At 72.9% G+C, this 56,621-nt stretch carries 52 protein-coding genes and 1 riboswitch (2 of these 53 cut by a window edge); of the genes, 25 read left to right on the top strand and 27 right to left on the bottom strand.

Going from position 1 to position 56,621, the window contains the following annotated elements:
• Both ACFPFQ_RS13275 and ACFPFQ_RS13270 read left to right on the top strand, forming a co-directional pair.
• Positions 1-645 carry the 3' portion of a type 1 glutamine amidotransferase gene (locus ACFPFQ_RS13275; RefSeq protein WP_379618375.1) on the top strand. The gene continues 87 nt to the left of window position 1, outside the view, so only the last 645 of its 732 coding nucleotides appear in the window; its start codon lies off the left edge, out of view; it ends in the stop codon at positions 643-645.
• A gap of 7 nt (positions 646-652) precedes the next feature.
• Positions 653-1,981: an alpha-amylase family protein gene (locus tag ACFPFQ_RS13270; RefSeq protein ID WP_379618373.1), complete on the top strand. Its 1,329-nt coding sequence runs from the start codon at positions 653-655 to the stop codon at positions 1,979-1,981.
• Between the two features lie 76 nt (positions 1,982-2,057).
• On the opposite strand, the gene ACFPFQ_RS13265 is transcribed toward ACFPFQ_RS13270, so the two are convergent.
• Positions 2,058-2,468 carry an FAD-dependent monooxygenase gene (locus tag ACFPFQ_RS13265; protein ID WP_379618425.1) on the bottom strand — a complete coding sequence of 137 codons (411 nt, stop codon included), beginning with the start codon at positions 2,466-2,468 and terminating at the stop codon, positions 2,058-2,060.
• 19 nt (positions 2,469-2,487) lie between these two features.
• Positions 2,488-3,147, bottom strand: a complete 660-nt coding sequence (locus tag ACFPFQ_RS13260) for a heme oxygenase (biliverdin-producing) (RefSeq protein WP_379618371.1) — start codon at positions 3,145-3,147, stop codon at positions 2,488-2,490.
• 154 nt (positions 3,148-3,301) lie between these two features.
• On the opposite strand from ACFPFQ_RS13260, the gene ACFPFQ_RS13255 reads away from it, so the two are divergent.
• From ACFPFQ_RS13255 to ACFPFQ_RS13230, 6 genes are all read left to right on the top strand, one after another.
• Positions 3,302-4,798: an APC family permease gene (locus ACFPFQ_RS13255; RefSeq protein ID WP_379618369.1), complete on the top strand. Its 1,497-nt coding sequence runs from the start codon at positions 3,302-3,304 to the stop codon at positions 4,796-4,798.
• Positions 4,798-6,276: a xylulokinase gene (locus tag ACFPFQ_RS13250; RefSeq protein WP_379618367.1), complete on the top strand. Its 1,479-nt coding sequence runs from the start codon at positions 4,798-4,800 to the stop codon at positions 6,274-6,276. Before ACFPFQ_RS13255 ends, ACFPFQ_RS13250 begins: the two co-directional genes overlap by 1 nt.
• Entirely contained in the window at positions 6,273-7,694 is a 1,422-nt protein-coding gene (locus ACFPFQ_RS13245; RefSeq protein WP_379618365.1) for an iron-containing alcohol dehydrogenase, read from the top strand. The genes ACFPFQ_RS13250 and ACFPFQ_RS13245 overlap by 4 nt, the downstream gene beginning before the upstream one ends.
• Positions 7,691-8,515 (top strand): HAD-IIA family hydrolase, encoded by an 825-nt coding sequence (locus tag ACFPFQ_RS13240; protein WP_379618363.1) that lies wholly within the window; start codon positions 7,691-7,693, stop codon positions 8,513-8,515. Before ACFPFQ_RS13245 ends, ACFPFQ_RS13240 begins: the two co-directional genes overlap by 4 nt.
• Entirely contained in the window at positions 8,512-9,186 is a 675-nt protein-coding gene (locus ACFPFQ_RS13235) for a hypothetical protein (RefSeq protein ID WP_379618361.1), read from the top strand. Before ACFPFQ_RS13240 ends, ACFPFQ_RS13235 begins: the two co-directional genes overlap by 4 nt.
• A 72-nt stretch (positions 9,187-9,258) precedes the next feature.
• Entirely contained in the window at positions 9,259-9,972 is a 714-nt protein-coding gene (locus tag ACFPFQ_RS13230) for a GntR family transcriptional regulator (protein ID WP_379618359.1), read from the top strand.
• Between the two features lie 104 nt (positions 9,973-10,076).
• Here the strand turns inward: ACFPFQ_RS13230 and ACFPFQ_RS13225 are convergent, their stop codons facing one another.
• Positions 10,077-10,868 (bottom strand): mechanosensitive ion channel family protein, encoded by a 792-nt coding sequence (locus ACFPFQ_RS13225; RefSeq protein ID WP_379618357.1) that lies wholly within the window; start codon positions 10,866-10,868, stop codon positions 10,077-10,079.
• A gap of 283 nt (positions 10,869-11,151) precedes the next feature.
• Between ACFPFQ_RS13225 and ACFPFQ_RS13220 the strand changes: the two genes are divergently transcribed.
• From ACFPFQ_RS13220 to ACFPFQ_RS13200, 5 genes are all read left to right on the top strand, one after another.
• Positions 11,152-12,174 carry a hypothetical protein gene (locus ACFPFQ_RS13220; protein ID WP_379618355.1) on the top strand — a complete coding sequence of 341 codons (1,023 nt, stop codon included), beginning with the start codon at positions 11,152-11,154 and terminating at the stop codon, positions 12,172-12,174.
• A complete protein-coding gene (locus tag ACFPFQ_RS13215; RefSeq protein WP_379618353.1) occupies positions 12,171-13,115 on the top strand; it encodes an ATP-grasp domain-containing protein in 945 nt (314 codons plus the stop codon). The genes ACFPFQ_RS13220 and ACFPFQ_RS13215 overlap by 4 nt, the downstream gene beginning before the upstream one ends.
• Positions 13,108-13,887, top strand: coding sequence for a hypothetical protein (locus tag ACFPFQ_RS13210; protein ID WP_379618351.1), 780 nt, complete (start codon positions 13,108-13,110; stop codon positions 13,885-13,887). The genes ACFPFQ_RS13215 and ACFPFQ_RS13210 overlap by 8 nt, the downstream gene beginning before the upstream one ends.
• Positions 13,888-14,014: 127 nt before the next feature.
• Positions 14,015-14,188, top strand: a complete 174-nt coding sequence (locus ACFPFQ_RS13205; RefSeq protein WP_379618349.1) for a hypothetical protein — start codon at positions 14,015-14,017, stop codon at positions 14,186-14,188.
• Positions 14,185-14,730: a TetR/AcrR family transcriptional regulator gene (locus ACFPFQ_RS13200; protein WP_379618347.1), complete on the top strand. Its 546-nt coding sequence runs from the start codon at positions 14,185-14,187 to the stop codon at positions 14,728-14,730. The genes ACFPFQ_RS13205 and ACFPFQ_RS13200 overlap by 4 nt, the downstream gene beginning before the upstream one ends.
• Positions 14,731-14,734: 4 nt before the next feature.
• Here the strand turns inward: ACFPFQ_RS13200 and ACFPFQ_RS13195 are convergent, their stop codons facing one another.
• Genes ACFPFQ_RS13195 through ACFPFQ_RS13185 form a run of 3 tightly spaced genes read right to left on the bottom strand, consistent with a single transcriptional unit; the run spans position 14,735 to position 17,422 of the window.
• On the bottom strand, positions 14,735-15,565 hold the full coding sequence (locus ACFPFQ_RS13195) for an arylamine N-acetyltransferase family protein (RefSeq protein ID WP_379618345.1): 831 nt from the start codon (positions 15,563-15,565) through the stop codon (positions 14,735-14,737).
• 19 nt (positions 15,566-15,584) lie between these two features.
• Complete coding sequence (locus ACFPFQ_RS13190) at positions 15,585-16,262, bottom strand: response regulator transcription factor (protein WP_379618343.1); 678 nt, start codon at positions 16,260-16,262, stop codon at positions 15,585-15,587.
• Positions 16,259-17,422 (bottom strand): histidine kinase, encoded by a 1,164-nt coding sequence (locus tag ACFPFQ_RS13185; protein ID WP_379618341.1) that lies wholly within the window; start codon positions 17,420-17,422, stop codon positions 16,259-16,261. Before ACFPFQ_RS13185 ends, ACFPFQ_RS13190 begins: the two co-directional genes overlap by 4 nt.
• 195 nt (positions 17,423-17,617) lie before the next feature.
• On the opposite strand from ACFPFQ_RS13185, the gene ACFPFQ_RS13180 reads away from it, so the two are divergent.
• Positions 17,618-18,058 (top strand): DUF1707 SHOCT-like domain-containing protein, encoded by a 441-nt coding sequence (locus tag ACFPFQ_RS13180; RefSeq protein ID WP_379618339.1) that lies wholly within the window; start codon positions 17,618-17,620, stop codon positions 18,056-18,058.
• A 16-nt stretch (positions 18,059-18,074) separates the two neighbouring features.
• On the opposite strand, the gene ACFPFQ_RS13175 is transcribed toward ACFPFQ_RS13180, so the two are convergent.
• The 3 genes from ACFPFQ_RS13175 to ACFPFQ_RS13165 form a co-directional block, all read right to left on the bottom strand.
• Positions 18,075-18,275 (bottom strand): hypothetical protein, encoded by a 201-nt coding sequence (locus tag ACFPFQ_RS13175; protein WP_379618337.1) that lies wholly within the window; start codon positions 18,273-18,275, stop codon positions 18,075-18,077.
• Positions 18,276-18,392: 117 nt separating this feature from the next.
• Positions 18,393-19,202, bottom strand: coding sequence for an esterase/lipase family protein (locus ACFPFQ_RS13170; RefSeq protein WP_379618335.1), 810 nt, complete (start codon positions 19,200-19,202; stop codon positions 18,393-18,395).
• Positions 19,203-19,288: 86 nt separating this feature from the next.
• Positions 19,289-20,170 (bottom strand): ABC transporter substrate-binding protein, encoded by an 882-nt coding sequence (locus ACFPFQ_RS13165; RefSeq protein WP_379618333.1) that lies wholly within the window; start codon positions 20,168-20,170, stop codon positions 19,289-19,291.
• A 46-nt stretch (positions 20,171-20,216) separates the two neighbouring features.
• On the opposite strand from ACFPFQ_RS13165, the gene ACFPFQ_RS13160 reads away from it, so the two are divergent.
• Entirely contained in the window at positions 20,217-20,792 is a 576-nt protein-coding gene (locus tag ACFPFQ_RS13160) for a TetR family transcriptional regulator (protein ID WP_379618331.1), read from the top strand.
• A 123-nt stretch (positions 20,793-20,915) separates the two neighbouring features.
• Here ACFPFQ_RS13160 and ACFPFQ_RS13155 read toward each other — a convergent pair whose 3' ends face one another.
• Positions 20,916-22,397: a phytoene desaturase family protein gene (locus ACFPFQ_RS13155; RefSeq protein ID WP_379618329.1), complete on the bottom strand. Its 1,482-nt coding sequence runs from the start codon at positions 22,395-22,397 to the stop codon at positions 20,916-20,918.
• A 44-nt stretch (positions 22,398-22,441) separates the two neighbouring features.
• Here ACFPFQ_RS13155 and ACFPFQ_RS13150 point away from each other — a divergent pair, with 44 nt between their 5' ends.
• Genes ACFPFQ_RS13150 through ACFPFQ_RS13140 form a run of 3 tightly spaced genes read left to right on the top strand, consistent with a single transcriptional unit; the run spans position 22,442 to position 25,136 of the window.
• A complete protein-coding gene (locus ACFPFQ_RS13150) occupies positions 22,442-23,209 on the top strand; it encodes an enoyl-CoA hydratase/isomerase family protein (protein WP_379618327.1) in 768 nt (255 codons plus the stop codon).
• Complete coding sequence (locus ACFPFQ_RS13145; RefSeq protein WP_379618325.1) at positions 23,206-24,687, top strand: AMP-binding protein; 1,482 nt, start codon at positions 23,206-23,208, stop codon at positions 24,685-24,687. Before ACFPFQ_RS13150 ends, ACFPFQ_RS13145 begins: the two co-directional genes overlap by 4 nt.
• Positions 24,687-25,136 carry a GNAT family N-acetyltransferase gene (locus ACFPFQ_RS13140; RefSeq protein ID WP_379618323.1) on the top strand — a complete coding sequence of 150 codons (450 nt, stop codon included), beginning with the start codon at positions 24,687-24,689 and terminating at the stop codon, positions 25,134-25,136. Before ACFPFQ_RS13145 ends, ACFPFQ_RS13140 begins: the two co-directional genes overlap by 1 nt.
• 51 nt (positions 25,137-25,187) lie before the next feature.
• Here the strand turns inward: ACFPFQ_RS13140 and ACFPFQ_RS13135 are convergent, their stop codons facing one another.
• Genes ACFPFQ_RS13135 through ACFPFQ_RS13125 form a run of 3 tightly spaced genes read right to left on the bottom strand, consistent with a single transcriptional unit; the run spans position 25,188 to position 28,665 of the window.
• Entirely contained in the window at positions 25,188-26,327 is a 1,140-nt protein-coding gene (locus tag ACFPFQ_RS13135; protein WP_379618321.1) for an ABC transporter ATP-binding protein, read from the bottom strand.
• A gap of 42 nt (positions 26,328-26,369) precedes the next feature.
• On the bottom strand, positions 26,370-27,488 hold the full coding sequence (locus tag ACFPFQ_RS13130) for an acyl-CoA dehydrogenase family protein (RefSeq protein WP_379618319.1): 1,119 nt from the start codon (positions 27,486-27,488) through the stop codon (positions 26,370-26,372).
• Positions 27,481-28,665, bottom strand: a complete 1,185-nt coding sequence (locus ACFPFQ_RS13125; protein ID WP_379618317.1) for an acyl-CoA dehydrogenase family protein — start codon at positions 28,663-28,665, stop codon at positions 27,481-27,483. The genes ACFPFQ_RS13130 and ACFPFQ_RS13125 overlap by 8 nt, the downstream gene beginning before the upstream one ends.
• Positions 28,666-28,782: 117 nt before the next feature.
• Between ACFPFQ_RS13125 and ACFPFQ_RS13120 the strand changes: the two genes are divergently transcribed.
• Positions 28,783-30,468 carry a CocE/NonD family hydrolase gene (locus tag ACFPFQ_RS13120; protein WP_379618315.1) on the top strand — a complete coding sequence of 562 codons (1,686 nt, stop codon included), beginning with the start codon at positions 28,783-28,785 and terminating at the stop codon, positions 30,466-30,468.
• A 78-nt stretch (positions 30,469-30,546) separates the two neighbouring features.
• Here the strand turns inward: ACFPFQ_RS13120 and ACFPFQ_RS13115 are convergent, their stop codons facing one another.
• From ACFPFQ_RS13115 to ACFPFQ_RS13100, 4 genes are all read right to left on the bottom strand, one after another.
• Positions 30,547-31,977, bottom strand: coding sequence for a rhamnulokinase (locus ACFPFQ_RS13115; protein ID WP_379618313.1), 1,431 nt, complete (start codon positions 31,975-31,977; stop codon positions 30,547-30,549).
• Positions 31,974-34,004: a bifunctional aldolase/short-chain dehydrogenase gene (locus ACFPFQ_RS13110; RefSeq protein ID WP_379618311.1), complete on the bottom strand. Its 2,031-nt coding sequence runs from the start codon at positions 34,002-34,004 to the stop codon at positions 31,974-31,976. Before ACFPFQ_RS13110 ends, ACFPFQ_RS13115 begins: the two co-directional genes overlap by 4 nt.
• 88 nt (positions 34,005-34,092) lie before the next feature.
• On the bottom strand, positions 34,093-35,250 hold the full coding sequence (gene rhaI / locus ACFPFQ_RS13105) for an L-rhamnose isomerase (RefSeq protein WP_379618309.1): 1,158 nt from the start codon (positions 35,248-35,250) through the stop codon (positions 34,093-34,095).
• On the bottom strand, positions 35,247-38,012 hold the full coding sequence (locus ACFPFQ_RS13100; RefSeq protein ID WP_379618307.1) for a family 78 glycoside hydrolase catalytic domain: 2,766 nt from the start codon (positions 38,010-38,012) through the stop codon (positions 35,247-35,249). Before ACFPFQ_RS13100 ends, rhaI begins: the two co-directional genes overlap by 4 nt.
• A gap of 317 nt (positions 38,013-38,329) precedes the next feature.
• Here ACFPFQ_RS13100 and ACFPFQ_RS13095 point away from each other — a divergent pair, with 317 nt between their 5' ends.
• From ACFPFQ_RS13095 to ACFPFQ_RS13075, 5 genes are all read left to right on the top strand, one after another.
• A complete protein-coding gene (locus ACFPFQ_RS13095; RefSeq protein ID WP_379618305.1) occupies positions 38,330-39,640 on the top strand; it encodes an MFS transporter in 1,311 nt (436 codons plus the stop codon).
• Between the two features lie 59 nt (positions 39,641-39,699).
• Positions 39,700-40,698, top strand: a complete 999-nt coding sequence (locus tag ACFPFQ_RS13090; protein WP_379618423.1) for a LacI family DNA-binding transcriptional regulator — start codon at positions 39,700-39,702, stop codon at positions 40,696-40,698.
• Between the two features lie 88 nt (positions 40,699-40,786).
• Positions 40,787-42,451 carry a beta-N-acetylhexosaminidase gene (locus tag ACFPFQ_RS13085; RefSeq protein ID WP_379618303.1) on the top strand — a complete coding sequence of 555 codons (1,665 nt, stop codon included), beginning with the start codon at positions 40,787-40,789 and terminating at the stop codon, positions 42,449-42,451.
• Positions 42,448-43,383, top strand: a complete 936-nt coding sequence (locus tag ACFPFQ_RS13080; RefSeq protein WP_379618301.1) for an IclR family transcriptional regulator — start codon at positions 42,448-42,450, stop codon at positions 43,381-43,383. Before ACFPFQ_RS13085 ends, ACFPFQ_RS13080 begins: the two co-directional genes overlap by 4 nt.
• 226 nt (positions 43,384-43,609) lie before the next feature.
• Positions 43,610-44,377 carry a tetratricopeptide repeat protein gene (locus ACFPFQ_RS13075; RefSeq protein ID WP_379618299.1) on the top strand — a complete coding sequence of 256 codons (768 nt, stop codon included), beginning with the start codon at positions 43,610-43,612 and terminating at the stop codon, positions 44,375-44,377.
• Between the two features lie 46 nt (positions 44,378-44,423).
• Here ACFPFQ_RS13075 and ACFPFQ_RS13070 read toward each other — a convergent pair whose 3' ends face one another.
• The 8 genes from ACFPFQ_RS13070 to ACFPFQ_RS13035 form a co-directional block, all read right to left on the bottom strand.
• Positions 44,424-45,194: an ABC transporter ATP-binding protein gene (locus tag ACFPFQ_RS13070; protein ID WP_379618297.1), complete on the bottom strand. Its 771-nt coding sequence runs from the start codon at positions 45,192-45,194 to the stop codon at positions 44,424-44,426.
• On the bottom strand, positions 45,187-45,942 hold the full coding sequence (locus ACFPFQ_RS13065) for an ABC transporter permease (protein WP_379618295.1): 756 nt from the start codon (positions 45,940-45,942) through the stop codon (positions 45,187-45,189). Before ACFPFQ_RS13065 ends, ACFPFQ_RS13070 begins: the two co-directional genes overlap by 8 nt.
• Positions 45,939-46,970 (bottom strand): ABC transporter substrate-binding protein, encoded by a 1,032-nt coding sequence (locus ACFPFQ_RS13060; RefSeq protein WP_379618293.1) that lies wholly within the window; start codon positions 46,968-46,970, stop codon positions 45,939-45,941. Before ACFPFQ_RS13060 ends, ACFPFQ_RS13065 begins: the two co-directional genes overlap by 4 nt.
• A riboswitch (TPP riboswitch) is annotated at positions 46,962-47,075 on the bottom strand. Its footprint overlaps the gene before it by 9 nt.
• A gap of 38 nt (positions 47,076-47,113) precedes the next feature.
• A complete protein-coding gene (locus ACFPFQ_RS13055; protein WP_379618291.1) occupies positions 47,114-47,851 on the bottom strand; it encodes an SDR family oxidoreductase in 738 nt (245 codons plus the stop codon).
• Between the two features lie 140 nt (positions 47,852-47,991).
• Positions 47,992-49,194, bottom strand: coding sequence for an ROK family protein (locus ACFPFQ_RS13050; RefSeq protein ID WP_379618289.1), 1,203 nt, complete (start codon positions 49,192-49,194; stop codon positions 47,992-47,994).
• Between the two features lie 73 nt (positions 49,195-49,267).
• Positions 49,268-50,746 (bottom strand): sugar ABC transporter permease, encoded by a 1,479-nt coding sequence (locus ACFPFQ_RS13045; RefSeq protein WP_379618287.1) that lies wholly within the window; start codon positions 50,744-50,746, stop codon positions 49,268-49,270.
• Entirely contained in the window at positions 50,746-51,519 is a 774-nt protein-coding gene (locus ACFPFQ_RS13040) for an ATP-binding cassette domain-containing protein (protein ID WP_379618285.1), read from the bottom strand. Before ACFPFQ_RS13040 ends, ACFPFQ_RS13045 begins: the two co-directional genes overlap by 1 nt.
• A 152-nt stretch (positions 51,520-51,671) precedes the next feature.
• Entirely contained in the window at positions 51,672-52,796 is a 1,125-nt protein-coding gene (locus tag ACFPFQ_RS13035; RefSeq protein ID WP_379618283.1) for a sugar ABC transporter substrate-binding protein, read from the bottom strand.
• 279 nt (positions 52,797-53,075) lie between these two features.
• Here ACFPFQ_RS13035 and ppk2 point away from each other — a divergent pair, with 279 nt between their 5' ends.
• The gene (gene ppk2, locus ACFPFQ_RS13030) at positions 53,076-54,107 is read left to right on the top strand and encodes a polyphosphate kinase 2 (RefSeq protein WP_379618281.1); all 1,032 of its coding nucleotides are present in this window, start codon (positions 53,076-53,078) and stop codon (positions 54,105-54,107) included.
• 124 nt (positions 54,108-54,231) lie between these two features.
• On the opposite strand, the gene ACFPFQ_RS13025 is transcribed toward ppk2, so the two are convergent.
• Both ACFPFQ_RS13025 and ACFPFQ_RS13020 read right to left on the bottom strand, forming a co-directional pair.
• On the bottom strand, positions 54,232-55,035 hold the full coding sequence (locus tag ACFPFQ_RS13025; RefSeq protein WP_379618421.1) for an EamA family transporter: 804 nt from the start codon (positions 55,033-55,035) through the stop codon (positions 54,232-54,234).
• A 614-nt stretch (positions 55,036-55,649) separates the two neighbouring features.
• Positions 55,650-56,621 carry the 3' portion of a DEAD/DEAH box helicase gene (locus ACFPFQ_RS13020; protein ID WP_379618279.1) on the bottom strand. Its footprint extends 756 nt past the window's final position, so only the last 972 of its 1,728 coding nucleotides appear in the window; its start codon lies off the right edge, out of view; the stop codon is at positions 55,650-55,652.

Below are 56,621 nucleotides of genomic sequence, written 5' to 3'. Positions count from 1 at the left end.
GCCACGATCCTGGCCCAGCGGGCCCGCTGGCGCGGCATCCCCGCGGAGATCATCTCCGTCACCGCGGCCGTCGCACCGCCCACCACGTGCGACATCTACCTGCTCGGCGGCGGCGAGGACACCGCGCAGATCTTCGCCACCGAGTGGCTCGGCCGCCATCCCGGCCTGCTCACGGCGGTGCAGACCAGCTCGATGCTGCTGGCCGTGTGCGCCGGGCTGCAGATACTCGGCGAGGCGATGTCCGACCGCAGCGGGCGCGTCAGCGCGGGGCTCGGGCTGCTCGACCTCACCACCACACCGGGCACCCGCCGCAGCGTCGGTGAGGTCGTCACCACCTCCACGCTGCCCGGCATCGGCACGCTCACCGGCTTCGAGAACCACATGGGACTCACCACGCTCGGCACCGGCACCGTGCCGCTGGGGTACGTCACGTCCGGCGTCGGCAACGGCTCGGCCGACCGCTCCGGTCGGGCCGGCGACGGCGCCCTCACCGACCGGATCATCGGCACGTACATGCACGGGCCGGTGCTGGCCCGCAACCCCGCGCTGGCCGATCACCTCCTGGAGCGCGCGACGGGCGGTCACCTGGAGCCGCTGGAGCTGCCCGACCAGGCCGCGCTGCGCCGCCAGTACATCGACGCCTGACCCGCCGATGAGCTGGGTCGAGCACGTCGTCTGGTGGCACCTCTACCCGCTCGGGTTCGTGGGCGCACCGGCCGAAGCCCCGGCGGGGGGCGAGGTCACCCACCGGCTGCCCCGCATCGTCGACTGGCTCGACTACGCCGTGGAGCTGGGCGCCTCGGGCATCGCGCTGGGGCCGGTGTTCGCCTCCGGCACGCATGGCTACGACACCGTCGACCACTACCGGATCGATCCGCGCCTCGGCGACGAGCAGGACTTCGCCGCGCTGCTCGACGCGGCGCACGAGCGGGGCCTGCGGGTACTGCTCGACGGCGTGTTCAACCACGTGGGGCGCGGTTTCGGGGCGTTCCAGCGGGTGCTCGCGGGCGGGCCGGGCACGCCGGAGGCGGCCTGGTTCCGGCTGGACTGGCCCGCGGACGCGGCGCCGGGCACCGAACCCGGGTACGCCACCTTCGAGGGCCACGACGCGCTGGTCGCGCTGAACCACGACGAGCCCGCCGTCGCCGACCACGTCACCGACGTCCTGTGCCACTGGCTGGCCGCCGGCGCCGACGGCTGGCGCCTCGACGCCGCCTACGCCGTGCCCACCCGGTTCTGGGCCGACGTGCTGGGCCGGGTCCGCATCGCGCATCCCGACGCCTACCTGGTCGGCGAGGTGATCCACGGCGACTACGCCGGGTTCGTCCGCGAGTCGGGCGTGCACGCCGTCACGCAGTACGAGCTGTGGAAGGCCATCTGGAGCGCGATCAACGACGGCAACCTCTTCGAGCTCGCCTGGGCGTTGAAGCGCCACAGCGAGCTGCTCGACACGTTCGTGCCGCTCACGTTCGTCGGCAACCACGACGTCACCCGCATCGCGAGCATGCTCACCGACGAGCGGCACCTCCCGCACGCGCTGGCCGTGCTGTGCACCGTGGCCGGCACGCCGTCGATCTACGCGGGCGACGAGCAGGCCTTCCGCGGTGTCAAGGAGGAACGCGTCGGGGGCGACGACGCCGTGCGCCCCGAGTTCCCCGCGGGCGGCCCCACCGAGCTCGCGCCCTACGGATGGCCCACCTACCGGCTGCACCAGCAGCTCATCGGCGTGCGGCGGCGCCATCCCTGGCTGCACCGGGCCCGCACCTCGGTGCTGCACCTGACCAACGGCTTCGCCCTGCTGGAGCAGACCGCCGGAGACCACCGGCTGCTCACCGCGCTGAACCTCGACGACCACCCCGTCGAGCACGAGGTGCCCGGATACGCCGAGGTCGTGGCCGGGGACGCCACCCTGCACGCATCCGGCGGACCGGATGCGCGCATCACCGTCGGGCCGCACGGGTGGGCCGTGCTCGGCACCTGACCGGGATCGATGCCGGCGCCGCTGGCGGCAGCGGGCTACCCCGCGGCGCCGAGCACCCCGTCCAGGTAGCGCTCGATCACCTCGAATGACTCCGACACCGCGCCGATGTAGCCGTCGGGTGCCCGGTCACCGGCCTGCACCGCGCCCGGGGCAGGTCGTGCATCCGCAGGTCGGTGCGACCGGTGCGGTCCAGCATGAGCCCGCGCAGCCCGTCGAGCGTCAGCTCCGGCACGTCCTCGGTCGGCATGGTGGCCACGAACTGGTAGTACGGCGTGCGCGGCAGGTTCCAGAAGGAGAACCGGTTCCCGAGGTCGCCGTCGCGGGTGAGCATGTGGCAGAACACGCCGTCGAGGCCGTCCACCTGCACGTCGCCGATCAGGGTGCGCTCGCGCTCGAACGTCTCGCCCTCGAAGCCGACCCCGAGGTGCTTGCGCACCGTGCTGCGGCCGCCGTCGGTGCCGACGAGGTACGCGGCCCGGAGCCGTATCGTTCACATAGGAGGAGGGTCAAGCCGGCACGCGCTCCGGGCCCGCGTCCAGCTCGTCGGCCAGCTGCGCCAGCACCGCGATGTTGAGCTCGAAGGCCCGCACCGCTTCGGCGGCGACCCGGTCGCGCTCGCCGAGCGGGACACCGTCGAGAGCCTCCCGGTAGCGCCTGCGGAACGCCGCCGGGTTGCCGACCGTGCCGAAGTCGTAGAAGTGGGCGCCGTCCTCGACGATGCCGTAGCTGCGCTGCAGGACCCGGCGCACGATCTGCCCGCCCGCCAGGTCGCCGAGGTAGCGGGTGTAGTGGTGGGCGATGTAGCCGCCCGGCCAGCTCGTCGCGATCTCGTGCAGGCGATCGGCGTACTCGACGGTGGCCGGCAGCGGCGCCACCTCCGACTCCCAGCCGGGGCCGAGCAGGAAATCCAGGTCCCGACGCAGGCCCGGCAGGCGGCGCAGCTCGTCGATCACGAAGGGCTCGGCCACCGGGTCGCCGGCGAGCACATCGGAGGCCCGCTCGAGCGCGTCGTAGACGAACCAGAGCTGCGTGGCGAGCAGCGCGTACTCGTCGCGGCTGAGCCTTCCCCCGAGCAGGGCGTTCATGTACACCGAGTGATGGGCCAGCTCGTGCATCTCGGCGGTGGACGACTTCAGGACCTGCGAGAACGGCGTCGGGTCCGGCACGAGCGACCTCCAGTGCTTTCCGATGTCGCTTCCAGCTTAGGTGCACCTAAGTGATTTGCTCCATAGTCGGCACCAGCTCATCCTTGCCGCGAAGTCATCAGACGTCTAATGTCCTGCGGCAACGCCTTCGGAGTCGAACGGGGTCGGGAGTCCGATGACCACCAGCAAAGAACTGCCGACGCCCACCACCCCCACCCTGCGCGCCAACGCGCTGGGGCTCGGCGGCGCCGTCGTCATGTCGGCCGCGATCATGGGTCCGGCGGTGTCGACGTTCTTCAACCCCCAGTTCTCCACGCCGTTCTCCGGCGCCGCCACCCCGTTCGTCTACTTCATCTGCCTGGTCGCGATGCTGATCACCGCGAGCGGCGTGATGGCGATGGCCGCCAGGCTGCCGAGCGCGGGCGCGTTCTACACCTACGTCACCCGGGGACTCGGTCCGCGCTCCGGCTTCGTGACGGGTGGGCTGATGTTCGTGGCCTACGCGCTGCTGCCGCCCGCCGAGATCGGCCTGATCGGCAGCTACCTGCAGCAGACGCTCAACGACGAGCTCGGCATCCACGTGCCGTGGTGGCTGGTCGGCCTGGTGCCTGCCGTCCTGATGATCCTGCTGGCTTACCACGGCATCAGCTCCAGCATCAAGGTCGCGATGATCCTCTTCGTCGCCGAGGTGGTGGTCGTGATGACGATCTCGATCATCGTGGTGGCCAGCGGCGGCGCCGACGGACTGACGCTCGCGCCGCTCACCCCCGCGGCCTCCCCCAACGGCTGGAGCGGCATCACCACGGGGTTCGTGTTCGCGGCGCTGAGCTTCGTCGGCTTCGAGGGTGCCGCGACGCTGAGCGAGGAGGTCCGGACGCCGCGGCGCACCGTCCCCCGCGCGGTCCTGCTCTCGGTGATCATCGTCGGCCTGATCTACGTGTTCTGCATCTGGGCCGAGGTCAACGGGCTGGGGATCACGGCCACCAACCAGCTCACGGGCGCCACCACCCCGTGGAACGACCTCGCCGCCCGCTACGCGCCCTGGCTGAAGCTGTTCATCATCCTGGCGTCGGTGTCGAGCATGTTCGCGGTGATGGTCAACAGCAACAACGGGATCATCCGGATCTTCTTCGCGATGGGCCGCGAGAACATGCTCCCGACCTGGTTCTCCCACATCAACCCCAAGCGCCGCACGCCGACCAACGCCGTGTTCACCCAGGGTGCCTTCTCGGTCGCGGCGGCCCTGCTCGTCGGTGCGCTGGCCGGTGGACTCGACGACCCCGTCGGCGGCAGCAACGTCTACGGCTACCTCGGGTTCCTGCTGACGCTGGGCATCCTGCCGGTGTACGTGCTGACCAACCTCGCGGCCATCCGGTTCCTGCGCAAGCGGCCCGGCTTCCGACCGCTGCCGCACCTGGTGCTGCCGGCGCTGGCCATCGTGCTCATGACGGCACTGCTCGTGGGCCAGATCCTGCTCAACGGCACCCAGCCGTACGAGTCGTTCCTGTACGCGATCATCGCGTGGGTCGTCGTGGTCACCGCCGTCGCGTTCTGGCTCGGCAGGCGCCGCCCCGCGGTGCTGGCCATCGCGGGATCGGTGCTGGCCACCGGCGAAGCAGAGGCCGACAGCACCGTCGGCACCGGCAGCACCATCGGCAACGGCGGCACCTGATGCCGCACGTCATCGGCGTCGACGTCGGGTCGCAGAGCGTCAAGGGCGTGCTGCTCGACCCCGCAGGCAAGACATGCGCGTCGGCGACGGCCGAGCTGCGGATCACCCACCCCCGCGCCGGGGAGGCCGAGCAGGACCCCGCGCACTGGACGGCGGCCGTGGCGTCGGTGGTGCGGTGCCTCGTGGCCGGGTCCGGGGTCGCCGCGAGCGAGGTCACCGCGCTGAGCCTGGCGTGCCAGGTCGACGGCGTCGTCGCGATCGACGCCGCGGGCACCCCGCAGGCCCCGGCGATCATCTGGCTCGACCGCCGCGCCGAGGCCGAGACCGCGCGGCTGCGCGACGCGGTCGGCCCGGCCCGGCTGTTCGCCATCACGGGGCTGGTGCCCGACCCGTCGCACACGGCGCCGAAGATCCTCTGGTTGCGCGCCAACAACTCCGCGGTCGCGCGGCACGCGGTCGCGTTCCCACCGGTGGCCGGCTACCTGCTGCACCACCTCACCGGCGTGCTGGCACTGGACCACGCCAACGCCTCGTCGAGCCTGCTCTACGATGTCACCACGCGGTCGTGGTCGGGCGAGCTGCTCGCGGCCGCCGGGCTGAGCGCCGCGATGCTCGGCGCCATCCACGAGGCCACCGACGTGGTGGGCACGCTGACCCCGCGCGCCGCGGCCGAGCTCGGCCTGACCACCCGCTGCCGCGTGCTCGTCGGCACCGGTGACGACCACGCCGGCGCGATCGGCGCCGGGGTCGTCGCACCGGGCCCGATCGCCGACGTCACCGGCACCGCAGAGCCCGTCGCGGTGTGCGCCGAGGCCCCCGTCCTCGACGACGGCGGCCTGGTCGAGTGCCACGCCCACGCCGTACCCGGCCGCTACCTCGCCGAGAACCCGGGTTTCGTGTCCGGCGGCAGCACGCTGTGGTTGGCGCGCAACGTGTTCGGGGTGAGCCAGGGTGACGTGCTGGACCTCGCCGGGAAGGCGCCTGCCGGCAGCGACGGCCTGCTGTTCGTGCCCGCACTGTCGGGTTCGATGGCGCCGCGCTGGAACGGTCGCATGCGGGGCGTCTTCGCCGGACTGTCGATGGCGCACGGCCGGGAGGAGATGGCCCGCGCCGTCGTCGAGGGCTGCTGCTTCGCGCTGCGCGACATCACCGACCGGTTCACCGCGCTCGGACTGGGCAGCGGCGAGATCCGGGTCGTCGGCGGCGGCCGGCGCAGCAGCACCTGGATGCAGGCGAAGGCCGACATCACGGGCCGGCCGGTGCGCGGCGTGGACGTCCCCGAGGCCACCGTGCTCGGCGCCGCGCTGCTCGCCGCCGTCGCCATCGGCACGTTCGGCGATCTCGACGAGGCCGTCGCCCACTGCGTGCCGCTCGACGGCACCACCCACCACCCCGATCCGGGCACCCGGGCGCTCTACGACGACGCCCACCACCGTTACCGGGCGTTGTTCGACGGCGTCGAAGGAGCACTCGCGTGACCACCAGCAGCCAGCTGACCATCGACACCCTGGAACGCATCCGCTCGATCGCCCGCACCGCACCGGAGCCGCTGCAGCCCATCCTGCTGCGGGAGGTGGTCACCGGCCCGGCGGCCGTCCGTGCGGTGGCCGACGCGCTGTGGCGGCTCGGCGTGCCCGACGGCAGTGCCGTCGCGGTGCTGACCGACCCGACCCCGAAGAGCTACGAGGGCGGAGCCGACGTCCTCGACGTCGTCGTCGCGGCCCTCGACGCGCGCTTCCGACCCGGCCTCGTCGTGCTGGCTCCGCACACCGGCGCCGTGCACGCCGACGCCGAGACCGTCCGGTACGCCGTCAGCCGCGTGGCGGCGCTCGACGCCCCCTGCCTCGTCACCGTCGGCTCCGGCACGCTGACCGACATCGGGAAGGTCGCGGCGCACCGCCTCGGGCTCAAGCACGTCGTCGTGCAGACCGCGGCGAGCGTCAACGGCTTCGCCGACGACCAGTCGGTGCTGCTGCTCAACGGCGCGAAGCGGACCACCCCCAGCCGCTGGCCGGACTCGGTGGTGATCGACCCCGGCGTCCTCGCCGCGGCTCCGCCGTCGATGACCGCGGCCGGGCTCGGCGACCAGCTGTCGATGTTCACCGCGGGCGCCGACTGGTACCTCGCCACCGCCACCGGGTTCGACACGTCCTACTCCCCCACGGTCGTCGAGATCCTGCGCAAGGGCTCCGCCGAGGTCATGGCCGCGGCCGGGGACCTCGCACTCGGCTCCCCCGCCGCCGTGCTCGCGCTCGCCGCGGCACTGACCCGCGGCGGGCTGGCCATGGGCCTGGCCGGGCGCACCGCACCGTCGTCGGGCACCGAGCACACGATCAGCCACCTGCTGGAGATGCACGCCGGGGCGCACGGCGTCGCGGCCGCGTCCCACGGGTCGCAGGTCGGCGCCGCGAGCGTCGTCGCTGCCGCGGTCTGGGAGCGGGTCCGCGCCCGGCTCGCGCTGGGCAGCGTCACGGTGCTGCCGCTGGACGAGCAGCAACTGCAGGACCGCGTGTACGGCGCGTTCGGCGGCCTGGACGCCCACGGCGACACCGCGGCGGAGTGCTGGGCCGCCTACCGGCGCAAGCTCCTGTGGATCAACGACAACCGCGAGCGGCTGCAACAGCTGTGCGACACCTGGGCGCAGCGCGACCGCGCGGTCGGTGCCCTGCTCGCGACGCCCGAGACGATCGCCACCACGCTGCGCTGCGCGGGCGGGGCCAGCCGGTTCGCCGAGCTCGATCCCGCACCCGACGCCGCCACGGCCACCTGGGCCCTCACACACTGCCACCTGCTGCGCGACCGGTTCACCGTGGTGGACCTCGCCGAGGTCATCGGGCTGTGGAACCCGGTCGTCATCGCCGAGATCGTCGCCGCGACCCAGGGCCCACCAGGATGACCGGGCCGGCGGTGCTGCATCGCCCGGACCGGATCTACGACGGCTACGGGCTCGACCTCGACGGCACCGTCTACCTCGACGACGCGCTCCTGCCCGGGGCCGCCGAGACGATCCGGGCACTGCGCGGACACGGCGCGCGGATCGTCTTCGCCACCAACAAGCCGCTCGCGACGGCGGCCACCTACGCGGCGAAGCTGACCGCGTTGGGCGTCGAGGCCCGCGTCGAGGACGTGGTGACGGCGCTGGACTCGCTGGTGCGCTACCTGACGCGCACGCATCCGGGCGCGCGGCTGCTCATGGTGGCCGAGCCGCTGGTGGGCGAGGTGTGCCGGCGGGCGGGGTTCGCCGTGGTGACCGAGCCCGACGCGGCCACCGTCGTCGTCGTGTCGTTCGACCGGACCTTCGACTACGCCAAGCTCCTCGCGGCCTACCGCGCGGTGCGCCGGGGTGCGGTGATCGTGGCGACCAACCCCGACCCGTACTGCCCCACCGCCGACGGCGGGCTGCCCGACTGCGCCGCGATGCTCGCCGCGGTGGAGGCCTGCACCGGACGGGCCGCGGAGGCCGTGGTCGGCAAGCCCAGCACGCACATGGGCGCGGCGATCCTGGAGCGGCTCGGCGTCGCGCCCGAGCACGCCGCGATGGTGGGCGACCGCCTCGCCACCGACGTCGCGATGGGCCAGTGCCTCGGCATGGCCGGGGTACTGGTGCTGTCGGGCGCCACCCGCATCGAGGACGTCGCCGGCGCCCCCGCCCCACCCGACTTCGTCGTCCCGACGCTGGCCGAGGTCATTCCCCACACAGGAAGTCACGCACGTTGATCAACTTCATCCTCATGCTGACCCACGGCGATGCGACGGTGCCCGACGCCGTCGAGCACGTCGAGCGGCTCACCGGCACGGGCCTGCGCTACCTCGGGTTCAAGGACGTCGGGGCGACGCCGCAGCGGCAGAAGGAGATCAACGCCGCCGCGCACGCCGCCGGGTTCGAAACCATGCTCGAGGTGGTGTCGGTCAGCCGCGAGGCCGAGATCGCATCGGTGACGGCCGCGGTCGCGGCGGGCGTCGACTGGGTGCTCGGCGGCACCCACCCGGACGCGGCGCTGCCGCTGCTGCGAGGCACCGGCATCCGGTACTGCCCGTTCCCCGGCCGGGTCGTCGGGCACCCGAGCGTGCTGGAGGGCTCGGTCGCGGAGATCGCCGCGAGCGCCGCGCAGCTGACCGCGCTCGACGGCGTCGGCGGCGTCGACCTGCTCGCCTACCGCCACGCCGACGCCGACATCGCGGCGCTCACCGCCGCGGTCGTCGCCGCGTCCGCGGGCCCGGTCATCGCGGCGGGATCGGTGGTGGCGGAGTCCCAGATCCGCACGCTGGCCGCGGCGGGCGCCTGGGGGTTCACGATCGGCAGCGCGATCTTCGACGGGGCGTTCCCCGGCGCGCCCGACGTCGCGGCGCAGGTGGCCGCGGTGCTGGCGGTGGCCGACGCGGTGTGACCGGGCCGGTACCGTCACAGTCTCGATCAAAGTGCCAGGTGTGTCCACATCCGACGAAGGGTCACCAGCTCGATGTCCGCGGGGAACAGCCGCTTGGAGCACGTGCGGGACGGTCTGCTGAACGACCTGCTCGCCGGCACCGCCCCGATCGGCAGCAAGCTGCCCAACGAGCAGTTGCTCGCCGAGCGCTTCCAGGTCAGCCGGGCCACCGTCCGAGAGGCCGTGGGTGCGCTCGTCGAGGGCGGTTACCTGCTGCGCCGCCATGGCAGCGGCACGTACGTCACGTCGATGCCGACGCGGCGCCACGCGCTCAACGCCACCATGAGCTACCTGGAGATGATCCGCCAGGCCGGGATGGAACCCGGGCTGCGGCTGCTGTCCACGCGGTCGCGCCCGGCCACCACCGAGGAGTCCGACGACCTCGAGCTGGCGCCGGGCGCCGCGGTGCGGGAGATCGAGCGGCTCCGCACGGCCGACGAGCGACCGGTGGTGTACTCGCTCGACCGCGTCGCCGAGACGGTGCTCGCCGACGTCCCGGAGCGGTTGCTGTCGTCGTCGCTCTACGCGCTGCTCGCATCGGTGGGCTCGCCCGTGCGCACGGCGTCGGCGGTGCTGACGCCGGTGGTCGCCGACGACCGGCTCGCCGAGCTGCTGGCCGTGCCGGCCGGTGCCCCGTTGCAGCGGATCGAGCAGATCGACTTCTCCGGCGTCGGGGTGCCGGTCATGCGGTCGTCGGAGTGGCACGTGCCCGGGGTCTTCGAGCTGCGGGTGAACCGGCGCTCCTGAGGCGCCCGCGCCCTTTCCCGAATGGCAGGAAAGCCACTTTCCCGCAATGTCGTTGCGGGAAAGTGGCTTTCCTGCAACGCGAGCGCCGCAGGGCCAGGCCCGGGTCAGGCCCGGTTCGTCCCTCCCGGCGCGTAGGCGCCGTGGCCGTTGCCCGCGGGCGCCATCGGCTCCGTGACCATCCCATTCGAGCCCGCCGTGCCGTTCGCAGCCGCCGTGTTCGCCGCGGCCCGCGCCGCAGGCGCCTCCTGCTCGGCCTTCGTCAGCACCTTCTCCCAGCGCTGGCGCATCGGCCCGATGAGCCCACCACCGACGCCGACGACGAGGATCCCGCCGACCGTCGCGAGCACGGTGATCAGCACCGGCAGGGTCACCTCGATGGCGATCCCGACCTGGCTCAGCGCCGCGATGACACCGAGTCCGATGATGAAGATCGAGGCGATGTTCGCGACGACCCGCCCGTAGGACAGCCCGCCCATGGCCCCGGTCACGAAGTCGCGCACCGCGTTGGCGATGGCCGCGGCGATCACCACGATGACGATCGCGACGATGATCCGCGGCAGGTAGGCGACGATGCCGGCGAGCAGGTCACTGACCGGGTTGCTGCCGAACGCCCCGAAGGCGATCTGCAGCGTGATCAGCAGGATCGCGTAGTAGACGAGCGCCGCGATCAGGCCACCGGCGTCATAGGACGAGCGGGCCAGCGCCTGCCCGATGCCACCGCGCTCGACGAGCCGGTCGAACCCGACCTTCGTGAGCACCACCGAGACGACCTTGCGCAGCGCCTTCGCGATCAGCCATCCCACCAGCATGATCACCACGAACAGCAACAGCTTCGGCACGAATGTCGCCACGACGGCCACGCCGTCCGCCAGCGCCCTCTGGATGTTCTCCCACACGGTGTCCTGCCTCCCTGAACAGTTGCCCCGAGGTGGTCTCACCACGGTTGACCAGTGGCTATCCCGTGATCGTCGCGGTCACACCAAGATCACCTGTGCGGGTGACGCCCACACTGACGTTTTGGTAAGGACTTGCTGTCCGTTCCGTCGACGAACCTGGCCCGCGGTCCAGTGGCAGGCGGCCGGAGTTCCGCGATGCTGATCCGCAGGCAGAACCCGGACATCCGGGTCCAACAGAACGAGATCGCCGACTCGGTGATCCGCGGATGTGAGGGAGAAGTCGATGAGGGGCTCAGCGGACGAGGTGACCACGAACGCGTTCGGCGAGGAGGGGGACGACCCGCGTGCGTCGCACCAGCCCGTCGTCATCCCGATCGTCGATCCGGGACCCGGCAACGGCCCCATCGACGGCGGTGGCGCCACCACCCTGCTGCTCGGAGAGGAGGGTGACGACCCGTGGGGACACGAGTCCCCGCCGATCATCGACCCGGCGCGCGTCCCGCACGACCCCATCCCCAACGACCCCGGCCCCGCCAACGACCCCGGCCCGCACGACCCCACCACCTTCGCCTTCGGCGAGGAGGGCGACGACCCGCACCAGCCGATCCCCCACGACCCCACCACGCTGCTGCTGGGTGAGGAGGGCGACGACCCGGGACGGATCCCGAACGACCCCGGCCCCGGTGACGAGCACAGCCCGCACGACCCCACCACCTTCGCGTTCGGTGAGGAGGGCGACGACCCGTGGCACCACGACCCCGGGCCCGTCGTCACCACGAACGCGCTCGGCGAGGAGGGCGACGACCAGCACATCCCCGGACCCGTCATCACCTCGCACTTCGTCGGCGAGGAAGGCGACGAGACCCCCCACCACCCCGCAGGCGATGTCACCACCAACGCACTCGGCGAAGAGGGCGACGACCCCCACGCACCGATCGTCGTGCACAAGGAACCGCAGACCGTCCAGGACGCGGGGCACGGCACCATCGACAACGGGCCGCACAACACCGGTGCGCCCAAGGACTCCGAGGACTTCGGCCACGGGCACACCCCCGCCGCGCCGGTGGCGCACTACGTCGACCCCGCTCCGCTGGGCACCTACTACGGCCCCGACGAGCCCACGCTCGACAGCATCGACCTCTCGCAGCTGCACCAGCACCACGTGGAGCCGGCGCCCGAGGAGCCGCACCAGCAGGAGCAGTCCCACCACGACGACCACCACGACGGCTCGCACTATGCTGCCGCGGATGCCGGGCACGGCCACGAGGCGCCCACCGGTGGCGATTGGGGTGACGCGGCACTGTGACGGCTTCAGCGAGCACGGCGGCGGTCGGGGTCATCGGTCGCGCCACTGATCCGCACGCCGCCGCGGTCGCCCGCCACGCGGCCGACCGCGGCGCGACGGTGCGGCTGATCGACACGATGCTCCCGGAGTTCGGTCGCTGGCGCTGGCAGGACGGTCGGCTCCTCGACCACGACGGCGCGGAGGTGCGGCTCGCGGCGGCCTACGTCCGTGCGGTCGCGGTGCCGGTCCCCGTCCATCGCGAGAGCGTCGTCGACCACCGGGAGCTCGCCGGCTGGCTCGCCACCACGGAGCGGGGCCGCCGGTCGCACCTGCACGCCCGCTCCGTGCACGCCGGGCTCGAGTCGAGCGGCACGCTCATGGTCAACTCGGTGGACGCCACCTGGTTCCACCGCAGCAAACCCGCTGCCGACCTGCGGTTGCGCGCCGCGGGCATCCGCACCCCGCGGTGCCTGGTCACCGACCGGCCCGAGGCCGTTCGGGAGTTCGTCGACACGGTCGGGGAGACGGTGACCAAGCCGATCGCGGGCGGCGGCGAGTGCGTGGCCGTCGACCCGGCGCGGCTCACCGACACCGACCTGGCGGGCCTGCGCACCGCACCGGCACTGTTCCAGGAACGGGTCCGCGGCGACGACCTGCGCATCTACGTGGTCGACGGCGAGGTCGTCGCCGCCACCCACATCAAGACCGAGGCACTGGACTACCGCGGCAAGGAGGACGACGTGATCGCCATCGCCGCCGACGACGAGCTGGCCGCGCTCAGCCGCGCCGTTGCCGTCGCGCTGGGCCTCGTCTTCACCGGCATCGACATCAAGCGCGGCGTCGACGGCCTGCTCACGGTCCTCGACGCCAACCCGTCACCGATGTTCCTCGGCATCGAGAACCGGACCGGCCTGCCCATCACCGCCCGGCTCGCCGATCGGCTGGTGGCCGCCGGTGCCTGAGGTGCTGTTCGTCCTCGAGGGCGACGACCCCGGCGCGGCACTGCTCGCCGCCGCCTTCCGCCGCCACGGCTGGCGCGCCCGCCTGCTCGACGTGCGGTTCACCCGGCCGACGCTCGACGCGTGCGCCGAGCCGGCAGGCGCCGTCCGCATCGACGGGAACGGGGACGCGCCCGACATCGTGATCAACCGGACGGCCACGAGTGGCCTCGGCCTGCCCGGTCCCGCTGCGCTGGAGCGCCAGCTCCCGCTCACCTGGTCGGGCCGCCACCTCGCCGCCCGCGAGGAGCAGGGGCTGCTGCTCGCGGTGTTCGACTGCTGGGATCGCGACAGCAGGCTCTACAACCCGGTGCGGGCACAGGATCGGCGGCTGGTCGCCGCGCTCCCGACCCGTGTAGACCTCCCACCGGACGGACGCCGGGGCGCCTGCTGGATCGTCGACGACACCATCGTCGCGGCCTGCGCCGAGCAGGACGGCGGTGGCTGGCGCCAGGTGGCCGTGTCGGCGGCCACCGCGGAGCTCGCCCGCGGCGTCGCCGCAACATCCGACCTGCGCCTGGGCCAGGTCGACTGCTGGCAGCAGCGGGGTGGCTCGACCATCGTCACCGACTGGTCCCCGATCCCGCCGTTCCACACGCTGCGCGCTCGAACCGGTATCGACGTGGCCGCACTGGCCGTGGCCGCGCTCGTCGGGGAGCCGGTGGCGGCCGCACCGCCGTTCCTGGCCGCCGACCTGGAGTCGAACCTGCTCGCCCCGCCCTCCGCGCGACCCTGACGCGGACGCGGCCCCGACCCCGACGGCGCCAACGGTTTGGCCACGGCGCCGACGTCACGACATTGGCGCGGTGGCTACGGGGTTGGCGCGGTGAGCGGCCGGCCCGACGGCGCTGGTCGGGCTGCTCGTGGACCCGCCGGCCGTCACGGTGCTCGACGAGCCCACCAACAACCTCGACCTCGCCGGGATCGAGCAGCTCGTGGACGCGCTGGCCGGGTACCGCGGCGCGCTGATCGTGGCCGGCCACGACGAGCGGCTGCTCACCGACATCGGCGTCACGCAGCGCTGGGCAGCTGCGTGAGCGCCCGGCCCGGCGGCCGCTCGGCCCGGGTGCGGGCCGAGGTGCTCGAGGCCGTGCTCGGCGAGCTGGTCGAGCACGGTGTCGACGGGCTGACGGTCGACGGGGTGGCCGCGCGGGCGGGTGTGCACCGCAGCACGCTCTACCGGCGCTGGACCGACGTGGGCGGGCTGCTCGTGGACGCACTCGCCGACGCCGCGGACGACGACTGGGCACCGCCCGACACCGGCTCGCTCGCCGGTGACCTGGCGGCTCTCAACCGGGAGGTGCTCGACACGGCACCGTTGACGGGAGCCGTGCTGGCCGCGTCCTTCCGGTCCCCGCCGCCCGCCGCGGCGCTGCGCGCGTTCTGGGCCGATCGCTACGCGCGCTGCGCGGTGGTGGTGCAGCGGGCCGTCGCCAGGGGTGAGGTGCCGGCCGGTACCGACCCGACGGCGGTGCTGGTGGCGGCGACGGCACCGATCTTCCACCACCTGTTCCTGCTGGGTGACGGGGTCACCCACGCCCAGTCGGACGCCTACGCCGCCGCGGCCGCCCGCTCCTGACGGCTCAGGTCAGCCTGCGCACGAGCTCGTTGACGCGGTCGGTGGCGAGGTGCACGCCCAGCTCGGCCAGCACCGCGCCCAGCTCGTCGGGGGTGACCGGCCGCTCGTCGCGGGAGCCGTCGGGGTGCTCGACGGTGTGCGTCCAGCCCACCAACCGGCGGCGCACACCCGGCGCCAGCCGCATCACCACGAGCTGCCCGGTGAACGGCGACTTCGGGTACGTCGCGACGTAGTGGTGGGCCATCTCGTAGTCGACCTGGTGCTGCGGGAGCGGGCTCAGTGAGTGCAGCGCGGTCCAACCCCGGGTGGTCTGCACCGACAGCGTCCACAGCAGGCCGTCGCGGGTGATGCGGTGCCGCCAGCCGGCCTGGTCGGCCTCGGCGCCGTCGCGCAAGGGCATCGGGCGCAGCAGCCCGGACCCGAACCCGACGTCGACGAGGTGCTCCTGCCCGTCGACGGGCACCACGAGCGCCATGTGCGTGGCCGGGCCGGGCCGCCACGGCTGCACCCGCGACATCCGTCGCGAGACCGTGAAACCCAGGCGTTCCAGCACGGCCGCGAACAGCAGCGCGTTCTCGAAGCAGTAGCCACCCCGGCGCTGGTCGACGAGCTTCGCGACGATCGAGTCGAGCGCGACGCCGGGGTGCTGGCCGAGCACGACGTCGACGTTCTCGAACGGGACGGTGAGCACGTGCGCCTCGTGCAGCGAGGTGAGCGACTCCAGCGAGGGGGGCACGTTCCGCGGGTGGCCGATCAGATCCAGGTAGGCGTCGACGTCGACGGCATCGACCTGCCACTCGTCTTGCCGCTCGTCAGGCGCGGTTTCCTGCGTCATGCCCCCATCCTGCGCCCCCTCAGCCCGCCCAGCCCGGGCGGACCATGCCGCTCTCGTAGGCCATCACCACCAGCTGGGCGCGGTCCCGGGCACCCAGCTTGATCATCGCGCGGCTCACGTGCGTCTTCGCCGTGGCCGGGCTGACGTAGAGCTCCTGCGCGATCTCGTCGTTCGTGCGGCCCGCGGCGACGTGGGTGACGACCTCGCGCTCCCGCTCGGTCAGCGAGTCGAGCAGCGTGCGCAACCGCCGGTCGGGCTGGACGTCGCGGGTGCGCGTGGCGAACTCCTCGATCAGCGCGCGCGTGACGACGGGAGCGAGCAGTGCGTCGCCGCGGTGCACCACCCGGATCGCGTGCACCAGCTCCGCGGGCTCGATGTCCTTCACCAGGAACCCGCTCGCCCCGAACCGGACGGCGTCGAACACGTAGGAGTCGTCGGTGAAGGTGGTCAGCACGATCACCCGCACCCCCGCGAGCGCGGGTTCCGCGGCGATCGTGCGGGTGGCCGCGAGCCCGTCGGTGCCGGGCATCCGGATGTCCATCAGCACCACGTCGGGCAGCGCCTCGCGGGCCAGCTTCACCGCGGCCGCGCCGTCCTCGGCCTCGCCCACCACCTCCATGTCGGGCTGCGGGCGCAGCAGCGCGCGGAACCCGGCCCGCACCAGCGCCTGGTCGTCGGCGAGCAGCACCTTGATCACGAAGACCACCCGATCGGCGACACCGGCAGGTGCGCGAGCACCCGGTACCCGCCGTCGGGATGCGGACCGGCGGTGAGCGAGCCGCCCAGCGCGCGGGCGCGCTCACGCATCCCGGGGATCCCGTTCCCTTGAACAACACTGCCGCCATCGGAAGAACCGGAACCGGTGTCGTCGACCTGCACGGTCAGCTCGCTCTCGTCATAGGTCACCCGCACCTCGGCGCGCGCCGGACCGGCGTGGCGACGGGTGTTGGTGAGCGCCTCCTGCACGATCCGGTACGCCGCGAGGTCGACGCTGGGCGGCAGCTCCCGCGACGCACCGACGACCTCGACCTCGACGGGCAGGCCGGCGGCGCGCGTGTCGGCGACCAGCGCGTCGAGCCTGCCGAGCCCGGGCACCGGGTGGTGCGGCGGCGCCTCGTCCACCCCGCGCAGCACCCCGAGGGTGGCACGCATCTCGCGCAGCAGGTCCTTGCTCGACTGCTTGATCGCGGTGAGCGCGGTGCGGGCCTGCTCCGGGTCGTCGTCCATGAGGTAGAGCGCCACGCCGGCCTGCACGTTGATCAGCGAGACGTGGTGGCCGAGCACGTCGTGCAGCTCCTGCGCGATGCGCAGCCGCTCCTCGCTGCCGCGACGGCGCTCGATCTCGGCGCGGGCCGCGCGGGCCTGCGCCACGCGCTCACCGCGCATCCGCCAGCCCTCCGCGGCCAGGCTCAGCGCGGTGAGCACCGACAGCCACAGTGCCAGCCCGGTCAACGCGGCCTCGTCGCCGGGATAGCGGACCAGGAAGACGATCGCCAGCGCGGCGAGCCCCACCCCGGCGATCGAGTAGGCCGCGACCCGGTGCCCGGCCGCGATCGCGGAGAACAGCGCCACCAGCGAGGCGACGAAGATCGGTCCGAAGGGGTAGCCGAACGCGAGGTAGGCGATCAGCGCGAGCACGGCCACCGCGAGCGTCGCCGGGGGGTGGCGGCGGCGCACCACCAGCACGATCGGGCCGATCGCCACGAGCACCACGGCGAGCAGGTCGAGCGGGCGCGCCCCGGTCTGGTGCAGCCTGGCGAACCCCGTGCCGCCCGCCAAGATGGCGGCGACACCCAGCGGCAGGATCACGGTGGGCAGCACGCCACCCCACCACGACGGTCGCTGGGCTGTCGGCACGGGACAACGGTAACCAGCCCGCGTCCGTCCGGCGTCGCCCGCCGGGCGCAGGTGACCTACCACGGCGGGCGCAGCCGGCACGCGGCTGCTGCGCCCGGCGACCGACGAGACCGGCCTTCCCCACGCCGATGCGCGACGCGGAGCGCAGCCACCAGCATCGGAGATCGAGACCACCGACGATCGAGGGTGACCGAGATGACGATCCACGAATCGCACCTGCGCGTGTCCGACACCGAGCGCGAAGCGGTGGCGACGACGCTGCGTGACGCCGCGACCGAGGGACGGCTCACGCTGGAGGAGACCGACGAGCGGCAGGCGACCGCCTACGCCGCCCGAACGCGCGAGGACCTCATGGTGCTGACCGCTGACCTGCCGCGACCCGAACCCGCGGCGGCGCCGGTGCGACGCGGACGCGGTGAGCTGACCGCAGCGGCGCGGCGGAGACTCGCGGTGCATGCCGCCGTCGTGGCGGTGATCGCGGTGGCGATGCTGGCGCGGTGGGCGCTGGGGCCGACTGCTCCGGGTCCGGCACCGTGGTTCTGGCCTGCGGTACCGCTGTTCTGGCTGACGATCAGTGTGGTGGTGCACCACCGCCGGGCGGCGCGGGAGCCCGCCCCGGCGCTGGCCACCACCTGAACTACTGGTCGAACAACTAACGGACGCTCAGCGCCTGCTCGGCGTCGAGACCCAGCATGGCGAGCATCTCCGCACAATCCGCCGCGTCGATGCAACGTCCGGCGACAACCCGGACGGCCTTGCGATTCTGTACATCATTGCTCACCGCGAGGGACTCCTGCGCTGCTGCGAAGTGCCCGTTGTCGTCGGTGGTAGAAGGGTTTCCGGTCCAGCCCATGTGTCCGTGACTCCCTTGTTCGTCTCGCACGCCCAACCGGGGGGATGGGCAGCTGACCCATGTGACTCTACCGTGCTTCTGCCGATCAAGCTCGGTGGAGTCCAGAATCGGCGCAGGTCAGGCGGCATCCGTGGTGTCAGACGTGTCGGAATCGTGACGTTCGGCCGCCCAGACGGCCAGCCTGGGGGCCAACGCCGCGAAGACATCGGGGTCGATGCCGAGCCCGGTGTGGCTGCTGCTGACCTCCACCCAGTCGGCGTGCGGATCGCGGCAGGACTCCCAGCCGACCACCCCGTCGACGCGCGAGTAGAAGGCGAGTGCCGGCATCACCAATGCGGCCGCCAGTCCGGCCGCCGTGCTGTCGCGGCACGGCCCCTCGACGCACGCACGGTCGGCCAGGCCCGGGACGCCGAGTGCCGAGGCACGCAGCACCCACGGGAGCGCGACGGACGCCAGTCCCTTGACGTCGAGCGGGTTGAGCACGGGGCTGCCGAGCGTCACCAGCGCCCGCACCAGATCGGGGCGCTGCACCGCCACCAGCCGGCACAACATCCCGCCGCGGCTGTGCCCGAGCAGGACGACCGGGCCGCCGGTGGCGCGGGCGTGCTCGTCGACGCGGCGGACCAGTCGCTCCACCAGCGCCTCGGTGCAGCCCATGTTCATCCCGAGCCCGGCACCGGTGGTGGCGTAGCCGCGGCGTTCGAGCCAGCGGCACAGCACGCCCATGCTGGCGTCGATCCCACCGAAACCGGGCACGACCACCACACCGACGCCCGCACCCTCCGCGACCGCCGAGCGCCACACCTCGTGGCCGTAGAGCGCACTGCGACCGATGCCGACCACCGGCCCGAACTGGTGCACCAACGCCCGTGCCGTGCGCGTGACCCGCTCCCACGGCGTGATCGGTACCGCGTTCTCCACCACCATGATGATCACCGTCCTTGCCGAGCCCTTCCAGGCGAAAATCGTAGGACGGCGGTGACCGGCCGGCAAAGCGCAGGCACCGCGCGCCGTCACGGCAGGTGAACAACTCGACCCGGTGGAGGTACGGGCACGGCGTCGGGGTGCAGCGCCCACGCCAGCGCCTCGATCCCGTCGACCAGCCGCGGCCCGGCGCGCACGACGTAGGCGGCGGAGTCGATGGCCACCACCGCATCGGCGGGCAGCAGCTGCCGCACGGCCTCGGCCTGCGCGACGGCGTCGGCGAGCCCGAAACCGCACGACGCCACCAGCACGACGTCGACGGGCAGCGCGGCGAGCGCGTCCCAGGTGGCGGTGACCGAGCGGCCGCCCTCGCTCCCGCCCACCGGCTCGCCCCCGGCCCGGCGCACCAGCTCGGGCACCCAGTGCCCGGCGAGGAAGGGCGGGTCGGTCCACTCCAGCGTCAGCACGCGGGGGCGCGGGCGCCCGGTGACGGCGGCGCGCACCGCGGCCAGCCGGGTCTCCAGTTCCGCCACGAGGTCGGCGGCCCGCTCCGTGCCGCCGCGGCGCCCGACCTCCGCGATCGCGGCCAGCACGTCGGCGACGGTGTGCGGGTCGATCGAGAGCACGTCCGCGTCGCAGCCGATCACCGCGAGCGCGTCGGCCACCGTGCCGGCCGGGAGCGCGCAGACCCGGCAGAGGTCCTGGGTGAGGATCAGGTCCGGCGCCAGCGCGGCCAGCGCCGCGGCGTCAACCTCGTACATCGGCAGGCCGCGCGCGACCCGGTCGCGCACGACGGCGTCGATCTCCCCCGGTGGCAGGCCCGGCGGCAGCGCGGTGTCGACGACGACCGGCACGCGGTCGCGGATGCCGGCCGGATGGTCGCACTCGAAGGTGACGGCGACGAGGTCGTCCACGAGCCCGACGGCGGCCGCGATCTCCGTGGCGGCGGGCAGGAGCGAGGCGATCCGCATGCGGCCGACTGTACCTAACCAGGTGGTTACACCTACGCTGCACGCCGTGCCACCCGACTCCACCGCCACCCGCAAACGGCTGCTCGACGCGGCCGAGGCCGAGTTCGCCCGCTACGGGGTCGCCGGGGCCAGGGTCGACCGGATCGCCGCCGAGGCCGGAGCCAACAAGAGGCTGATCTACGTCTACTACGGCAACAAGCAGCAACTGTTCGACACGGTGGTCACCGCGGCCCGCACCCGCCTCGCCGCCGCTGTCCCCGTCCACACCGACGACCTGCCCGGATACGCGGGCAGCCTGTTCGACGCCTTCGTCGCGAACCCGGAGATCCTGCGGCTCACGCTGTGGCGCTCGCTGGAACGCCCCGCCCACGCCGCCGCCGACCTCGACCTCTACCGCACCAAGGTGATCGCCCTGCGCGCCCGGCGTGAGGACGGCAAGCTTCCCGCCACGTTCGACCCGGTCGACCTGCTGGCGATCGTCGAAGCACTCGCGACGACCTGGTTCCTCACCTCCCCCGCGCTGGCCAGCCTCGCCGCCGACGGCCCGAGCACGGTGGAGCGGCTGGCGGTGCACCGGGAGGCCGTGATCGAGACGGTGCGGCGGATGCTGGAGCTGCCGTAGGCGCGGTCTTCGCACACCGTGGCAGGTCCTCGCACACGTTGGACACCGTGCGAGGACGGGTGCAGGCATGCGACGTCGGGCTGGGTGCGCGTTCGCTGCGAGCAACCCCGACGCCCAGCGCCGCTAGCGCTGAACGCCCAGCACCGCCATCGCCGCGTTGTGGCCGGGGATCCCGCTCACCCCGCCACCGCGACGCGCGCTCGCGCCGCACACCAGCACCCGGGTGTGCTCGGTCTCGACGCCCCACGGGCCGTGGTCGTCCTCGGCCCACGGCCAGCGCAGGTCGCCGTGGAAGATGTGGCCGCCGGGCAGGCCCGCCTCGCGGTCGAGGTCCACCGGCGTCTTCGCCTCCAGGCACACCTGCCCCGACGGCGCGCGCAGCAGGCAGTCCTCGATCGGCTCGGCCAGCACGCTGTTGACCGACGCCAGCGTGCGCGCCAGCGCGACCGCCGTGGCCGCGGGATCCGCGAAGAGCGCGGCGGGCATGTGGGTGCCGAACAGCGTGAGCGTGTGCACGCCGCTCGCGCGCAGGTCCGGGCCGAGTATGGAGCCGTCGGTGAGCGAGTGGCAGTACACCTCCGACGGGGGCAGGTCCGGTATCTGCCCGCGCGCCGCCTGCTCGTGCGCCGCCGCGAGCTGGGTCGCGCTCTCGTTGATGCGGAACGTCCCGACGAACGCCGTCCGCGGGTCGACGTCCGGGTCCTTCAGCCGCGGCAGGCGGGAGAGCACCATGTTCACCTTGAGCTGGCAGCCCTCCTGGCCGTTGCGGGGCGGCATGTTGACGAGCACGTGCCCACCGGTGACGGCGTGTTCGACACCCTCCGTGTCGACGAACGTGACCTCGCCCGACGGGTCGACGTCTCGCACCTCGCACCCCGTGCGGATCTCCGCTCCGGCCGCCTGCGCCGCCGCCGCGAGCGCGTCGGACACCGCACCCATGCCGCCGACCGGGACCTTCCAGTCCCCCGTGCCGTCGCCGATGACGTGGTAGAGGAAGCAGCGGTTGGCGAGCAGGTCGCGGTCCGGGTCGGCGAAGGTGCCGATCAACGCGTCGGTGGCGACGATGCCGCGCACGAGGTCGCTGGCGAAGTGCTCGGTGAGCGCCTCCCCGACGGGCCGCTCGAACAGTGCCTGCCACGCCGCCTCGTCGTCGACGAGCGCGCGCATCGCGGCCCGGTCCACCAGCGGTTGCAGCAGGGTGGGTGCGACGCGCTGCGCGACGCGGCCGGTCATGGCGTAGAAGCGGTGCCACGCCTCGCGATCCGGCGACCCGATGCGCGCGAACGACGCGGCGGTGCCGGCCGGGTCGTCCCGGTCGATCAGCAGGCCCGTGTCGCCCACCGGCGCGTACGCCGACACCGTGCGGCGCCGCAGCTCGATGCGCAGCCCCAGGTCCGCCACGATTGCCGACGGCAGCAGCGACACCAGGTAGGAGTAGCGCGACAGCCGCGCGTCCACGCCGGGGAACGCCGCGGCCGAGGCGGCGAGCCCACCCACCCGCTCCTGCCGTTCCAGCAGCAGCACCCGCTTGCCGGCCCGGGCCAGGTACGCGGCCGCCACCAGGCCGTTGTGCCCGCCGCCTGCGATCACCACGTCATAACGCACGGGATCGACAGTACGGCGGTGCCGTCCCGGTTAGCCTGACGCTCGTGAGCTCCCCGCAGCCCCGCAACAGCACCGCCGAGTTCACCGCCGACGGCGCCATCGGCACCATCCGGCTCAACCGCCCGGAGCGGCTCAACGCCGTCGACCCCGCACTGGTCGAGGATCTGCTCGCCGCGCTCGCCGCTGCGCGCGCGGCCGACGTCCGGGCGCTCGTCCTCACGGGCAACGGCCCCGCCTTCTGCGCGGGCCACGACCTCAAGCAGGAACCCCAGCCGCACGACCCGGCAGCGGCCCGCGCCCGCATCGACCGCATCCAGGACGTCACGCGGGCCCTGCGCGCGGCGCCGTTCCCGGTGATCGCCGCTGTGCACGGCTACGCGCTCGGCGCGGGCTGCGAGTTCGCGCTGGGCTGCGACCTGGTCGTCGCCGACGAGACGGCCCAGTTCGGGTTCCCCGAGGTCAGCGTCGGGCTCAGCGTCACCGGGGGCATCTCCCGGCTGCTCACGCTCACCGTCGGGCCGATCAAGGCGAAGGAGCTCGTGCTGCTCGGGGCCCGGTTCGGCGCGGCCGAAGGGGCGACGCTGGGGCTCGTCACCCGCGTCACCGCGCCCGGCGAGCACGAGTCCACGGCACGGGCGCTGGCCACCGAGCTGGCCGGGCGCCCCCCGTTCGCGCTCGCGCTGGCCAAGGAACTGCTCGACGCCGGCCTCGACGGCACCCTCGAGGACGCCTTCGACCGCGAGGTCGGCGCCGCACTGCGCACCGAGCACAGCGGTGAGGACGCCGCGGCCCGCGCCGGCTTCGCCCGGTGAGCACCCTCGCGGCTGCCGTCGTCCGCGCCGCGCAGCGGTGGCCCGACCGGGAGGCGTGGACGTTCGTCGATACCGACGGTGCCACCGCTCGGCTCACGTTCACGCAGGTCGAACGGTGCACGGCCGACCGCGCCGCGGTGCTCGCCGCGCACGGCATCGGCGCCGGTGACCGGGTGGCGGTCCTGCTGCGCAACGTGCCCGACTTCCCGCTGACCTGGCTCGCGCTGGCCCGCCTCGGCGCGGTCATGGTGCCCGTCAACGTCACCTACCGCAGCCATGACGCCGGGCACCTGGTGCGCGACTCCGGCACCCGGCTGGTCGTCACCGCCCGCGAGTTCAGCGAGGTCGCCACGGCGCTCGGGGTGCCCGTCCTGCTCGTCGAGGACCTGCCGGCCGCCGGAGCCCGGCCGCCGCTGGACGGGGCGGGCCCCGACGACCTGCTCAACGTCCAGTACACCTCCGGCACCACCGGGCTGCCCAAGGGCTGCCTGCTCACCCACCGCTACTGGACGCAGCTGGCGGCGGGGATGGTCAGCGGGTACCCGCGGCTCGGCGCCGACGACGTGCTGCTGACCTGCCAGCCGTTCTCCTACATCGACCCCCAGTGGAACGTCGCCACCGCGCTGCACGCCGGCGCCCGGCTGGTGGTGCTGGACCGCTTCCACCCGACGACGTTCTGGGCCGCGGTCCGCGAGCACGCCGTCACCTACTTCTACTGTCTGGGGCTGATGCCGACGCTGCTGCTGCGGATGCCGCCCGACCCGCTCGACCGGATGCACCAGGTCCGCGCGGTCCAGTGCTCAGCGATCCCCCGCGCCCTGCACGCCGCGCTCGAGCAGCGCTGGGGCGTGCCGTGGACCGAGGCGTTCGGCATGACGGAGACGGGTGCCGACCTGCGCGTCGACGCCGCCGACCACGACCGCACCGTCGGCACGGGCTGCATCGGCAGGCCCATGCCGTACCGGGAGGTGCGCGTCGTGGACGCTGGCGGGCACGACGTGGCCGCCGGGGAGACCGGCCAGATGCTGCTGCGCGGGCCCGGGATGATGCTCGGCTACCACGGTCTGCCGTCGCCGTTCGTCGACGGCTGGTTCGCCACGGGTGATCTCGTGCACCGCGACGGCGCCGGGCTCGTCCACTACGCGGGCCGGCTCAAGGACATGATCCGGCGCAGCGGCGAGAACATCTCCGCGGCCGAGGTCGAGGACGTGCTGGCGCGCCATCCCGCGGTGCGGCTCGCCGCGGTCGTGCCCGTGCCCGACGAGCTGCGCGGCGAGGAGGTCAAGGCGTACGTGGTCGCGACGGGCGACGTGCATCCGCGCGAGCTCGCCGCCCACTGCGCCGAGCTGCTCGCCCCCTTCAAGGTGCCGCGCTACTGGGAGCTGCGCACCGAGCTGCCGCTGACCCCGTCGGAACGGGTAGCCAAGGGCCGGCTGCCCCGCACCGCCGCGGGTGCCCACGATCGCCAGGAGAGCTGATGCCCGTCCGCCCTGCCGAACCCGCCGACCTCGACGCGATCTGCGCGATGATCAAGGCCCACGCCGAGCTCGAGGGTGGCGCCGTGGCGTTGCACCTGACCGAGCTGCACGAGACCCTGTTCGCCGACCACGCGATCGGCCACGCCCTGATCGCCACGCCACCCGGTTCGACGGTCCCGGCGGGCTGCGCGCTGTGGTACCGCACGTTCTCCACCTGGGCGGGTCGCCGCGGCATCTGGTTGGAGGACCTCTACGTCGAACCCGAGCACCGCCGCCACGGGCTGGGGCGCGAGCTGCTCATGGCGCTGCGCGCGGCCACCACCGGGCGCGTCGAGTGGGACGTGGCCCGCGCCAACGACGGCGCGCAGGCCTTCTACCGGTCGCTGGGTGCCGAGCCGATCGAGGGCTGGACGCGGTTCCGCTGGGCACCCACCACCCCGCAACCCTGACCGCGCCAATCCACTGGCCACGGCGCCGACGTCCCGACGTCGGCGCGGTGGTCACGGGGTCGGCGCGGTCGGGTGCAGCAGTGCGCGTCCCGTGACGGGGTCGAACACGTGGGCGCGGCGGGCATCGACCACCAGCTCCGCGACGTCACCGGGGCGCAGCCGGGAGTGCGACGGCAACCGCGCCGCGAGCCGCGCCCCGTCGGCCTCCCCCGCCACCTGCAGCCGCGCGTTCAGCACGCTGTGGTGGCCGTGCGGCTCGACGCCGTGCACCACCGCGCGCAGCGTGACGGCGGCGGGGTCGGCATCGGCGCCGGCCTCGTGGACGTCCTCGGCGCGCAGCCCGACCAGCACCGGGTCGCCGTCGCGCAGCCCGGCGGGCGCCGGACCCCACAGCGGCAGCGTCCGCACGCCGATCCGGTAGCCCGCGTCACCGCCGCCCGTGACCAGCCGCGCGGGCAGCAACGCGATCGCGGGCTCACCCAGGAAGCCGGCGACGAACACGTCGGCCGGGCACTCGTAGACCGTGCGCGGCCGGTCCACCTGCACCACGACGCCGTCGCGCAGCACGGCGAGCCGATCCCCGACGGCCATCGCCTCGCTCTGGTCGTGGGTGACGTACAGCGCGCCGGCCCCGAGCTGGCGCACCAGCGCGACGATGGTCTGGCGGGTGCGGATGCGCACCGGTGGGTCGAGGTGGGCCAGCGGCTCGTCGAGCAGGAACGCCGACGGGACGCGCACCATCGCCCGCCCGATGCCGGCCAGCCCGTTCTCCCCCGGCGACAGCGTGCGCGGCATGCGGGTGAGCAACCGCCCCAGCCGCAACCGCCTGCCGCGATCGTCGATGCGCCTGTCGGCCTCCTCGGCGGTGACGGTGCCGCGCGCCCGGACCGACATCGCCATGTTCTCGGCGACGTCGAGGAACGGCACGAGCGTGGTGGCCTGGAAGACCATCGCGAGATCGCGCTCGGGGGTGGTGACCGCCGTGACGTCGCGGCCCGCCACGAGCGCCCGCCCACCGCGCAGGCGCTCGAACCCGGCAACGGCACGCAGCGCCGTGGTCTTGCCCGAACCGGACGGGCCGACCACGGCGAGCACCTCACCGGGCTGGGTCAGCAGCGTGACGCCACGCAGCACCGGCGCCCCGTGGCCGTAGCCGACGGTGGCGTCGACCAGGCCGGACGCGCATTCCACCGGACAACGCTAGCCCCGGCCGCGCGTCCGGCGCAGCCCGTTTCAGCCGGTGGCCACGGCCATCACCCCGTTGGACACCGCCGTGTCGAGCGCCGCGGCGGCGATGTGTTCCCGGTGTGCGGCCGCGCTCCCGAGCAGTGCCGCGTCGGTGACGGCGCGCTTGAAGTACAGGTGCGTCGGGTGTTCCCAGGTGAAGCCGATGCCGCCGTGCATCTGCACCGTGTCGGCGGCGACGCTCTGGAACGCCTCCGAGCAGACGGCCTGGGCGATGCTGACCGCAAGGTCAGCATCGTCGGTGCCGTCCTGCAGTGCCCACGCCGCGTGGTAGGCGGCGGACCGGGCGTGCTCCACGCGCACGAACATGTCGGCGCACCGGTGCTTGACGGCCTGGAACGACCCGATCGGCCGGCCGAACTGCAGGCGCGTCTTCGCGTAGGCGACGGTGGTGTCGAGCAGCCGCTGCGCGCCACCCACCTGCTCGGCGGCCAGCAGCGCGCCACCGACCCGCAGCGCGTGGGTGATCGCCCGCTCGGCGTCGGCGCCGGTGGCGAGCAGGCGGGCCGGGGTGGCGTCGAACACGACCGTGGCCTGCCGGCGCGTCTGGTCCAGTGTGGACAGCGGCGTCCGCTCGCCGCCCTCGGTGGCGTAGAGCCCCGGCACGCCGTTGTCGGTGGCGGCCACGAGCAGCACGTCCGCAGACCCGTCGACGACCTGGGTGACGGTGCCGGTCAGCGCGCCGCCGCTCGCGGTGACGGTGACCAGCCCGGCGTCGAAGCGCCCGGCCCGGTCGGGGACGGCGAACGCCGCGGTGCGGTTGCCCTCGACGAGGTCGGCGAGCACCTCGTCGCCGCCCAGCTCCACCAGCGCCGGGATCGCCAGCCCGACGGTGCCGAACACCGGACCGGGCACGAGCGCGGTGCCGAACTCCTCGGCCACCACGGCCTGGTCGACGAGCCCGCCGCCGGCGCCACCGAGCGACTCGGGCACGGCGAGCCCGAGCACGCCTAGCTCGCCACCGAGCCGGGCCCAGACGGCCGCGTCGTAGCCGGACGCGGTCTCCATCAGCGTCCGGACCGTGGCCTCGGACAGCGCTCCGGCGGCGAACTTGCGGACCGCCGCGCGCAGGTCCTGCTGCTCGGCGGTGAAGACGTACTCAGCCACGGGGGATGTCCTTCCATGCCTTGCCGGAATCGGCACGCAGATCGCCCGGCAGCCCGAGGATCCGCTCGCCGAGGATGTTGCGCAGCACCTCGGACGTGCCGCCCTCGATGGTGTTGGCGCGCGAGCGCAGGAACCGCTGCTGCACCGGGCCGCGGTAGTCCGCCACGCGTTCCACGCCGCGCAGCGTGTAGTCGCCGTAGAGGGTGGCCTCCGGGCCGAGCAGTTCCATGCAGAACTCGTAGACGTCCTGGTTCAGCTCGGCCATCACCAGCTTGCCGATCGATCCCTCCGGGCCGGGCTGCCCGGACGTGGCGCCGACACGGGCGCGCTGGTCGGTGAGCCGCTGCGCCTCGGCGCGGGTCCACAGCGTCGCGAGCTTGTCGCGCAGCACCGGCGTGTGCAGGTCGGGCCGCCGCGCCCACAGCTCCACGGCGTCGGCGATCGAGCCGTTGCCCCGCACCGACGACGTGCCGCCGATGGCCGAGCGCTCGTTCATCAGGGTGGTCATCGCGACGCGCCAGCCGTTGCCGACGGCACCGAGGCGGTGGCTGTCGGGGATGCGGGCATCGGACAGGTAGACCTCGTTGAACTCGGCCTGCCCGGTCATCTGCCGCAGCGGCCGCGTCTCGACACCGGGGGCGTGCATGTCGAGCACGAAGTACGTGAGGCCCTTGTGCTTGGGCTGGTCGGGGTCGGTACGCGCGATGAGCAGCGCGTAGCGGGCGACGTGCGCCAGCGTCGTCCAGACCTTCTGCCCGTTGATCACCCACTCGTCGCCGTCGAGCACCGCCGACGTGGCGAGCCCGGCGAGGTCGGATCCCGCACCCGGTTCGGAGAACAGCTGGCACCAGATGTGCTCGGTGCTCGCGAGCGGGCGCAGGATCTCCCTGGCCAGCTCGGGCTGCCCGTGCTCGAACACGGTGGCCGCGGCCATCCCGTGCCCGATCGGGTTGAGCGACATCGGGTTGGGGGCGCCCGCGCCCTGCAGGATGGCGTCGGCGCGCGCCTGCAACCCGCGCGCGACGCCCAGCCCGCCCAGCCCGACCGGGAAGTGCACCCACGACAGCCCGGCGTCGTAGACCGCCCCGAAGAACTCCTGCGTCGGGGTGGTGCGCGGATCGTGCGCCTCCACCACCTGCTGGGCCGTCTTCTCGACGAGCCCGCTCTGATCGTCCATTCGCCTCGCCTCTCGTGACAGTCAGGGCTGACCGTACGAGACGCTGCCGGGCAATACTAGAGGCGAATTCGGGCGAGGCACGTTGACGATCGCCGATGCGGGTGGCTCCATGGTGGGGTGACCGACACCAGCAGCATCACCGGCGAGGCGCTGTCCGTTCCCGGCAGCATCGGCGGCAACCGCTACGACCTCGCGGACCGGATCGCGACCCGGCTGCTGCGGCTGCCGGCCGCGCGCACCGGCTACACCCGCCGCGAGGAGCGCACCCCGATGCGCGACGGCGCGGTGCTGGTGAGCGAGCACTACGTCCCCCTCACCGACCACCCGCTGGGCACCGTGCTGACCCGCACGCCCTACGGCCGCATGGGCCCGCTCGACGTCATGACGTCGCGGACGCTGGCCGCTCGCGGGTACCACGTGCTCGTGCAGAGCTGCCGGGGCACGTTCGGCTCCGGCGGGGAGTTCGACCCGATGGGCACCGATCACGACGACGCCCACGACACCGTCGCCTGGCTGCGCGAGCAGGAGTGGTTCGACGGCCGCCTCGCCACCACCGGCGCGTCCTACCTGGGCTGGACGCAGTGGGCACTGCTGGCCGACCCGCCGCCGGAGCTCAAGGCCGCCGTCGTGCTCGTCGGCCCGCACGACATGGGCGACGTCGTCTACGGCAGCGGCACGTTCTCGCTCAACGACTTCCTGTCCTGGAGCCATCAGATCGTGCACCAGGAGGACGGCGGCGGCCTGGTCTCGCGCGTGCTCAAGGGCGCCGCGGGCCGCAAGAAGCTCACCGCGGCGCTCAACACGCTGCCGCTGGGCGCCGCCAGCGACGGGTTCCTCACCGGGCAGGCGCCCTGGTACGCGAAGTGGGTCGGGCACCCCGACCCGAAGGACGCCTACTGGGGCCCGCGGCAGGCGATCGGCGCGCTGTCGACCGTCGACCTGCCGGTGCTGCTGATCAGCGGCTGGCAGGACCTGTTCCTGCGGCAGTCGATCGAGCAGTACACGGCCCTGCACGAGCGCGGGGTGGACGTCGCGCTGACGGTCGGTCCGTGGACGCACCTCGGGCTCGCCCTGCGCGGCTCGGGCATCTCCGGCCGCGAGACCCTGCAGTGGCTCGACGAGCACCTGGCGGGTGCCACCGGCCGCACCCGGTCGGCGCCGGTCCGCATCAACGTCACGGGGGCCGACGAGTGGCGCGAGCTGCCGGCCTGGCCGCCTGCCGCCACGACGCAGGAGCGCTGGCTGCGCCCGCACGGGGCGCTGGGCAGGGCCCGGTCCGAGGGCGACGGGCCGTTGGCGACGTTCCGCTACGACCCCGCCGACCCCACCCCGTCGGTCGGCGGGCGCGTCCTCACCGCCGGCGCGGGCGTGCACGACAACCGGGAGCTGGAGGCGCGCGCCGACGTCGTCACGTTCACCACCGAGCCGCTCTCGGCCGACCTGGACGTCATCGGCTCCCCCGTGCTGGAGCTGACCCACAGCAGCGACAACCCGCACGTCGACGTGTTCGTGCGGCTGTGCGACGTCGATCCGAAGGGCCGGTCGCACAACGTCTCCGACACGCTGCTGCGCCTCGACGCCTCCCACCCCGCCGGCACCCCGCGCACCCTGCGCCTGGAGCTCGACCCGTGCGCCCACCGGCTGCGGGTCGGCCACCGGCTGCGGCTGCTGGTGGCGGGCGGGGCGCACCCGCGCTGGGCCCGCAACCCCGGCACCGGCGAGCCGCCGCTGGTGGCGGCCACCCTCAAGCCCGCGGTGCACACGGTGCACGGCGGCAAGCTGGAGCTGCCGGTGGTCACCTGACGCTCGCACACACCGCAGCGCGCCCGCACACACCGCGCACGGTGTGTGCGGTGCCTCTGCGGTGTGTGCGAGCCGCGGTCAGGGGCCGTCGCGATGGAGGTGCGCATCCGCCGCATCCCAGGCCGCCGCCTCCCCCGAGGTTGCACTGCCGCGGGGCTCGTAGCGCGTGAGCGGCTGGGTGCGGCGGATCAGGGCGCGCAGTTCCCCCAGCCCGCCTGCCACCGCGCCCAGCGCCCTGGCCTGCACCAGCGCGTTGCCCAGCGCCGCCGCCTCGACCGGACCGGCGATCACCGGGAGGCCGCAGGCATCGGCCGTGAGCCGGCACAGCAGCGCGTTGCGGGCCCCACCGCCGACCACGTGCACGACGTCGACGTCGCGGCCCGAGAGCGCCACCGCCTCCCGGACGGTGCGGCGGTGGGCCAGCGCGAGGCTGTCGAGGATGCAGCGCACGATCCCGGCCCGCGACGTCGCGCCGGAGGCCGCCGTGATCCGCGCGGGCATGTTCCCGGGCGCGAGGAAGGCGGGGTCGCCCGCGTCCACCACCGCGGCGAGGCCCGGCTCGCGGGCGGCCGCGGCCAGCAGGTCGTCGAGCTCGGCGTCGGGCCACTCCCGCAGGCACTCCTGCAGCAGCCACAGCCCCATGACGTTGCGCAGGTACCGGACGGTGCCGTCGACGCCCAGCTCGTTGCTGAAGTTCGCCGCCCGGCTCGCCTCGGTCAGCACCGGCGCGGTGAGCTCCACCCCGACCAGCGACCACGTGCCCGTCGCGACGAACGCGAAGCGCTCCCCGTCCGCGGGCACGCCGACCACCGCAGAGGCCGTGTCGTGCGAGCCCACCGCGATGAGCGGGACGTCGCCGTCGAGACCGGCCTCCGCCAGCACCTGCGGCGCGAGCGCGCCGAGACGCTCCCCCGGTTCCACCAGCGGCGGGAAGAGTGCGGGGTCGATCCCCGCCCCGGTCATGACGCCCGGCGCCCAGCGCCGCGCCGCGACGTCGAGCAGCCCGGTGGTGGACGCGTTGGTCACCTCGGCCACGCGGGCGCCGGTGAGCCAGTAGGCCATCAGGTCGGGGATCAGCAGCAGCTGCCGGGCGGCCGCGAGCTGCGGCGTGCCGGCTGCGGCGACGAGCTGGTAGACGGTGTTGATCGGCAGCACCTGCACACCCGTCACGGCGTAGGGCACGGGCACCCGCTCGGGCACGCCGTCGGTGCGCGCGTCGCGGTAGTGCACCGGGTTGCCCAGCAGCGCCCCGGACGCGTCGAGCAGGCCGTGGTCGACGGCCCACCCGTCCACCCCGACGGCGTCCAGGTGCGGCCCGGCGGCGCGCAGCCCGTCGAGCACGCCCCGGTAGAGGCCCAGCACGTCCCAGTGCAGGGTGTCGCGCACCCGGACGGGGATGTTGGGGAAGCGGTGGACCTCGGTCAGCTCCAGCCGGTCCGGGCCGATCTCGGCCACCACCACCCGACCGCTGGACGCGCCGAGATCGACCGCAGCGACGCGCACGCTCATCGCAGGAACGCCGCCGCCACACCCGCGTCCACCGGGATGTGCAGGCCCGTGGTCTGCGCCAGGTCCCCGGCCGTCAGCGCGACGACCGCGGCGGCGACGTGCTCGGGGAGCACCTCGCGCTTGAGCAGCGTGCGCTGCGCGTAGAAGGCGCCCAGCTCCTCCTCAGGGACCCCGTAGACAGCGGCCCGCTGCGCGCCCCAGCCGCCGGCGAAGATGCCCGACCCGCGCACCACCCCGTCGGGGTTGATGCCGTTGACCCGGATCCCGTGCTCCCCCAGCTCGGCCGCGAGCAACCGCACCTGGTGGGCCTGGTCGGCCTTGGCCGCGCCGTAGGCCACGTTGTTGGGTCCGGCGAACACCCCGTTCTTCGACGCGATGTACACGATGTCGCCGCCGCCGCCGTCCGCGATCATGGCCCTTGCCGCGGCCTGCGCGACGAGGAACGAGCCCTTCGCCATCACGTCGTGCTGCACGTCCCAGTCACTCTCCGACGTCTCCAGCAGCGGCTTGGAGATCGACAGCCCGGCGTTGTTCACCACCAGGTCCACCCCGCCGAACGCCAGTGCCGCCGCGTCGACGGCCGCAGCCACCGCCGCCGCCGACGTCACGTCCACGGTCGCGGGCACGGCCACGTCGGAGCCGCCCAGTGACTCCGCGACCGCTGCGGCGGCGTCGGCGTCCCGGTCGGCGACGACCACGCACGCGCCCTCGGCCGCCAGCCGCACCGCGATCGCCCGCCCGATGCCGGAACCGCCGCCCGTCACGAACGCGACGCGGCCGGCCAGCGCACGGGGCTTCGGGCGCCGCGCCAGCTTGGCCTCCTCCAGCGCCCAGTACTCGATGCGGAACTTCTCCGACTCCGGGATCGGCGCGTAGGTCGACACCGCCTCCGCACCGCGCATCACGGTGATCGCGTTGACGTAGAACTCGCCTGCCACCCGGGCGGTCTGCTTGTCGGCGCCGAAGCTGAACATCCCGACGCCGGGCACGAGCACGATCGCCGGGTCGGCGCCGCGCATCGCGGGCGACGCCGGGGTGGCGTGGCGCTCGTAGTACGCCCGGTAGTCGTCGCGGTAGGCGGCGTGCAGCTCCCGCAGCCGCGCCACCACGTCCTCCAGCGGCGCCGACGGCGCCACGTCCAGCACCAGTGGGGCGACCTTGGTGCGCAGGAAGTGATCGGGGCACGAGGTGCCGAGCGCGGCCAGGGGACCGAGCTTCTCGCGCGCCAGGAAGTCCAGCACCGCGGGTGTGTCGGTGAAATGGCCGACCTGTCGGCGGTCGGTCGAGGCCAGCCCGCGCACCACCGGGGCGAGCGCCGCTGCCCGCGCACGGCGCTGGACGTCGGGCAGCGGTTCATATCCGGCACGCACCGCGCCGAACGGTTCCGGCGCGCCCCGGGAGTCGAGGTACGCCTGCGCCGTCGCGATGATCTCCCGCGACCGCGCCTCGCACTCGTCGCTCGTGTCGCCCCATGCCGTGATGCCGTGCCCGCCCAGTATCACCCCGATCGCCTGCGGATGGGCCTGCGCGACCGCGGCGATGTCGAGGCCCAGCTGGAAGCCCGGCCGCCGCCACGGCACCCAGACGACCCGGTCGCCGAAGATCTCCTTGGTCAGCGCCTCCCCGTCGGCGGCCGTCGCGATCGCGATGCCGGCGTCGGGGTGCAGGTGGTCGACGTGCGGGGCGTCGACGAGCCCGTGCATGGCCGTGTCGATCGACGGGGCGGCGCCGCCCCTGCCGTGCAGGCAGAAGTCGAAGGCCGCCACCATCTCGTCCTCGCGCTCGACGCCGGGATAGGAGCCGGTGAGCCCGCGCAGGCGATCGAGCCGCAGCACGGCCAGGCCCGCTTCGGTGAGGGTGCCCAGGTCGCCGCCGGAGCCCTTGACCCACAGCAGCGGCACATCCCCGCCCGTCGCCGGGTCGTGGCCGGAGCCCTTGGCCGATGTGTTGCCCCCGGCGTAGTTGGTGATGGTCGGGTCGGCACCGAGCCGGTTGCTGCGGGCGAGCAGGTCGTCGACGGTGCTCATGCGCCTCCCCTCCCCCGTTGCAGGAAAGCCACTTTCCCGCAACGTCGTTGCGGGAAAGTGGCTTTCCTGCCATCCGGAACCCGCCCGCTCACGCCCCCCACCCCGCCTGCTCCCCGCCCACCCGCTCGGCCTCGATCCGCTGCTGGTAGCCCGAGCGGTGATACGCCGCCACCGGGTCGGGGTCCAGGCCCTGCTCCTCGCGCAGCTCCCGCAGCAGCGGCCGCACATCGGTGGCGAACGCGTCCATCATCACGGCGTTGGCCGCCAGCACGTCACCGCCGCGCTGCGCCGCGGCCAGCGCCTCGGCGTCGACGAGCAGGGCCTTGGCCGTGGCCTCCTGCACGTTGAGCACCGAGCGGATGATCGCCGGGATCTTCGCCTCGATGTTGTGGCACTGGTCGAGCACGAACGCGATCCCCGAGTCCGGCCGCAGCGCGTCGGCCGACACGATCTCGTACATGATCCGGAACAGCTGGAACGGGTCCGCGGCGCCCACCATCAGGTCGTCGTCGGCGTAGAAGCGCGAGTTGAAGTCGAACGCGCCCAGGCGCCCGGCCCGCAGCAGGAACGCCACGATGAACTCGATGTTGGTGCCCGGCGCGTGGTGGCCGGTGTCGATGCACACCTGCGCCCTCGGGCCCAGCTCGATGCAGTGGGCGTACGAGGTGCCCCAGTCCGGCACGTCGGTGGTGTAGAACGCCGGCTCGAAGAGCTTGTACTCCAGCAGCATCCGCTGCTCGGCGCCCAGCCGCGCGTAGACCTCGGCCAGCGCCGCGGCGAGCCGGTCCTGCCGCGCGCGGATCGAGTCCTGGCCCGGGTAGTTGGTGCCGTCGGCGAACCACAGCTTCAGATCCCGCGAGCCTGTGGCGTCCATGATGTCGACGCACGCGAGGAGGTGGTCGGTGGCCTTGCGCCGGATCCGCGGGTCCGGGTTGGTGACCGAGCCGAGCTTGTAGTCGTCGTCCTGGAACACGTTGGCGTTGATCGCGCCCAGCCCGACGCCGGCGTCCGCGGCGAACTCGGCGAGCTCCGCATAGTCCGCCACGCGGTCCCACGGGATGTGCAGCGCCACGGTCGGCGCCACTCCGGTCAGCCGGTGCACCTGCGCGGCGTCGGCGATCTTCTCCTGCGGCGTGCGCGGCACGCCGGCCTGCGCGAACACCTTGAACCGCGTGCCCGAGTTGGCGTATGCCCATGACGGCGTCTCGATCTGTTGCGCCCGCAGCGCCTGCTTGACGTCGGTCATGCCGCGTTCTCCCGATGCTCAGTGATGATCTTCAGCAGCTGCGCGTGCACCTGCTCCGCCCCCGGGAAGTAGCTGGGGGCGATGGCTTCGGGCAGTGTCGCCGCCGGGCTGTCGAAGTAGTGCGAGAGCCGCTCGGCCAGGTGCACCGGATCGGCCGAGACGCCCAAGTCGGCGGCCGCCGCGACGAGCGCTGCCCACAGCGCGGCGTCGTCGAGCACGTCACGCACCGTCTCCAGCGGGCGCGCCGCGACCGGGTCGGCGACGTCGAACCGGTGTTCGCCGTGCCCGACCCGCTGCGCCGGCTCCCCGGGCAACGCCACCGTCGCGGTCGTCCCGAACGGCACCTCGACGTCGACGACGAGCCGCCCGCCCGCGCGGCGCCAGGCCACCGCGGCCGGCCCGTAGGGCGTGTCGTGCCGCGCCGACGCGTGGGTCAGCCCGCCGCCGGGCACGGGCGCGATCCGCAGCTCGCGGTACCCGGGCGCGGCGGGGGCGAGCCCGGCCACCACCCGGTGCAGCCAGTCGGCGACGGCGCCCAGCGCGTAGTGGTTGAACGAGACCATGTCACCGGGGTTGACCGAGCCGTCGGGCAGCATGCTGTCCCAGCGCTCCCAGATCGTGGTGGCACCCATCGAGACCGGGTAGAGCCACGACGGGCAGCCGCGCTCCAGCAGCAGCCGGTAGGCGAGGTGGTGCTCGCCCACCATGCTCAGCGCGTCGGTGATCAGTGGCGTGCCGACGAAACCGGTGCCGACGCGGAAGGCCTCGGCACGCACCAGGTCGGCGAGCCTGCGTCCGGCACCGTCGCGCTGCACCGGATCCGCCAGCAGGCCCCACACCAGCGCCATCGCGTACGCCGTGGGTGCGTCGCTCACGATCCGCCCGGACGGGCTGACGTACTCCCGCGCGAAGGCCGCCGCGGCCTCCTGCGCCAACTCGGCGTAGCGGTGGGCGTCCGCGCCGCGGCCCAGCGCCGTCGCGGCGTCGGCGACGATCCGCGCCGAGTACGCCAGGTGCGCGGTGGCAACGATGTCCGGGTCGGTCTTCGCCGCCCACGGCGCGTCCGGCGGTGCTGCCGGGTCGAGCCAGTCGCCGAACTGGAACCCGCCGGCCCACACGCGGTCCGGCCGCGCCAGCGCGGCCTGCTTGTCCACCCACGACCGCATGCTGTCGAACTGCGCGGCCAGCACGCCGAGGTCGCCGAAGCGCTGGTACAGCGTCCACGGCACCACCGTGGCGGCGTCCCCCCACGCCGCGGCCGCCTGCCCGGAGGTGCCCAGCACGTCGGGCACGACGTAGGGCACCGAGCCGTCGGGGTGTTGCTCGGCGGCGAGGTCCTGCGTCCAGGACGTCAGGAACCCGGCGCAGTCGGCGAGGAACGTCGCGGTCGGGGCGAACACCTGGATGTCGCCGGTCCAGCCCAGCCGCTCGGCGCGCTGCGGGCAGTCGGTGGGGATGTCGAGGAAGTTGCCCTGCATGCTGCGCACCACGTTGGCGTGCAGCGTCTCGACGTCGGGCTCGGAGCAACCGAACTCCCCGGTCCGGCGCAGGTCGGAGCCGATCACCACGGCCTCGGCATCGGCGGCGACGACGTCGATGCCGGTGATCTCGGCGTAGCGGAACCCGTGGAACGTCAGCGCGGGCTCCAGCACCTCCTGCACGTCCCCGACGAGCAGGTGGACGTCGGTGGCCTTCGCCGCGCGCAGCGCGCGCACGGCGAGCTCACCGTTCTCGAGCACCTCGGCGTGGCGGATCGTGATCTCCTGGCCGGGGGCGCCGCCGCGCACGGTCAGCCGCACCCACCCGACGATGTTGACGCCGAAGTCGACGAGCTGCCTCCCCGACGGCGAGCGGGTGACCTCGACGGCCGGCACGGTCGCGATCGTGCGCACCGGGGGCCCGTCGGGAGCCACCAGCCGCCCCAGGTCCTCGTCGAGAACGTCGACGGCATCAGGCTCCCCGGCGACGCCACGCCGGTCCGTGGTCTGCCCGTCGTAGAGGTCGTCGGCCAGCACGTTGCTCGCGGTGGCCGTCCAGTCCGGACCGGTGCCCAGTGTCGTGACCGTGCCGTCGGCGTGGGTGATCTCCAGCTGCGCCAGCGCGGCCAGCCGGTCGCCGTAGATCGCGCGGCGTCCGGCGAACCCGAGCTGCCCTCGGTACCAGCCGTTGCCGAGCAGGATGTCGACGTCGTTGGTGCCCTCGCGCACCAGTCCGGTGACGTCGTGGGTGCGGAAGCGCAACCGGTTCGCGTACGACGTCCAGCCGGGCGCGAGGTGCTCGTCGCCGACACGGGTGCCGTTGATCGACGTGACGTGCACACCCAGCGCGGTGACGTGCAGCCGGGCCGCGACGATCGCGGTGGGCACCTCGACGTGCCCGTGCAGGATCGGGGCCGGTTCGCCGATGCCCGCGATGCTGCGCGGGGACACGAACCGGGCCGACCAGTCCGGCTCGGCCAGCAGCGTCGTCTCGAACGGCGACGGCTCGCTCCACGCGGTCCCCGTCATGCGCACGCGCACCGAGCCGCGGGCCCGGGATCCGAGCGGTGCGAACGGCCACGGCACCAGCACCTGGTCGGTCGACTCCACCGCGACGGTGGTGACCGCGCCCGCGACGTCGGTCAGCTCCAGCTCGTAGCCGGTGGTGGCGAAGTCGGCCGGTGCGGCGGGGAGCTGCCACGACAGTCGCGGGGTGGCGGCACCGATGCCGAAGCCGTCGCGGGCGTGCTCGAACCGGACAGGTGTGGGCTGCAGGCTGGTCACACGGTCTCCGTACTCGTTGCAGGAGTCGGCGCGATGCCGCGCCGCGCTCTCGGCCGTCCGTCGACACGATAATGAAACGTTTCATTTCGCAGCCTCCGAGCCTAGGAGCGGGCACCGGGCGCCGTCAAGCCCGCGCGATCACCCCGCGTCCGGGCCGGATGCACCTGCCAGGGTGACCGACGCGCAGCGGTTCGGGTTGGATCATGAGCCAGTGCGCGCTCGGCGGCACACTGCGGCTTGCGTCACATCCCTCCCCTGCCTACTCTCCCCGAATTATTACGTTTCAATCCACCGTCGACGGGGACGAGGGCGCGATCATGAGCACACCGGAGACCGCACGGGACACCGTGGGCGTCGAACCCGACGGGGACGACGGCGCCACCATCACCAGGCAGCAGTGGCGCTGGTCCGCGCTCGCCGCGATGGCGTCCTACCTCGATGCCGGCTCGATCGTCGCGCTCGGCGCCGGGCTGGCGCTGTTCCAGTCCGAGCTGGGCCTGAGCAGTGTCGGTGTCGGCGCGCTCGCCGCGATCGGCCCCAACGCGATCGGCTGCGCGATCGGCGCGTTCATCGGCGGCCGGCTGGGCGACAAGCTGGGCCGCAAGCGGATCTACAAGTGGGACCTGCTGATCTACGCGCTCGGCATCCTGCTCATCGCGCTCGCGATCGACCCGTCGATGCTGTTCATCGGCACGTTCATCGTCGGTGTCGCGGTCGGCGCCGACGTCCCGACGTCGCTGGCGCTGGTCGGGGAGCTCTCCCCCGCCCGCGGCCGCGGCCGGCTGGTGGGGCTCACCCAGGTGGCCTGGAACCTCGGCCCGGTCGTCGTGCTCGTCATGGCGCTCGTGCTCACGCCGCTCGGCCTGCTGGGCACGCGGATCGTGTTCCTGCAGCTGTTCGTGGTCGCGCTGATCACCTGGGCGCTGCGGCGCGGCATGGTCGAGTCGGCGCGCTGGACCTCGGCGGCGAAGACGGCGCAGTCGGTCGGCCACCAGGTCAGGGCCCTGTTCCGCGGACCGAACCTCAGGGCGCTGGTCTGGACCGCCACGATCTACACGTTCTGGGGGCTGGCCGCCGGCACGTCGGGCATCTTCACCCCGTACGTCATCCAGACGCTGCACGCCGGCACCCAGGCCGCCGGTGTCGCGCTGTCGTGCGCCGGGTTCGTGATCGGCATCATCGCCACTGTCTTCCTGTTCATGCGGCTCAACGACCGCAGCTACCGCACCCGCCGCCTGATGTGGGGCATCGGCGCGCTGCTGCAGGTGGCCGCGTTCGCGATCTACCTGGTGTTCCCGTTCACGATCCCGGTGGTGATCGCCAACATCGCGCTGTTCGGCGTCGGCGCCGCGCTGGCAGGCGAGCCCACCTACAAGGTGTTCAGCCAAGAGCTGTTCCCCACCATGCTGCGCGGCACGGCTCAGGGCTTCACGTTCGGTGTCGCGCGCACGCTGCTGGGGGTCTGGAGCTTCTTCGTGCCGATCCTCGCCGCGGTGGAGATCGGTCCGGTCGCCCTGCTCCTCACGGCGTTCCTGCTGGTCAGCGGCATCGTCGGGTACTTCTTCATGCCGGACACGGTGGGCAAGAGCCTCGAGCGGATCGAGCAGGAGCGCGCGGCCGTGTCGTGACGGAGAACGTTTCAACCGAGCCGTACCCTTCCCCCGTGAGCACCCAGGGCCCGCCCGGCATGAAGGCCGTCGCGGCGCGGGCCGGGGTGTCGCTGGGCACCGTGTCCAACGTGCTCAACCGGCCCGAGATGGTCACCGAGTCCACCCGGCAGCGGGTGCTCGCCGCGATCGACGCGCTCGGCTTCGTCCGCAACGAGTCGGCCCGGCAGCTGCGCGGCGGGGGCAGCCGCACGCTCGCCTACGTCGTGCTGGACACGTCCAACCCGTTCTTCACCGACGTCGCCATGGGCGTGCAGGAGGCCGCCGACAGCGCCGGGCTCGCCGTGTACCTGTGCAACACCGGCGAGAACCAGCAGCGCCAGGAGTTCTACCTCGACCTGCTGGAGCAGCAGCGGGTCGAGGGGGTGCTCATCACGCCGCTCAACGCCCACGACGAGCGGATCGCCGCGCTCGCCGACCGTGGCACCCCGGTGGTGATCGTCGACCGCGGCGCGGGGCCCGGCCGCTGCTCGGTGGCGGTCAACGACGTGCTCGGCGGCGAGCTGGCCGTCACCCACCTGCTCGAGACGGGGCACCGGCGCATCGCGTTCGTCGGCGGGCCGCGCAGCATCGGGCAGATCGCCGACCGCATCGCCGGGGCCGAGCGCGCGATCGCCGCCGCAGGCGGGGCGGCGGAGCTCACCGTGATGGAGACCGCCGCCCTCAACGTCGCAGAGGGTCGCCGCGCCGGGGAGCGCCTGGCAGGGCTGCCGGCCGCCCGCCGCCCGACCGCCGCGTTCTGCGGCAACGACATGCTCGCGCTCGGGCTGCTGCAGCAGATGGTGCGGCTGGGCCTGCGGGTGCCCGACGACCTCGCGATCGTCGGCTACGACGACATCGAGTTCGCCGAGGCCGCGGCCGTACCGCTCACGTCGGTGGCACAGCCGCGGCACCTGCTCGGTCGCACGGCCGCGGAGCTGCTGCTGGCGGAGGCCCGCACCACCGGGCCGCACGAGCACCGCCAGGTGGTGTTCGACCCGGAGCTCGTGGTGCGCGCCTCGACGCTGCGGCGCAGCTAGGTCCGCGATCCCGGGCGCTGTTGTGCACTGCACAACGGCACGGCGGATCCCGTGGAATCGGAGCGGATCACGCCGCTACCGTCGCGGCATGACGCATCCCGGGCTGGGACTGATCCCGCAGCCGTCCACGGTCGAGCCGCGCGCGGGTCACGTCGAGCTGCCGGGCGACGCGGTGGTGTGGTCGGATCCGGAACTGCTCGCGGCGGCGCGCTGGTGGCGGCGGATCGGCGAGGACGGCTTCGGCGCCACCTGGGACCTGCGGACCGGGTCGCCCGGCCGCGGGGGAACCGTGTTCGCGCTCGACTCCGCGCAGCCGGCGGGCGGGTACACCCTCGACGCCGGCCCGGAGCGCGTCGAGGTGCGTGCCGCCGACGCCGCCGGGGCGCACGCCGCCGCGCAGACGCTGCGCCAACTGCTCGGGCCCGCCGCCTTCCGGCGCGCCGGCAGCGGCCCGGTGCGGGTGCCCGCCGTCCGGATCACCGACGCGCCGCGGTGCGGGTGGCGCGGGCTGCTGCTCGACGTCGCCCGGCACTTCATGCCGAAGGACGGCGTGCTGCGGATGATCGATCTCGCCGCGGCGCACAAGCTCAACGCCGTCCAGCTGCACCTGACCGACGACCAGGGGTGGCGGGTCGAGATCCGCTCGCGGCCGCTGCTGACCGAGGTCGGCGGCTGGCGCTCCGGCTCCGGCGTCGGCACGTGGCGCGCCGGGCGGGTGGACGACACCCCGCACGGCGGCTTCTACACCCAGGACGACCTGCGCGAGATCGTCGCCTACGCCGCTGCGCGCGGCGTCACCGTCGTGCCGGAGATCAACGTGCCCGGCCACTCGCAGGCCGCGATCGCGGCCTACCCCGAGCTCGGGATGCCCGGCGCCTCGCGTGCGGTCCTGCGCACCTGGGGGATCAGCGACGGCGTGCTGCGCCCCACCGAGGCCACGGTCGCGTTCTTCGCCGGGATCCTCGACGAGGTGCTCGAGATCTTCGACTCCCCGGTCATCTGCCTGGGCGGCGACGAGGTGCCCACCACACCGTGGCACGGTGACCCCGAACTGGAGGCGCACGCCGCCGATCTCGGGTTCGACGGCGTCGACCGGCTGCACGGCTGGTTCGTCGCGCGGCTGGCCGAGCACCTGGCCGAGCGGGGCCGCCGGGCCGGGATCTGGGACGAGGCGATCGACCCGCTGCTGCCCGCCGACGCCGTCGTCTACTCCTGGCGCGGGGTCACCCAAGGCGCGCAGGCACTCACGGGCGGCTGGGGCGTGGTCCTCGCGCCCGAGCAGTTCCTCTACCTCGACCACCGGGCGGGCGAGGGACCCGACGAGCCGGTGCCGGTCGGGTTCGTCCGCACCGTCGACGACGTCTACGGCTTCGACCCGGTGCCGCCGCCCGTCCGGGAGGCCCTCGACGCCGGCGCGACCGGCACGCTGCTCGGCGCGCAGGCCCAGGTCTGGGCCGAGCACCTCGACTCGGGGCGCCGCGTCGACTTCGCCGCGTTCCCGCGGCTCGCGGCGTTCGCCGAGGTCGTCTGGACGGCCGCGGACCGGCGCGACCTCGCCGACTTCCGCCGCAGGCTCGTCGAGCACCACCTCCCGCGGCTCGACGCGGCAGGCGTCGAGTACCGCCCGCTCGCCGGGCCGCTCCCCTGGCAGCAACGACCCGGGGTCGCCGGATGGCCGCGCGATCTCGAGGCGGAGTGGGCGGCCACCGGATGGGCCGGATCGGGCGGGTGGCACCCCGAGGACGGGACGTGAACCAGCCCCGCAACTCCGCGGGCTCGGTCCGCAAGGCCCTGTCGGTGCTGCAGCACGTGGCCGGGCGCGGCGGTGGCGGGGTCGGGCTGACCGAGCTGGCGACCGCGCTCGGCCACGACAAGAGCACCGTGCTGCGGCTGTGCACGCCCCTGCTGGAGGCCGACCTGCTGCAGCGCGACGCCGGCACCGGCCGGTTCGGCCTCGGACCCGGCACGGTGCGGCTCGGCCAGCACTACCTCGACGGACTGGACCTGCGCACGGTGGCCGCACCGCAGCTCACCCGGCTGCTGGAGCAGACCGGCAGCACCTGTCACCTGGTCGTGCGCGACGGCCTGGACGTGGTCTACATCGACAAGAAGGAGAACACCGCCGTCGTGCGGATGGCGTCGCGGATCGGACACCGGCTGCCGCTGCACTGCACGGCCGTCGGCAAGTCGATCCTCGCCTTCGGCCCGGCCGACCTCGTCGACGAGGCCGTCGCCGCGGGACTGCGCGCGATCACCGACCGCACCATCGCCGAACCCACCGCGCTGCGCGCCGAGCTCACCAGGGTGCGCCGCCGCGGCTACGCCATCGACGACCGGGAGAACGAACCCGACGTGCGCTGCGTCGCGGCGCCGGTGTTCGACCACGCCGGCCACATCGCGGGCGCGGTGTCGGTGTCGGCCTGGCCCCCCACGCTCCCCCGGCCCGCGTGCGGGAGCTGGGTGCGATGGTGCGCGCCGCGGCGGCCGCGATCTCGACGGCGATGGGCGCGCCGGGCTAGCAGTGCCTCAGTGCCTCAGGTGCCCGTAGTTCGCCGGCCGCAGCCGCATCGCGTGGATCACCGTGGCGGGCTCCCCCGGCACGATCACGACCTCCAGCAGATCGCTGCGCGCGTTCAGGCCGATGTAGAGCACGCGATCACCCTGCTCGATGACGCGCAGTGGTGAACCGAGCACGCCGCGGATGTCGTCCATCGCAATACCGTGTTTGCGAGCGGTGCGCGTCACGTGCACCCCACCATCGTAGGAAACCACTCCTGGTCATCGGTCAGGCACCCCCGGTAACACCATTCTGCATTCTTCGCCGGAATGACATGTGATCGGGCTTTCAGGTATCGCCGCCAGTGGACGCGCCGGGGTAGTTTTCGGACGAGCCGAGCGGTAGGGGGCCGAGATGGCGTGGTGGTCGAAATCCGATGGCCGGGGTTCCGCCTCGGTCCGGGAGAGCCTGCGCCCGCTCGTCGCGCTCCACACCGCCGCCGCGGCGCACCTGTCGGCCGATCACACCGATGCGGCGGTCGAGCTGTTCGAGGTGGTGCTCGCCGGCTGCCAGACGCAGTTGGGCCGCACCGATCCCGACACGCTCACGGTCGCGGGCAACCTCGGCGTCGCACTCGTGGCCGCAGGCCGCTGGCGAGACGGCATCGATCGCCTCGTCGACAACCTCGTCGACCGCGAGCGCGCGCTGGGCGAGGACGACCCCCGCACGCTGGCCGCCTGCGACGCCCTCGCCACCGCCTATCGCCTGGCCGGGCACCTCGACGACGCCGCGGAGCTGGCGGCGCGCGTCACGTCCGAGCGCCGGCGCACGCTCGGCCCGGCCCACCCCGACACGCTGACCTCCCGCATGGGGATGGCACTCACGCGCGCCGCCACCGGTGACGTCGGCTCGGCGGCCACGCTGCTGCAGGCCGCGCTCAACGACGCGGAGCAGGCGCACGGGCCGCTGCACCTGCACACGATCGCGCTGCGCTCCAACGTCGCGGCCTGCCACGCCGTACTCGGCAACGCCCGGCAGGCCACCGCCGTCTTCGAACGGGCCGGTGCCGACAGCGCGGCGCTGCTCGGGCGCGATCATCCCGACACGATGGCGATATACGAGGATCTCGCCGATGTGAACAATCCCGAGCGGCTGGGCATCCTCGCCGGCGTGCCGGCGTAAAGGAATTCACTGATGCAGCGCTGCGCATTCACGCGCTCACGGATCGTCATATCCGTCGATTCAACGGGCCGCCGCGCAATGCGTCGAGCAACTCCAGCTCGATGGCCGAGAACTGCGGCGAGGTGATCACGGCGACGTCGCGCGGGCGCGGCAGGTCGACGAGCACCTCGCGGTGCACCTGCGCCGGCCGCGGGGAGAGCACCACCACCCGGTCGGAGAGGTAGACCGCCTCCCGCACGTCGTGGGTGATCATCAGGATCGTCCAGTCGAACTGGGCGCGCACCCCCGTCAGCCACTCCTGCATGTCGGTGCGGGTGAGCGAGTCGAGCGCGCCGAACGGCTCGTCGAGCAGCAGCACCGGCCGGTCCTGCAGCACGGTGCGCAGCAGCGCCGCCCGCTGGCGCATCCCGCCCGACAGATCGGCCGGGTGGGCGTCCTCGAACCCGTCGAGGCCGAACGTGGGGAACAGCGCCCGGGCTCGGGCCCGCGCCTCCCGCTTGCGCACGCCCGCAACCTGCAGCCCGAGCGCGGTGTTGTCGAGCACCGTGCGCCACGGGAACAGCAGGTCCTGCTGCGGCATGTACGCGAACGGGTCGACCCGGCCGGTGGCGTCGACCCCGTCCACGAGCACGCGTCCGGCGTCGGGCCGCTCCAGCCCGGCGATCACGTTGAACAGCGTGGACTTGCCGCAGCCGCTGGGACCGAGCACCGACACGAACTCACCCGGCGCCACGTCGAACCCGATGCCGTCGAGCACCGGCAGCGGCCCCGGGAACGCCTTGTACAGCGCGTCGACCACCAGCTTCGTGTCAGCCACGTCGGCTCCAGGGGATCACGAGGCGCTGCACGAGGAACGTGAGCCCGAACAGCGCGACCGACAGCAGCGCGGTGACCACCACCGCGGCGAGCACCAGGTCGGTGCGGAAGGCGTTCTTCTGCTGGCTCATGAAGATCCCGAGCCCCGAGGTGGCACCGACGTACTCGGCGAAGATCGCGCCCGTGACGGCGTAGGTGATGCCGATGCGCAGCGCCGTGAAGAACCCCGGGAGCGCGCCGGGCAGGCGCACGTAGCGAAACCGCGCCCACCGCGACGCGCCCATGCTGCGCAGCAGGTTGGTGGCCTGGCGATCGGTGGCGGCGAAACCCTCGATCAGCCCGACCGTCACCGGGAAGAACGTGACCAGCGCGATCACCAGCACCTTGGGCAGCAGCCCGAAGCCGAACCAGATGATCAGCAGCGGCGCGATCGCGATGATCGGCAGCGTCTGCGACGCGACCAGCAGCGGCGTGACCGCCTGGCGCAGCCACGGCGAGAAGTCGACGACGGTCGCGATCAGCCAGCCCAGCACCAGCGACACCGCGAACCCGACGGCCGTCTCGTACAGGGTCGGGAGCGTGTTGGCCCACAGCAGGTCGCGGAACTCCCAGCCCTGCGCCACCACCCGCAGCGGCGACGGCAGGATCTGCGGCCGCACGTCGAAGGCCGTGACGTACCACTGCCAGATCCCCAGCCCGGTCGCCACGAGGACGAGCGGGGCCACCCAGCGCGTCACCCGCGCCGTCATGAGCCCAGGTAGTCGTTGGTGAACCAGGTGGCGAAGTCCGGCCGTGCGGTGAGCGGCTTGCCGTCCTGGCCGGTCAGCACGCCGGAGTCGAACACCCAGCCCGAGTAGCCCGACCACGTGGCGAGCGTCTGCGGGCCCACCTTCCCCGCAGCGTCGCGCAGGTAGTGGGCGCTGAGCAGGTCCAGCCCCTGCGTCACGATCGCCGGTTCGGTGAAGGTGCCGGGGTTCGCGGCCATGAGCAGCTTCCCGGCCTGCGCCGGATCCGACGCGGCGAGCTCGTAACCGCGTTGCACGGCCCCGACGAACGCCTTCGCGAGGTCGTGGTGCGCGGTGAGCCACGGGCTGTTGCCGATGAGGATCACGTTGTAGGCGTCGGGGAAGCCGTAGTCGGTGTAGGAGAACGTCTTGAGCGGCTCCCCCCGCAGCTTCGCCTCCACGCCCTCGACGGTGATGAACGGCTCGGTGAAGTCCACCTGCCCGGCGTAGAGCGCCTCGTAGGCCGAGGTGCCCAGCACAACGGTCTTGAAGTCGCCCTTGCCGCCCGCCGCCGTGATCACCGCGCGCATCTTCGCCTGCTCGCCGGGGCCGCCGAAGCCGCCGTAGGTCTTCCCGTCGAGGTCCTTGGGCGAGGTGATGTCGGCCCGGTCGGCGCGCACCGCGATCTGGGTGTCCCAGTGCTGCACGATCGCCATCACCGACGTGATCTCGGCCCCGGTCGCCTTCGCGAACGTGAACGCGTCCTGGAAGGAGATGCCGAAGTCGGCCGCGCCGGAGGACACGAGCGTCTCGGGTGCGGTGTCGGTGTAGGGCAGGATCTCGACGTCGAGGCCCGCGGCCCTGAACCAGCCCTCCTGCTGCGCCACGAACAGGCCGGTGTGGTTGGTGTTGGGCGTCCAGTCCAGCGCGATGCGGATCTTCTGCAGCCCCGGGGCCGGGGCGCTCGCCCCGCCGGAGCCGCAGGCCGCGAGGACGAGCGCGAGCACCGCGCTCAGGACGGCGAGAACGCGAAAACGGGGTACGCCAGCCATGACGTTCCTCCCTACGCCGGTGCTAACCGGGTCAGGTACGAACGGTCGACGGCCGATCCTGCCGTCTTCTCAGCCTCGGAGCGCGAGGTTCCCGCGGGTCCCGCCGAGCTTACGTGGCGCACCCACGCCCTGCACCGGCGCACTCACAGGAGGGCCTGATACGCCCCGCCGTCCACCGGGATCGCCGTGCCGGTGAGGAACCCGGCCTGCTGCGAGCACAGGAACGCGACGATGCCGCCGAACTCCGCCGGGGTGCCGATCCGCCCGGCCGGGATGCCGTCCGTGGAGACCGGGTCGTCACCGCTGAGGCCGCGCACCCGTGCCGTGTCGTGCAGGCCCGGCTGCACCGAGTTGACCGTGATGCCCTCGCCCGCGACCTGCAGGGCCAGCGACTTGAGGAACCCGGTGGCGCCGGCCCGCGCGGTGTTGGACAGCACCAGGTTCGCCATCGGCTGGCGCACGCTCAACGAGGTGATCGCCACGATCCGGCCCCACCCGGCCGCCTGCATCCCGGGGATCGCGGTGAGGCACATCTTGACGACGGCGAGCAGGTTGGCGTCCAGTGCGGACTGGTAGGACTCGAACGGCGCGGTCAGCGCGGTGCCGGGCGCCGGGCCCGGGCCGTTGGTGACGAGGATGTCCACCCCGCCCATCGCCGCACCAGCCTCCTCGACGAACCGCTGGGCCCCGTCGGCCGTGGTCAGGTCGGCGACGACGTACCCGGCGCCGATGCGCTCGGCCGCGGCGCGGATGCGCCCCTCGTCCGAGCCGCAGAGCGTGACGTGCGCCCCCTCCGCGGCGAGTGCCGCGGCGCTGGCGAAACCCAACCCGCTGCTGGCGGCGGCGACAGCAGCCCGACGACCGGTGATCCCGAGATCCATGCGGCGACTCTAGGCCGAGCGCGCCCCACGCCACCTCGCACACCCAGTCAAGACGTCGCACAGCGTCGACGCTGTGCGACGTCGGGAGAAGGTGTGCGACGTCGGGATCAGGCATTGACACGTTCGGGCGATACCTGCCGTCAGACGTTGTCCAGGACGGGCTCGAACGCCAGCTCGGCGGCGCCCACCACCTTGGCGTCGCGCCCGAGCGGGCTCGTCTCGATCCGGATACCGCCCAGCGCGCGGCTGACCAGGCTGCGCTCGTGCACCAGCGTGCGCACCCGACCGACGACGGCCGGCGGCAACGCCGTGAACAGATCACCGAGCACCACCAGCTCGGGGGCCATCAGGTTGACCACCGACACCAGCCCGGTGGCCAACCATTCCGTGAACTCGTCGAGCGGCCCGGGCAGCGGCGACGTGGCCAGCGACCGCAGCTCGGCCACCACCACACCGCGCGGTGCCGACTGCGGCAGGCCGAGCGCCCGGCACATCGCCGACTCACCCACCTCCGTCTCCCAGCATCCGCGCGAACCGCAGTAGCAGTCGCGCCCGCCGGGCCGGACCACGAGATGACCCAGCTCGCCGACGTAGCCGCGCGCACCGCGCAGTGGACGGCCACCGGAGATCACCCCGCCGCCGACGCCGCGGTCGGCGGAGATGTACACGAGGTCCGTCGCGTCCCTGGCCACGCCGCGCACGTGCTCGGCCAGCGCGCCGAGCTCGGCGTCGTTGGCCACCTGCACCGGGATCTTCAGCACGTTGCCCAGCCGGGCGCCCATCGCGACGTCACGCCAGCCGAGGTTGGGTGCCTCGTGCACGAACCCGTCGTCGCGGCGCACCACGCCGGGCACCGAGATACCGGCGCCGTGCGCGGTGACGGCCAGCTCCTCGGCCAGCAGCTGCGCCGACTCCGCCACGTGCGTGATCACCTCACCCGGTGTGCGGGTGCGGCTGTGGAGGTTCCAGCTGTGCCGGCCCAGCACCTGCCCGCCGATGCCGACCATCGCCATGGCGACCTGGTCGACCCGGATGTCCACGGCCAGCACGACCGCCGACTCCGGCTCGGGAAGGACCATCAGCGACGGGCGGCCGGCGCCGGTGCGCTGCGCCGGTACCGCCTCGGTGACCACGCCGGACTCGGCGAGCCCGTCGACGACCGACTTGATCGTGCTGCGGTTGAGGCCCAGCTCCGTGGCCAGGGTGGCGCGCGTGCACGGACCGTCGACGTGCAGTCGGCGGATCAGTGCGGCCCGGTTGTGACGCCTGGCCTCATCGGGCCGGGCGCCGGCGGTGGTGGAGTTGCCCCCACCCCCACCGTCTCCCCCCCAGGCCCGGCTCACCGCATGGCCTCGCAGAGCTCAGCCGGCGCTTCGCGCCAGGCGCTGTGTCGATGGTTCGCTCCGCAAGCTCCGCTCACCTTAGAGGAACAGCCGATCGACGCCGCGACAGCACGTCAACGCCCGCGGCGAGCAGCAGCACGATGCCGTTCACGAGGAACACGACCGACGCGGGCTGACCGAGCAGGCCGAGACCGTTGTTGACGGTGGCGAGCACCGCGCCACCGATGACGGCGTTGCTGATCCGACCGCGGCCACCGAAGAGCGAGGTGCCACCGATGACGGCACCACCGACGGCGAACAGCAGCGTGTTGCCGCCACCGGCGTCGGGCGAGACCGATCCGACCTTCGACGAGTAGACGATCGCGCCGATCGCCGCCAGCCCCGAGGAGATGACGAACACGGTGGCGCGGATGCGCACGACGTCGATACCGGCGCGGCGCGCGGCCTCGGCGTTGCCGCCCACGGCGTAGACGTGGCGGCCGAACCGGGTGCGGTCGAGCACGTAGGTGCCCGCGACGAGCAGCACGAGCACGATCGGCACGACGTAGGGCACGCCGGCGATCTGCACCAGGTCGTTCTGCGACCGGTTGATCGTGAGCAGGTACGTGGCGATCGCGGCGAGCACGACGACCGCCCCGATCTTGATCAGGACGAGCCCGGTGGGCTGCGCGACGAGCCCGAGCTTGCGCCGCGAGACCTGCCGGTTGAGCAGCACCGCGGCGTAGCCGCCCGCACCCACGATGAACAGGATCCAGCTGCCGAGCGTCGACAGGTTGCCGTTGGCCACCGCGTTGATCACGGGGTCGCGCAGGCCCAGCGTGCCGCCGGTGCCGATGAGCTGCAGGATCACGCCCTGCCATGCGATGAACAGTGCCAGCGTCACGACGAACGACGGCATGCCGACCTTCGCGATGAGGAAGCCGGTGACGCAGCCGATGACCACGCCGACGCAGACGGCGAGCAGCATCTCCAGCCACGGGTTCGGCGGGAAGCCGATCACCAGCAGCAGCAGTGCGACCAGCCCGATCCCGGCGCCCCACCAGATCTTGAGCATCACGGCCAGCACGATCGCGACGAGCACGACCGCGGCGAACATCAGGAACACCGGCGTGCCCATGGAGCCGAGCAGGTTGCCGTTGCTGACCAGGTGCAACGCCATGACCGCCGCGGTGAGGCCGGACGCCGTGCCGGCCGCCAGGTCGATCTCACCGGTGAGCAGGACGAACACCAGGCCCATCGCGATGATCGTCTGGCCGGCACCCTGCTGGAGCAGGTTGGCCAGGTTGATCAGGCTCGGGAACGTGTTGTCGGCGAGCACCGTGAACAGGATGAACAGCGCCAGCAGGCCGAGCAGTGCGGGCAGGGAGCCGAGCTCACCGTTGCGCAGGTTCGACACGTAGGAGCTGATGGCCTCGCTGGTGGACTTCGCCGTGGTGTCGATGCCGAAGTCGGCCGAGCGCGTGGACGCGGGTGCGGCCCGCTCGGCAGCGGTGGTGGGCTCGCCATCGGGTGCCGGGGCGGCGGCCGGGGCGGCCTTCTCGAGATCGGGCATCAGACGGTCACGCTTTCGGGTCGCTGCAGGCCGAGATCGCCGGAGCGGCCCGCGGTGATCAGCTCCACGGCCTGGCCGTGGGTGATGCTCTTCGTCGGAACCTCGGCGACCATGCGGCCGAGGTAGAGGGTGGCGATGCGGTCCGACACCTCGAAGACGTCGGCCATGTTGTGGCTGATCAGCACCACGCCGAGGCCCTGCTCCGCGAGGCGGCGGATGAGGTCGAGCACCTGGCGGGTCTGTGCCACGCCGAGTGCCGCGGTCGGCTCGTCGAGCAGCACGACCTTGGAGTCCCAGAGCACGGCCTTCGCGATCGCGACGGTCTGGCGCTGCCCGCCCGACAGCGACGCCACCGGCATCCGGACCGAGGTGACGGTGCGGACCGACAGCGACGCCAGCGTGCGGCGGGCGGCCTGCTCCATGTCCGCCTCGTCGAGCAGCCACGAGCGGCCGCGCTCGCGGCCGAGGAACATGTTCTGGACGATGTCGAGGTTGTCGGCGAGCGCGAGGTCCTGGTACACGACCTCGATGCCGAGCTTCGACGCATCGGTCGGGGCGTTCAGCGTGACGGGCTCGCCGTTGAAGAGCACCTCGCCGCTGTCGATCGGGTGGATGCCCGCCACGCACTTGACCAGCGTGGACTTGCCGGCGCCGTTGTCGCCGACGAGCGCGGTGACCTCGCCGGCCCGCACGGTGAGGTCCACGTCGTGCAGCACCTGGACGGCGCCGAAGCTCTTGTTCACCCCGCGTAGCTGCAGGATCGGTTCGGTCACGATGTCTCCTCCGCGGGAGAAAGTGCGTCGTCGGTCACGATGTCTCCTCCGCGGGAGAAAGTGCGTCGTCGGACATGACTGCGTGCACCTCCGGTGCACGTGTGCGGGTGCCGCCTGCTGGCAGACGGCACCCGCACACGATGGGGTCGGAGTTACTTGATGCCCAGCTCGGTGCACGCAGCCTGGGTGGCGGCGACACAGACCTCGGAGGCCTTGACGGCACCGGCGTCGATCACGGACTTGACCTTGTCCTTGGTGATCAGGACCGGGGTCAGCAGGACCGACGGGACCTTGCGGCTGGCCTTGGTGTCGTCCGAGCTGCCGGTCGCGATCGCGTCGGCGGCGGCCTTGTCACCCTTGGCGAGCGCGGCGGCCAGCTTCGCGGTGGCGTCGGCCTCCTGGTCGATCGGCTTGTACACGGTCATGTACTGGTCGCCGCGCAGGATGGCCTGCAGGCCGTCCGGGGTGGCGTCCTGGCCGGTGACCGGGACCTTGCCGTTGAGGCCGACCTTGGTCAGCACCGTGATGATGGCGCCTGCGAGGCCGTCGTTGGCGGCGGCGACGCCGTCGACCTTGCCGCCGTTGCTGGTGAGGATCTGCTCGAACGTGGTGCCGCCGACCTGGTTGTCCCACTTGGCGATGGCCTGCATCTGCACGAGCTTGAGCGCGCCGCTGTCGAACAGCGGCTTCAGCACGGTCTGCTGGCCGTTGTAGAACAGGGTGGCGTTGTTGTCGGTGGGTGCGCCCTCGATCTGGATGACCTGCGCGCCCGGCTTCGACTTGAGCGCGTCGGCGAGGCCCTGGCCCTGCAGCGCGCCGACCTTCACGTTGTCGAACGAGACGTAGTAGTCGCTCGAACCGCCCAGGTTGAGGCGGTCGTAGTCGATGACCGGGATGCCCTGCGCCTTGGCCTTGGCGGCCACGGCGGCACCGGACTCGCTGCTGATCGAGGCGATGACGAGCACCTTGACGCCGCTGGCGATCATGCCGTCGGCGAGGGTGGAGAACTTCTGCTCGTCGCCCTGCGCGTTCTGGATGTCGGCCTGCAGGCCCGCGGCCGCCATGGCCTTGGTCAGCAGGGGCTTGTCGAAACCCTCCCAGCGGGCCGAGCTGGCCGTCTCCGGGAGGATGACGCCGACCTTCGCACCGGCGGCCGGGGCGGCCGGCGCGGAGCTGCCGGCGGGCGCGCTCGGCGCGGCGGCGTTCTGCCCACAGGCGGCGAGAGCGAGGGACATGCCCAGCCCCGCAACCGCGAGCGCAGTCTTCCTCAAGCGCATGATCGTCTCTCCACATCGTCGGGGTCCCGCGGGGGCGGGGTAAATGTTGTGACCGACAACGTATGACGTGAGGGTGAGTGGCGCCAAGCACACTGGATCGATAAAGGTTCCTTCGTATGGTCACATTTCGGTCACGTGAGCGGGCTTTTGTTGTGCAGACCCCAGTTTGGGCAGTCCCCAATCGGCCATCTGGACGAACCCCGACCCGACACCGGAAGGCGCCCCCGCCGGCCACCCGCGGTTCACCCGCTCGCCACCCGGTACGACGATCGTCAACGGGTGGACTTCCCCGCTCTCCCGCACCTCGCCCACCTCGCCGCCGATCACTCCAGCCTGCACGTGGACGACTCCGACGACGACGACCCCGTGCTCATCGGCCCGGACGGCGCGAAGATCGACACCTGGCGGGAGGGCTACCCGTACGACGAGCGCCTCTCGCGCGCCGAGTACGACCGCGTCAAGCGACTCCTGCAGATCGAGCTGTTGAAGCTGCAGAACTGGATCAAGGAGACCGGCCAGCGGGCCGTCATCCTGTTCGAGGGCCGCGACGCCGCCGGCAAGGGCGGCACGATCAAGCGGTTCATGGAGCACCTCAACCCGCGCGGCGCACGGGTCGTCGCACTGGAGAAGCCCAGCGAGCGCGAGTCCACCCAGTGGTACTTCCAGCGCTACATCTCCCACCTGCCGGCGGCCGGCGAGATCGTGCTGTTCGACCGCAGCTGGTACAACCGCGCCGGCGTGGAGCGCGTCATGGGCTTCGCGGAGGCTCGCGACTACATGGAGTTCCTCCGGGAGGCCCCCGAGCTGGAGCGGATGTTCGTGCGCAGCGGGATCCACCTGGTCAAGCTGTGGTTCTCGGTGTCGCAGAACGAGCAGCGCACGCGGTTCGTGATCCGTCAGGTGGACCCGGTCCGCCAGTGGAAGCTCTCCCCCATGGATCTCGCCTCACTCGACAAGTGGTCGGAGTACACCGAGGCGAAGGAGGCGATGTTCTTCTACACCGACACCGCCGACGCGCCGTGGACGGTGATCAAGAGCAACGACAAGAAGCGCGCCCGCCTCGAGGCGATGCGCCACGTGCTGCGCCTGTTCGACTACCCGGGCAAGGACCTGAGCATCGCCACCGACCCGGATCCGCTCATCGTCGGGCCGGCCGCGTCCCTGTTCGAGTTCGGCGAGCAGCCCGGACATTTTCCGGCGCTGTCGGCGCCGACCGTCCCACCGGGCCCTTCGACACTGTCGTCCACGTCACACCCGGCCTCGCAGCCGGGCCGTGACGAGCCGTCACAGCAGCCCGAAAACGGGGCCTGATCAGCGGCGCGACACGCCGGCACGATCCACTGCGGGTTCACCCGAGCGCCGCGCCGTCACCCGACCGGTGCTGGTTTCGCGCACGGAGCGTTGCACCTTCGGGTATTACTCTGCGTGATGGCCCTCACGTTCGGCCCACGGGATCGCCGTCGCGCGAGCGCAGCCCGACGGCGGCGATCACCGCGGCGATCCCCACCCCCTCGGAGACGTTCGGCAACTGGCCCAGCGCGACGAGGCCGACGACCGTCGCGGTGGCCGGCAGCAGCGCCAGCAGCACGGCGAAACGGGCCCTCCCGACACGGCGCAGCACGACCTGGTCCAGGACGTAGGGCACGACGCTGGACGCCACGCCGACCCCGACCGCCACGAGCACGACAACGGGGTCGGCCAGTGGCGCGAGGCCGGCCGGACCGCCGAGCAGCAGCAGCGGGGAGCACAGCACCGAGGCCACGACGAAGCCCACGGCCAGGTCGTCGAACCCGTTGCCGGCGCTCGCCACCCGCTTCCCCAGCACGATGTAGGCGGCCCACAGCGCCGCGGCCGCGAGGGCCCACAACACCCCCGAAGGGCTCCCTGACCAGCGCACATCCGCAATCAGCGCCACACCGGCGGCGGCCAGCACCACGGCGACGACGTCGCGGGGACGGCGCGAGGACAGCGCCGCGACCGCGACCGGGCCGCAGAACTCGATCGCCACCGCGGTGCCGAGCGGCAGCCGGGCGATCGCCTCGTAGAACGCCACGTTCATCAACGCGGTGGCCAGGCCGAACCCGGCGGCCCGGAGCAGCCGGTCACGGCGCCACGCGGCCCGTCCCGGACGCCGCCACAGGATCAACACGATCGTGGCACCGACAACCCGTAACACGGCCACCACGGACGGCGACAAACGATCAAAGAGACCAACGGCCAGCGCCGCACCGAGATACATCGAGACGGCCCCGATCACGAACAGCGCCGGAGCCGGAACCCGACTCCGCACGCCTGTCGTCACAACTCCATACGGTAATCGGCCGCAAAGTGATGTTCACAAGCCATCCCTTGCGGTGTCACCCGGCGCGCCGCATCATTCACTCGTAGTCAACTGAATCTGCGGTGACACCGAGGCGTCGAGGCGGCAACTCGCCGAAGGCCCACGGACGTCGATTCCGGTGCCGGACGTGATGATGGTCGCGTCGGACCCCGGGAACATCGCAGGGGTGCTGTACGTCTGGGAAGAGTGGGCGCACCGCGCAAGCGGTCGTCACAGCAAGTGGCTCCGGGGCTTACCCGGAACCGCGACGGAGGGAGACCGCTATGCAGCCAGGAACCCTGACCCGGCCCGAGTTGACCCTTGCAGACCGCTGTGACCGATGCGGGGCTGCAGCCAAGGTTCGCGCGGTACTCCCCTCGGGTGGTGAGTTGCTCTTTTGCGGCCACCACGCCAAGGCGCACGCCGACAAGCTCCGCGAAGTGCAGGCCGAGGTCCAGTAACCACGACGATGCGATCACAGGGCGGGAACCGGTGTGGTTCCCGCCCTGTCGCATGTCCGGGGTGCGCGGGCCCTAGCGCCAGGAGCGCAGGGTGGCGATCCGCTCCTCGAGCTGCTCGATGCTCGCCATCGCCGTGGGCGGTCCGCCGCACTTGGCCCGCAGCTCGGCGTGGATCTTGCCGTGCGGCTTGTTGGTGCGGTGGTTGTGCAGCGCCACGAGCGTGTTGAGCTCCTTGCGGAGCTTGTTGATCTGCTCGCGCACCGACAGCTGCACCCGCTCGACGGGCGGCGCGACCACGGGCGGCGCCGCGGCGGCGCTCTTGCGCTGTGAGCGCGAGAGCCACTCCTTCTGGCGCTGGCTCAGCAGCGTGCGCACCTGGTCGGGCTCCAGCAGCCCGGGCAGGCCCAGGTAGTCCTCCTCGTCGGCGGAGAACGACGTGCCCTCGTAGATGAGCTGGTCGAGCTCGGCGTGGGCCTCCAGCGCGGTGAAGGCCTTCTCGTCCTCCCCCGGCTCGTCCTCCTGCCGGTTGGCCTGGGCGAGCAGCTCGTCGTCCCACTGCTCGTCGGCGCGGTGCGGCTTGCCCAGCACGTGGTCGCGCTGGGCCTCCAGCTCGCTCGCGAGCCCCAGCAGCACCGGGACGCTCGGCACGAACACCGACGCCGTCTCCCCCGGGCGTCGCGACCGCACGAACCGGCCGACGGCCTGGGCGAAGAACAGCGGCGTCGACGCGCTGGTGGCGTAGACCCCCACGGTGAGCCGCGGGACGTCGACGCCCTCGGACACCATCCGGACGGCCACCATCCAGCGGTCCTCGGACTCGGAGAAGCGCTGGATCCGCGCCGAGGCTCCCTGCTCGTCGGACAGGACGATGACGGGGGCGGTACCTGTCACTTCGGTGAGGATCGCCGCATAGGCCCGTGCGGTGGTCTGATCGGTGGCGATCACCAGCCCACCGGCGTCGGGCATGCCGCCGTTGCGGTGCCCCGTCAGGCGCCGGTCGGCCGCCTCCAGCACCGCCGGGATCCACTCGCCGCCGGGGTCGAG

This window comes from Pseudonocardia sp. GCM10023141 (assembly GCF_042653605.1).
This window is presented reverse-complemented; position numbering and strand designations above follow the sequence as displayed.

What these genes read in the sequence shown, in the direction of transcription:
- ACFPFQ_RS13270 (WP_379618373.1), top strand. Translation starts at nt 653, where the DNA reads ATGAGCTGGGTCGAGCACGTCGTCTGGTGGCACCTCTACCCGCTCGGG.
- ACFPFQ_RS13255 (WP_379618369.1), top strand. Translation starts at nt 3,302, where the DNA reads ATGACCACCAGCAAAGAACTGCCGACGCCCACCACCCCCACCCTGCGC.
- ACFPFQ_RS13250 (WP_379618367.1), top strand. Translation starts at nt 4,798, where the DNA reads ATGCCGCACGTCATCGGCGTCGACGTCGGGTCGCAGAGCGTCAAGGGC.
- ACFPFQ_RS13240 (WP_379618363.1), top strand. Translation starts at nt 7,691, where the DNA reads ATGACCGGGCCGGCGGTGCTGCATCGCCCGGACCGGATCTACGACGGC.
- ACFPFQ_RS13230 (WP_379618359.1), top strand. Translation starts at nt 9,259, where the DNA reads ATGTCCGCGGGGAACAGCCGCTTGGAGCACGTGCGGGACGGTCTGCTG.
- ACFPFQ_RS13220 (WP_379618355.1), top strand. Translation starts at nt 11,152, where the DNA reads ATGAGGGGCTCAGCGGACGAGGTGACCACGAACGCGTTCGGCGAGGAG.
- ACFPFQ_RS13195 (WP_379618345.1), bottom strand. Translation starts at nt 15,565, where the DNA reads ATGACGCAGGAAACCGCGCCTGACGAGCGGCAAGACGAGTGGCAGGTC.
- ACFPFQ_RS13180 (WP_379618339.1), top strand. Translation starts at nt 17,618, where the DNA reads ATGACGATCCACGAATCGCACCTGCGCGTGTCCGACACCGAGCGCGAA.
- ACFPFQ_RS13175 (WP_379618337.1), bottom strand. Translation starts at nt 18,275, where the DNA reads ATGGGCTGGACCGGAAACCCTTCTACCACCGACGACAACGGGCACTTC.
- ACFPFQ_RS13170 (WP_379618335.1), bottom strand. Translation starts at nt 19,202, where the DNA reads ATGGTGGTGGAGAACGCGGTACCGATCACGCCGTGGGAGCGGGTCACG.
- ACFPFQ_RS13165 (WP_379618333.1), bottom strand. Translation starts at nt 20,170, where the DNA reads ATGCGGATCGCCTCGCTCCTGCCCGCCGCCACGGAGATCGCGGCCGCC.
- ACFPFQ_RS13140 (WP_379618323.1), top strand. Translation starts at nt 24,687, where the DNA reads ATGCCCGTCCGCCCTGCCGAACCCGCCGACCTCGACGCGATCTGCGCG.
- ACFPFQ_RS13125 (WP_379618317.1), bottom strand. Translation starts at nt 28,665, where the DNA reads ATGGACGATCAGAGCGGGCTCGTCGAGAAGACGGCCCAGCAGGTGGTG.
- ACFPFQ_RS13115 (WP_379618313.1), bottom strand. Translation starts at nt 31,977, where the DNA reads ATGAGCGTGCGCGTCGCTGCGGTCGATCTCGGCGCGTCCAGCGGTCGG.
- ACFPFQ_RS13110 (WP_379618311.1), bottom strand. Translation starts at nt 34,004, where the DNA reads ATGAGCACCGTCGACGACCTGCTCGCCCGCAGCAACCGGCTCGGTGCC.
- rhaI (WP_379618309.1), bottom strand. Translation starts at nt 35,250, where the DNA reads ATGACCGACGTCAAGCAGGCGCTGCGGGCGCAACAGATCGAGACGCCG.
- ACFPFQ_RS13095 (WP_379618305.1), top strand. Translation starts at nt 38,330, where the DNA reads ATGAGCACACCGGAGACCGCACGGGACACCGTGGGCGTCGAACCCGAC.
- ACFPFQ_RS13090 (WP_379618423.1), top strand. Translation starts at nt 39,700, where the DNA reads ATGAAGGCCGTCGCGGCGCGGGCCGGGGTGTCGCTGGGCACCGTGTCC.
- ACFPFQ_RS13085 (WP_379618303.1), top strand. Translation starts at nt 40,787, where the DNA reads ATGACGCATCCCGGGCTGGGACTGATCCCGCAGCCGTCCACGGTCGAG.
- ACFPFQ_RS13075 (WP_379618299.1), top strand. Translation starts at nt 43,610, where the DNA reads ATGGCGTGGTGGTCGAAATCCGATGGCCGGGGTTCCGCCTCGGTCCGG.
- ACFPFQ_RS13065 (WP_379618295.1), bottom strand. Translation starts at nt 45,942, where the DNA reads ATGACGGCGCGGGTGACGCGCTGGGTGGCCCCGCTCGTCCTCGTGGCG.
- ACFPFQ_RS13060 (WP_379618293.1), bottom strand. Translation starts at nt 46,970, where the DNA reads ATGGCTGGCGTACCCCGTTTTCGCGTTCTCGCCGTCCTGAGCGCGGTG.
- ACFPFQ_RS13055 (WP_379618291.1), bottom strand. Translation starts at nt 47,851, where the DNA reads ATGGATCTCGGGATCACCGGTCGTCGGGCTGCTGTCGCCGCCGCCAGC.
- ACFPFQ_RS13045 (WP_379618287.1), bottom strand. Translation starts at nt 50,746, where the DNA reads ATGCCCGATCTCGAGAAGGCCGCCCCGGCCGCCGCCCCGGCACCCGAT.
- ACFPFQ_RS13035 (WP_379618283.1), bottom strand. Translation starts at nt 52,796, where the DNA reads ATGCGCTTGAGGAAGACTGCGCTCGCGGTTGCGGGGCTGGGCATGTCC.
- ACFPFQ_RS13025 (WP_379618421.1), bottom strand. Translation starts at nt 55,035, where the DNA reads ATGTATCTCGGTGCGGCGCTGGCCGTTGGTCTCTTTGATCGTTTGTCG.